Source organism: Pseudomonas sp. PS01303, assembly GCF_029959385.1.
Taxonomy (GTDB): domain Bacteria; phylum Pseudomonadota; class Gammaproteobacteria; order Pseudomonadales; family Pseudomonadaceae; genus Aquipseudomonas; species Aquipseudomonas rustica.
The window spans coordinates 1-55,706 of sequence record NZ_JASCPK010000017.1 but is presented as its reverse complement, the minus strand read 5'-3'; the positions used below and the strand labels follow the sequence as shown (position 1 = coordinate 55,706).

Sequence of the window (55,706 nt, the reverse complement as noted above, 5' to 3'; positions counted from 1 at the left end):
GGCACCTCGATTTGCTACACCCTGGCGCTGGCCACTTGTCTGATCGCGCATTACAACGGTGATGAGCAGAACGCGCGGGCCTTGCTGCGTCTTTTGCTGGAGCAGTCGCAGAAGCATTCGGTGCTGCTGTTTCATACGTGGGGGCGGCATTACGCGCAGGTGATTGATGCTGAGACGGCGACGGTTGTGCGGGCGGAGGGTGGCGGGTTGATCCGGGAAATCATGGTGACGCTGGACAGTGGTTTTGTGGATGACGCGTTACTGGAGCGGGCGCGCAGTGGTGCGGCGGGTTGGAGCACGGCGGAGATATTGCGGGCTCGGGCGGAGCAGCTTTTGGCTGAAGATTTGGGCTGTGAGGAAGGAAGCCTTCGCGAGCAGGCTCGCTCCCACAGAGATTTATGCCCGACGCAATGCCAATGTGGGAGCGAGCCTGCTCGCGAAGGCGCCAGATCAAACATCACAAAAACCCAAGAAGCAGAACATCTCTTGCTCCAGGCCCTGTCCATCGCCCAATCCCAAGGCGCACTAGCCTGGGAGCTACGCAGCGCCACGTCACTGGGACAGCTCTGGCAGCAACAATCCCGTTACCAAGAAGCCCTTGATCTGCTGACCCCGATCCATCAGCGCTTTACCGAAGGCTACGCCACCCCGGACTTGCGCAAAGTGCGCCAGCTACTCGACAAGTTGCGCAGTCAAACGCAAGCCTGAAACCCGGGATGACCGCCGCAGAAAATGTAGATGGCGATGTTCAAAATCACCGCTGATGAGTTTTGCCCGCGCGTACAACCGAGTGGTGTTGAGCATTCGATAGTGCAACGCCCCCTCCCCGCGCTTTACCGTTAGTAATGACTTCTGCACCAGTTGATCAATGATCAACTGCCCGTGTGCCTCGGCGAGCACCGCCAGCGCCGCCTCAAGCGTAAAAGCCACTTTGAACACCGACAAACGTTGCAGCACCCGCTGCTGTTGTTCGCTCAAGCGCTGATAGCTCCAGTCCAGCGCGGCTTGCAGGGTCTGATGCCTTGGCTCAGCAGTGCGTCGCCCCTGAAGTTGCAGACAATTACTCAATTGCGCCTGCAACCCCACCAGCGCCAGCGCATCAATTTGCGCTGCCGCCAGTTCTATCGCCAACGGCAAACCGTCGAGGCGCCGACAGATTTCGCGCACGACTTCCAGATCCTGCAGCCGCAGGCAAAACCCCTGCTGACGTGCGCGGGCGCGGCTGACAAACAGCTGCACCGCCGAATAACCCATGGTTTCTTCGACACTGCCCAGCGCGCTCGACGGGGGAAGGCTCAGCGGTGGCAGGTGCTGCACGGTTTCCAGATCGGCTTGCAGCGCTTCGCGGCTGGTCACGAGGATCGACAAGCGCGGTGCCGCATTCAACAGCTTCTCCACCAGAAACCTGCAGGCGTCGCGCAGATGCTCGCAGTTGTCGAGCAGCAACAGCGTATGACGACTGGCCAACGTGGCGAGATCGGTATTTAGCGTTTGCAAAACGTGATCAAACAGCGCCGTGCCATCGTCGACAGGCGCCAGATCCACCCGCCACACGCCATCGCGAAAGTGCTGCAACAACAACTCGGCCGCGCGCAACGCCACCGTGGACTTCCCGACCCCGGCCGGGCCCGTCACGCTCATCAACCGGCACAACGGCAGTTGGCGCACCATCGAACCGACTAACGAATCGCGGCCGGTCACCGGCGTCAGTCGTGCCGGCAGATTGTGCTGGGGCGCTTGCAGGGTTTCGAACACCACTTGCGCGGTATTGTCGCCCCGCACCGGGGCCACGAAGCTGTAACCGCATTGCGGCACATTGACGATGTAGCGCTGGCCATTTTCACCGTCACCCAGCGCTCGGCGCAGCGCGGCAATGTGCACGCGCAAATTGATCTCTTCGACCACCGACGTCGGCCAGACCAGCGCAATCAAGTGCTCCTTCTTGACCACTCGACCGGCGCGCTCGACCAGCACTTGCAGAATGTCCAGCGCGCGCCCGCCCATGCGCAATTGCCGATCCCCTTCCAGGATCAGCCGCTGGCGCAAGTGGAACGCGTAAGGGCCAAAATGCAGCACTGACGCCGAGGTCAAATCGATGGGGCTGTTCATGCCATCATCTTGGCAGCCTCAAGTGACGGTACAACTGCCACGCGGGGCGCAACACGGACTTCCGGGTGCGTGAAACGGACAGAACCGCTCTAGCTGAACTGTTCGCGGTACTGCGCGGGGGTCAGACCGAGCTTTTCTGCAAACAGAAAACGCATATGGCGGACGCTGCCGAAACCACTTTTGTAAGCCACGGTTTTCAGCGGCAAGTCGCTGGTTTCAAGCAAATTACGGGCGCAATCGATGCGCGCACTTTGCAGAAACTCCATCGGCGTCATGTCGACGTCACGGCTGAACAGGCGCGCGAAATGCCGCGCACTCATGTTCGCCAGTCCTGCCATGCGCTCGATGGTGAACGCCTCGTCGAGGTGTTCGAGGACGTAATTCTGCACGCGGGTAATCGGCGTTTCCTGCGGCGCAACCGCAGCCATCAATGGGCTGAACTGCGCCTGACCGCCCTGACGTTTCATGACCACCAGCAACACTTTGGCGACATTCTGCGCGAGCGTCTTGCCGTGGTCTTGAGCGACTACAGCCAACGCCAGATCGATGCCCGCGGTGACCCCACCCGAAGTGATCAGGTTGCGATCCTCGACGAAAATCTGATCGGTCGCGACATCTGCCTTGGGAAATCCCTTGATCAGACGTTCGGTGTAATTCCAGTGGGTGGTCACGCGATAGCCGTCGAGCAACCCGGCGTGTCCCAGCACAAATGCGCCGGTACAGATTGACCCGTAGCGCTCGGCCCGACTGACCGCGCCCTTCAACCAATTGAGCAACGGCGGAGATTTGTCGTTGTAGGCACCGGGGCCGCCCGGCACCAACAGCAAGTCGTAGTACTCGTCTGTCTGCTCAATATGGCGGTCGGCATGTACCAACACGCCATTTGAAGCACGCAGGGGGCCCGGCTCGGTACCCAGAGTGGTCAATTGGTAATGTGCTTCAGCCTTCAAAAAGCGGTTGGCGACCGAAAACACTTCCAGTGGCCCGGCCATGTCCAGCAGAAGAAAGTCGGGGAACAGCACCATTGCCACGGTTTTCATGGAAGATTTCACTGAGTTCAAAGAAAGAAAGACGCACCGGATACGCGAGGCATTATGGCCAACTGCAGCGCAGACGTCGGAAAAAATGCATGAACCACCGCGCAAAACTGTCAACCTGATCAGGACAGTCTTTCAATTTTCATCTACTTATTGCACTCGGCAATTACCAGTAACCTTCTTCTCACTCGGACGAATTAACGTCCCGTAAGGAGATTTCATCATGCTGACTCTTCGCAAAGCCTCCGATCGTGGCCTCGCCAATCATGGCTGGTTGAAGTCGTTCCACACCTTTTCCTTCGCCAGCTACCGCGACCCGCGTGAACAGGGTTTCTCTGACCTGCTGGTGATCAACGATGACCGCGTTGCTGCCGGTAAGGGTTTCGGCCAACACCCGCACCGAGACATGGAGATCTTTTCCTACGTGCTGGAAGGCGCGCTGGAACACAAAGACACCTTGGGCACCGGTTCGGTCATCCGCCCCGGTGATGTGCAACTGATGAGCGCCGGCAGCGGCGTGGCGCACAGCGAGTTCAACCACTCGGCGACCAAGCCTGTGCACTTCCTGCAAATCTGGATAGTGCCGGAAGTCAGTGGCGCCAAACCGCGTTATCAGCAGGAGCACTTCAGCGCCGAGAAAAAACGCGGTCGCCTGCAATTGATCATCTCGCCGGACGGCAAAGATGGATCGCTGAAAGTACGCCAGGATGCGCGAGTGTATGCCGGCCTCTTCGATGGCAAGGAAAGCGCCACACTGAAACTGGCCGCTGACCGTTATGCTTACGTGCATGTGGCACGGGGCAGCGTTGAACTCAATGGCGTGCAATTGCAGGAAGGCGATGGTGTGCGGGTTCGTGACGAACAGGCACTGACCTTGAGCAATGGCGTAGACGCCGAGGTGCTGGTGTTTGACTTGCGGCCGCAGGAATTGCCGCAGATGCCATAAGCAGTATTTCAACGCCAACAGAAACGGCCTTCTTTTGAAGGCCGTTTTTTATTGTGGCGGTACCGGTATTTGCAACGAGGCCGGCTTTTGCACGCTGATGTCTTTGCCCAGTTGGATCGCTGCGAGCGTAGTCTGCAGGGTAGTCAGCACGGCGGCTTGATTGGCGAAGTGCGCGGCCACGACGATGGTGATCACTCCGAAAAAATGTACGGCAGTCGCTGCCCAGTAATTAGCCTTCACAGTCGATGCCTGTTTGATGGCTTCTTTTGACTCTTCGGCGATTTTTTGCACTCCGGCCCACATCAAATCATAGCGTTTATCGCGCTCTGCTTGAGTCTGATCCCGCTCCAATCGAGTATTGTCCCGCTCGGCCTGGGCCGAAAGAAAGGCATCGAATCTCGCCGACACACCCTCAAGCCGAGCATCCATTCTGGCTTCTATGGTTTCTATCTTTGCATTGAATTCTTCGCGACTGATTGCACTCATGGTTTGGGTATTCCGACCTTGTCTCGACAGGTCACTGATTAAGTTTTGACTGAATTCCGTAGTTTTCAATTCGACACCTTCCTGGGTCTACCGACACCGTCCCTGGTACTCCACATCAGTGCGAGCCTTTGGCCTCTCACCGAGCTGTCGTAACGATAGAACCCGCCCAGTCGGCTGACAAGCCAGCCGATTCTGCCTGTTTTGTAGGCCGTTTCGTCAGAAGACGTAGCCCTTGCATCTAGTCATTCTCAGCTGCAAACACGTCGACAATCTGCTCGATCACCGCCCTCACCCGCGCGGTATGGCGCAGATCCGCGTGGGTCACCAGCCACACGTCGTACGGTAACGGTCGAGTACGTTCGGGCCAGAGTCTGACCATTCCATCGCGCTCGCCCATGTACACGGGAATTTCTCCTACACCGAGACCGGCCGCCATTGCCCGGCGCACCAACAGGCTAGAGCCGAGGCCGGCAACAATCCGCCCGCGAGTCATCGGTTCAGAGACCAGCGTCAGGTCTTTATTGCCCTGCAGATACGGCTGATAGACCACCAGATCATGCCCCTCGAACGCCGAGCCCGGTTGCGGAATGCCCTTGGCATCGACGTACGCTTGCGAAGCGAACAAACCCACCGGCCAGCGGGCAATCCGCCGGGCGATCAGATCCGGATTGTCCGGCCGCGTATTGCGCACGGCGATGTCCGCCTCGCGCTTGGCCAGACTGAGAATCTGCGTGGACGCGTCCAGTTGCACGCGTACGTCCGGGTGCAGCTCGTGCAGGCGGGCAATGGCCGGAATCAGAAAGTCGATGGCCAGCGAATCGGTAGTGCTGACGCGCACATTGCCGGTCAGGCGATCGTCGAGCCCCTGAATCTGTCGCTCAAGCTCCAGCGCCGAATGCTCCATCTTCTCCACGTTCTTCAGCGCGGCCTCACCCACCGCCGTCAACGCGTAACCGTCGGAGGTGCGCAGGAACAACGTCGCACTCAGGGACTTTTCCAGCGCAGTGATGCGTCGCCCTACTGTCGCTTGATCAACTCCCAGCACCCGCGCTGCGCCGCGTAACGTCGACTCGCGACAAACCGCGAGAAACACCCGCGCATCATCCCAATTCATGCTGTCTCCTGATGATGCAAATCCGCATCAGTGCGCCGCTTAATCGCTGCGCGAATGCAGCAACAATAGCCGATACCCTCAGCGCCATATACCTTCCTCGAGATCGCTCTCATGCGTACTTCATCATCCACCGGCCTCTGGCTGCCGATCTTCGCCGGACTCTGCGCCAGCCTGGTCAGCATCGGGCTGGCGCGGTTTGCTTACACACCGCTGATTCCTGCGCTGATTCAAGCGCAATGGTTTTCTGCCAACGACGTCGTGTACCTCGGCGCCGCCAACCTTGTCGGCTATTTGATCGGTGCCCTGCTCGGCCGTCCTGTGGCGCTGCAACTTGGCAACAAAAATGCGCTGCGCCTGATGATGTTCGCGGTGACAGCGGCATTTTTCGCCTGCGCCTATCCGCTGTCAGTGAGCTGGTTTTTCGGCTGGCGACTGCTGTCGGGGATTGCCGGTGGCGCGATCATGGTGCTGGTGGCTGCGACCGTGCTGCCGCATGTGCCGGCCGCGCGCAAAGGGCTGGCCAGTGGCGCGATTTTTCTGGGGATCGGTTTGGGCATCGCCGGCTCGGGGACGATTGTGCCGCCGCTGTTGAGTTTGGGTCTGCAGGCGACTTGGCTGGGGCTCGGCACTTTGTCGCTGGTACTGACGGCGTTGAGCTGGTTCGGCTGGCCTGCGGATCTGCCGCAGCCGACCGCCTCACATGAGGTGGCGGCGACTCAAACGACTCCGCCCGGCGTTTATCTGCTGTTCGCTCAATACGCCTTCATGGCGGCGGGTCTGGTGCCGGCGATGGTTTTTCTGGTGGATTACGTGGCGCGTGGACTCGGTGCCGGGGCGCATGTCGGCGCGTTGGTGTGGGTGATGTATGGCGTGGGCGCGATTGTCGGGCCGGTGAGTTATGGCTTTCTGGCGGATCGATTCGGCGCACGTAAAAGTATTCGGCTGGTGCTCGTCGTGCAGGCGATCACGCTGGGGCTGCTGGCGGTTTCGCATTCCTTTCTGGCACTGGCGCTGCTCGCGGTGATTCTCGGTTCATTCCCGCCGGGCATCGTGCCGCTGGCCTTGGCTCGGGTGCATGAACTGGTGCCGAATCATCATCGCCAGCAAATCGCCTGGAGCCGCGCCACAGTGTCGTTTGCCACGTTTCAGGCGTTGGCCGGGTTTGCCTATTCGGCGCTGTTGAATGCCACGGGCGGCCATCACGCGTTGCTGTTTGTGATTGCTGCTAGCGCGATTGCGGTGGCGCTCATCCTGGAGTTAGCCATGAACGTATGGACACGCACAATCCAATGTAGGAGTGAGCCTGCTCGCGAACGCGGTGTGTCTGGCAACCCTGCATCGACTGCCCCGACGCCATCGCGAGCAGGCTCACTCCTACAGGGGTGCGGGGATTGACCTGAATTTATTGATCGACGCAGCACTCCCATTTACACAAACCTTTGCTGAGAGGACTCTGCATGTCTTTGCCCACCGAAATGACCCAAATCCAAATCACCGAACCCGGTGGCCCGGAAGTCCTGCAACCCAAACGCGTACCGTTGCCAGTCGCCGCTGAAGGCCAAGTACTGATCCGCGTACACGCAGCCGGCGTAAACCGTCCGGATGCCTTGCAACGTGCCGGCAAATACCCGATGAAGCCAGGCATGGATCCGATTCCCGGGCTCGAAGTGGCCGGTGAAGTCGTGGCGCTGGGCGCCGGCGTCAGCCAGTTTGCCGTGGGCGACCGGGTTTGCGCGTTGACCAACGGCAGCGGCTACGGCGAGTACTGCGCGGTTCCGGCAGGCCAGACCTTGCCGATTCCCGACGGCATCGACTGGATTCAAGCGGCAGCGATCCCGGAAACCTTCTTCACCGTGTGGGCCAATCTGTTCGTGCTCGGGGCCGCCAGCCGTGGTCAACGCGTGTTGATTCACGGCGGCACCAGCGGCATCGGTACCACCGCGCTGATGCTCTGCCGCGAATTCGGCATCGAAACCTTCGCCACCGCCGGCAGCGCTGACAAATGCGCGGCAATCAGCAAACTCGGCGGCCAGCCGATCAACTATCGCGAAGAGGATTTCGCCGCGGTGATCGCCGAGAAGACCGACGGCAAAGGCGTGAATGCGATTCTCGACATCATGGGTGGCTCGTACCTCAACGCTAATGTCAGCGCGCTGGCGATGGACGGCCGGCTGGTGATGCTCGGCTTCCTCGGCGGCGCCCGTGCCAATGACTTCGATCTGCTGGCAATGATGGCCAAACGTGCGGTGATCACCGGTTCGCTGCTGCGCGCCCGCACTGCGGCGGAGAAAGCCGAGATCGCCAGCCAACTGCGCGAGCACGTCTGGCCAGCACTGGCTGCCGGGCGCTGCCTGCCGATCATCGACAAGGTCTACCCGCTCGCAGACGCGGCCCAGGCCCACGCGCACATGGAGGCCGGCGACCATATCGGCAAAATCGTGTTGCAGGTGATTTAAGCAGTTGCAGCATTTTGTAATCGTTGCCCACGGGCGCTGGTCGAAATTGTCACGCGCAGGCCGAGGGTTCTGGTAAAAAGCGTTCTTTGTCTGCGTGGTGAAACGTTTAATGTTCCAGTCCTTCATGACTCGTCTGCGCCGCCGCCGTCTGGCGTTCGCCTGCATGGCCGCGCTGATTATCGGCGTGCCAATGAGTTGTGCCGTGCTCGAACACACCGAACGCAAACTGCTGTTTCGCATCGAACCGGGCACGGCCGGCTGGTATCACGGCTTGCCCGGCAGCGTGCAGGAACTCGACCTGCAACCAAAGAGCTTCAAGGCCGGGCAAAACATTCACGCGTGGTGGTGGCCGGCGGAAAAAGCCAATGCCCCGGCCATTCTCTATTTGCACGGCGTGCGCTGGAACCTGACTGGGCAGTTGTTCCGCATTGAGCAATTGCGCGCAGCGGGTTACTCGGTGCTGGCCATCGACTATCGCGGATTCGGCCAGAGCCACGGAGATCTGCCGTCGGAAAGCAGCGTTTACGAAGATTCCCGCGTCGCCTGGGAGCGCTTCAAACTGCTGCAACCGGATCCGAACAAACGCCTGATTTACGGCCATTCTCTTGGCGGCGCAGTGGCGATCGATCTGGCTGCAGAACTTGGCCAGGACGCCGAGCGTAATCACACACCGCTGCCGGTTCGTGGATTGGTGATTGAATCGACCTTCACCACACTGGCGGACGTCGCCGCGTCTGTGGCCAACACCTCGCTGCCGGTGCGCTGGTTGCTCTCGCAGAAATTCGATTCGATCGACAAGATCGCCGACATTCATATGCCTTTGCTGGTCGTACACGGTCTGGCCGACGCTTTCGTGCCACCGCGTTTCAGTGAGCAACTGTTCAACGCAGCGCAACAACCCAAGCGCCTTTTGTTGGTGCCAGGAGCAACGCACAACAACAGCATGGCGCTCGGCGGTCAAAGTTATCGCAAAGCGCTGGACAGCCTGATGCAATCCAAACCCGCTCCCCGCATGGCCGGGCCTGCTTTGTTAAAAAGCTCGGGCGATTCCTGAACTGGATTCAGACAGTACTAAACCAGACGTTTTTGAGAACGAATCCATCTGGAAAGCTCCGCCCTTCCTGACGTCCAACGCTCTGCTATGTTTTAACCGCCCAACGCGGAACCTGGCGAATAACCGCCGCTCTCCGCGCTACTGCCGGGAGCAGAGACATGAGAATCAACCCGTACCTGATCTTCAACGGCGACTGCCGCGAAGCGTTCACGTTTTACGAACAAGCCTTGCAGGGAAAGCTCGAGGCGATGATGACCTTCGGCGAAACACCCGCCGCCGAGCACGTGTCCAAAGAGCATCACCATCTGGTGATTCACACCTGCCTGAAGGTCGGTGATCAGATGATCATGGCCTCGGACACCACGCCCGACCGCCCGACCCAAGGCATGAGCGGCTGCTCGATTTCTTTGAACGTCGACAGCATCGCCGAAGCCGAGCGCGTATTTAACGCATTGGCCAAGGATGGTCGCGTCGATATGCCACTGGAAGCGACCTTCTGGGCCGCGCGTTTTGGAATGCTGGTCGATCGTTTTGGCGTGTCGTGGATGGTCAATTGCGAAAGCGAAAAATGACACAGACGCTTCGTCAGGCATGAAAAAGCCCAACCGGTTCAGGTTGGGCTTTTTGCGTTAACGCTGAGCCAATTCGTGGCGTATGCACTGTTCGTAATAAATTTGCTTGATCGCCGCCGGTTTGAGCTTCGAGCTGCTGTTGTAGGTCTGCTCGGTGATCCCCATCGCGGTCATGCGCATCCACGGCTGCTTAAACTTGCGCACCTGCAATTGCTTGCGCGCGCCATATAAAGAAACGCCAGACAGCTTGGACTGCTGCGCTCCGGCAGCCATGTCCGAGCCCCAGGTGCAGGCAAACTGATGACTCTTGCTAATCTCTTTCGCCTCGACAGTCGAAGCAAAGGCAGCCAGGGAAAGCGTTGCAACGGTGATGGCAATCGTCCGCATATAGCCAACCTAACCTTTTGAAAAAAGGCGATTTTGACCGGATGTTTCCGATCAGGGGGCCAGCAATTTGCCGCCTACTGGGGATTTTTTCAGACAGATAAAAGGACGGTGATGTCTACCGCTCGTCCTACGCGACGCACCTTTGCCGCGCTCTTGCTTCCAATGCGATACATACCCAGCGTGGAAGGCTCAGACCATGAACAAGAAAATTGCCGCCCTGTCGCTCGCCAGCCTGCTTGTGGCCGGCCCTGTTTACGTCTTGGCAAGTGAACAAAACACGGCGGGATCCGCTGCACCGCCGACCGCCATGCCGGGGGTCAATCAGTCGAAAAGCTCGAAAGCCAACGACGAGAAGGCCAGCAAAAAAGGTGAGGAGTCATCAGGTGGGAATGCTGGCGCGCAATCCCATGAGACGGCGAAGGATGCTGCGACGTCGAGTGATTCGGACGACGTTAAAAAAGCGCCGAAACCGTAATGACAGACACAAAAAAGCCGATTTATTTAATCGGCTTACCTGTCTGATTTTACTCAGGAATAATGGTCGGGACGGAGTGATTCGAACACTCGACCCCTAGCACCCCATGCTAGTGCGCTACCGGACTGCGCTACGCCCCGACTGGTTTTCCAACTCGCTCTTCACCTCGAAGAGCGCTCAAGAATATATCGCAAGCGTTTGAAAACTGGAAGTATTCAAACGCAGCTTTTTATTTCTTGAGTACCACCAGCACATCTTCGAGTTCGGCGATCATTTGGCGGATCATTTGCTTGTATTGGGTGGTGTCGTCTTTGGCTTCATCGCCGGACAGACGCAAGCGTGCGCCGCCGATGGTGAAACCTTGATCGTAAAGGAGCGCGCGGATCTGCCGGATCATCAGCACGTCCTGGCGCTGATAATACCGGCGGTTTCCGCGGCGTTTGACGGGGTTGAGTTGAGGAAACTCCTGCTCCCAGTAGCGCAGCACGTGTGGCTTTACGGCACACAGCTCGCTGACTTCACCGATGGTGAAGTAGCGTTTGCCCGGGATGACGGGTAGTTCGTCGTTATGACTTGGTTCCAGCATAAGCCTCAACTCGGGCCTTCAACTTCTGCCCTGGACGAAAGGTGACCACACGGCGAGCCGTGATCGGGATTTCTTCCCCCGTTTTCGGGTTGCGGCCAGGCCGCTGGCGTTTGTCCCGAAGGTCGAAATTGCCGAAACCGGACAATTTGACCTGCTCGTTGTCTTCAAGAGCGTGCCTGATTTCCTCGAAAAACAGTTCTACCAATTCCTTGGCTTCCCGCTTGTTCAGGCCCAGCTCTTCATACAGACGTTCCGCCATCTCAGCTTTCGTCAAAGCCCCCATACGTCACTTCCTTAACGTGGCGTTCAACCTTTGTTCGAGCGAGGTGAGGATATTTTGCGTCGTCGAATTCACCTCATCGTCATTAAGAGTGCGCGATGGATGCTGCCAGGTCAAGCCAACTGCAAGGCTTTTTCTATCAGGATCAATGCCTTTACCCTGATATACGTCAAACAGCCTGAGATCTGTGAGCCATTCGCCTGCATTTTCACGGATTACGTCCAGTACTGCCGAGGCTGCGACGTCTTTGTGTGCAATTAATGCAAGGTCACGACGCACTTCAGGAAAGCGCGACAACTCGTGGAATTTCGGCATTTTGCCGAGTGCGACTTCAGCCAGAACCAGCTCGAAAACGAAGACTGGACGATCCAGACCCAAGGCTTTCGACAGTTCCGGGTGAATGGCGCCGATGAAACCGACTTCACGCCCTTCTCGCTCGATGCGCGCGGTTTGCCCCGGGTGCAGCGCCGGGTGTTTGCCCGGTGCGAAAGTGAACGAATCCAGGGCACCGGCGAAGCCCAGTACTGCTTCCACGTCAGCTTTGACGTCGAAGAAGTCGATGGTGTCGCGACCTTGTGCCCAGCCTTCCGGCAGACGGCTACCGCAGACAACACCCGACAACATCGGCTCTTGCTTCAAACCTTCGAGCTGACCGACGAAGCGCAGACCGCTTTCGAACAGACGCACGCGATCTTGCTGACGATTGAGGTTGTGCTGCAGCGCTTTGACCAGACCCGGCCACAGCGACGAGCGCATGGCAGCCATGTCATTGGAGATCGGATTGGCCAGCAACAGCGGCTCAACGCCTGGATTGAACAGTTCGAACTGGCGTGGATCGATGAAGCTGTAGGTAATCGCTTCCTGATAACCACGAGCCACCAGCAGACGACGCAGTTCCGGCAGATCGCTACGCGCTTCAGCCTTGGCTTGCGGCGCGAGGCGCGCTTGCGGGTAACGAACCGGCAGACGGTTGTAACCGTACAGGCGGGCCAGTTCTTCGATCAGATCGACTTCAAGGCTGATGTCGAAGCGATGGCTTGGCACTTCTACGCGCCATTGGTCAGCGCCGTCGGCAGTAATGCCCAGACCCAGGCCGCTGAGCAGACGCTCAACCTGAGCCGAATCCATTTCCATGCCGAGCATCTGGGTGATGCGCTGCGAACGCAGGGTGATCGGCGCGATCGACGGCAGGTGCTGCTCGCTGACGGTCTCGATGATCGGGCCGGCTTCGCCGCCAGTGATTTCCAGCAGCAGGCCAGTGGCGCGCTCCATGGCTTCACGGGCCAGTTGCCAGTCAACGCCACGCTCGTAGCGGTGCGACGCATCGGTGTGCAGACCATAGGAACGAGCCTTGCCCGCCACAGCGATCTGGTCGAAGAAAGCACTTTCCAGAAACACGTCGCGAGTGGTCGCGGACACACCGCTGTGCTCGCCACCCATCACACCGGCAATCGCCAGAGCGCGAGTGTGGTCGGCAATCACCAGCGTGTCGCTACGCAGGCTGACTTCCTGACCGTCGAGCAGTACCAGCTTCTCGCCCTCTTCCGCCATGCGCACACGGATACCGCCATTGATTTCGGCGAGATCGAAAGCGTGCAGCGGCTGACCCAGCTCGAGCATCACGTAGTTAGTGATGTCGACGGCAGCGTCGATGCTGCGCACGTCGGCACGACGCAGACGCTCAACCATCCACAGCGGCGTAGGCTTGGACAGGTCGACGTTACGGATCACGCGACCGAGGTAACGCGGGCATGCAGCCGGCGCCAGCACTTCGACCGAACGCACTTCGTCGTGCACGGCAGCTACGGCCGGCACTACTGGACGGGTGACCGGAGCGTCATACAGCGCGCCAACTTCACGGGCCAGACCGGCCAGGGACAGGCAATCGCCACGGTTCGGGGTCAGGTCAACCTCGATGCTGGCGTCTTCCAGATCCAGGTACACGCGGAAATCTTCGCCCACTGGCGCATCGGCCGGCAGTTCCATCAGACCGTCGTTGCCTTCGCCAACCTGCAGCTCGGCTTGCGAGCACAGCATGCCGTTGGACTCAACGCCACGCAGCTTGGCTTTCTTGATTTTGAAGTCGCCCGGCAGTTCGGCACCGATCATGGCGAACGGAATCTTCAGGCCCGGACGCACGTTTGGCGCACCGCACACGACCTGGAAGGTTTCCGCGCCATTGCTCACCTGGCAAACGCGCAATTTATCGGCATCCGGGTGCTGCTCGGTGCTCAGCACCTCGCCCACGAATACGCCGCTGAAAACACCGGCGGCCGGCGTAACGCTATCGACCTCAAGACCGGCCATCGACAGACGAGCAACCAGCTCATCGCGATCTACCTGCGGGCTAACCCAGCCACGCAGCCATTGTTCACTGAATTTCATCCTGCTCTCCTAAGAATTCGTTACGACTAGCGAAATTGCGCGAGGAACCGCAAGTCGTTGTCGAAGAACAGACGCAAGTCGTTCACGCCGTAACGGAGCATGGCCAGACGCTCGACGCCCATGCCGAAGGCAAAGCCGGAGAACTCTTCCGGATCGATGCCGGACATGCGCAGCACGTTCGGGTGAACCATGCCGCAGCCCATCACTTCCAGCCAGCCGGTCTGTTTGCAAACGCGGCAGCCTTTACCGCTGCACATCACGCATTCCATGTCGACTTCAGCGGATGGCTCGGTAAACGGGAAGTACGAAGGACGGAAACGTACGGCCAGTTCTTTCTCGAAGAACACCCGCAGGAATTCTTCGATGGTGCCTTTGAGATCGGCAAAATTGATGTCGCGATCAACCAGCAGGCCTTCGACCTGGTGGAACATCGGCGAGTGGGTGATATCGGAGTCGCTGCGATACACGCGGCCTGGGCAGACGATGCGGATCGGCGGCTGCTTCGATTCCATGGTGCGAACCTGTACCGGCGAGGTATGGGTGCGCAGCAACATGTTGGCATTGAAATAGAAGGTGTCGTGCATCGACCGGGCCGGGTGGTGGCCTGGGATGTTGAGCGCTTCAAAGTTGTGATAGTCATCTTCGACCTCAGGGCCTTCGGCAATGCCGTAGCCGATGCGGGTGAAGAACTGTTCAACACGTTCCAGAGTGCGGGTAACCGGATGCAGACCACCGGAGGTCTGGCCACGGCCCGGCAATGTCACGTCAATGGATTCGGCGGACAGTTTGGCAGCCAGTTCGGCTTCTTCAAACAAGGCCATGCGCGCATTGAGAACGCCTGTTACACGTTCCTTGGCAACGTTGATCAGAGCGCCGACTTGCGGACGCTCTTCTGCCGGCAAATTCCCCAGGGTCTTCATCACCTGAGTCAATTCACCTTTTTTGCCAAGGTATTGAACCCGGATTTGCTCCAGGGCATTGATATCTTCAGCGCTTTGCACAGCCTCTAGTGCTTGAGAGACCAGCGCATCCAGGTTTTCCATGTACAGACTCCAGATACAAAATAGGGGAAGAGCTTGAAGGCTCTTCCCCTATTTAAGACGTTTACCACCTGACCCCACGGAAGTGAGGCCGGGTGATTGTCGGGGGTACTTAAGCCAAGGTGGCTTTAGCTTTCTCGACAATCGCAGCAAACACCGCTTTTTCGTTCACTGCCAGATCAGCCAGAACCTTACGGTCGATCTCGATGGACGCTTTTTTCAGGCCAGCGATGAAACGGCTGTAGGACAGACCGTTAACACGAGCACCAGCGTTGATACGAGCGATCCACAGAGCGCGGAACTGACGTTTTTTCTGACGACGGTCACGGTAGGCGTATTGGCCTGCCTTGATTACCGCTTGCTTGGCAACACGGAATACGCGCGAACGTGCACCGTAGTAGCCTTTAGCAAGTTTCAGAATTTTTTTGTGACGCTTACGGGCAATGACGCCACGCTTTACACGAGCCATGAGTTACTTCCTCTATTCTTGACTAAAATTAACGAAGGCGCAGCATGCGCTCGACTTTTGCCACGTCAGACGGATGCAGCAAGCTGCTACCGCGCAGTTGACGCTTACGCTTGGTCGACATTTTAGTCAGGATGTGGCTCTTGAAAGCGTGCTTGTGCTTGATACCGTTAGCAGTTTTCAGAAACCGCTTAGCAGCACCACTTTTGGTTTTCATTTTTGGCATGTTCGGATACTCCGCATTCAGTTGATAAACATAATCAGAAGGCCTGCCGTGCCCTGTTGATTACTTCTTCTTTTTCGGGGCGATGACCATGATCAGCTGGCGTCCTTCCATCTTAGGATGCTGTTCGACCGAACCGTACTCGAGCAGGTCAGCTTCAACCCGCTTGAGGAGTTCCATCCCCAGCTCCTGGTGGGCCATCTCACGGCCGCGGAATCGCAAGGATACCTTGGCCCTGTCCCCATCACTCAGGAAACGTACCAGGTTGCGCAGTTTTACCTGGTAATCCCCTTCCTCCGTCCCTGGACGAAACTTGATTTCTTTAACCTGAATCTGCTTCTGGTTTTTCTTGGCCGCGGCAACCTGCTTCTTCTTCTCGAAGATCGATTTGCCGTAGTCCATCAGTTTGCAAACAGGGGGTACTGCATCGGCGGAAATTTCCACCAAATCCAGTTTGGCCTCTTCAGCCTTAAGAAGCGCGTCTTCAATTGACACAATCCCAAGCTGTTCACCTTCAGCCCCAATTAACCGAACCTCGCGTGCCGAGATATTCTCGTTGATCGGGGCTTTCGGTGCAGCTCGTTTATCTTGTCTCATTTCACGCTTAATAATAATTACTCCGAATCTGGGCGACCACGCCGGGAAACCGCTTGCGCGAGAAACTCAGCGAACTGGGCGACGGGCATCGAGCCCAGGTCAGCACCTTCACGAGTACGCACAGCGACAGTCTGCATCTCGACTTCCTTATCTCCGATTACCAAGAGATAGGGAACCTTGAGCAAAGTATGCTCGCGGATTTTAAAGCCGATCTTTTCATTTCTCAAGTCGGACTTGGCACGAAATCCGCTTTCGTTGAGAGTTTTTTCAACTTCTGCAACAAAATCTGCCTGTTTATCAGTGATATTCATGATCACCGCCTGGGTCGGCGCGAGCCACGCAGGGAATGCACCTTCATAGTGCTCGATCAAAATACCGACGAAACGCTCAAAGGAACCGAGGATCGCACGGTGCAACATCACTGGGTGTTTGCGGCTGTTGTCTTCGGAGACGTATTCAGCGCCCAAACGGACAGGCAGGTTAAAATCGAGCTGCAAGGTACCACATTGCCAGACGCGACCGAGGCAATCTTTTAGCGAAAACTCGATCTTCGGACCGTAGAACGCACCCTCACCCGGCTGCAGATCGTACGGCAGGCCCGCAGAATCAAGGGCTGCAGCCAATGCGGCCTCAGCGCGATCCCACAGCTCGTCGGAACCGACGCGTTTTTCCGGACGAGTGGACAGTTTCATTTCGACGTCGGTGAAGCCGAAGTCGCGATAAACGTCCATGGTCAGCTTGATGAATGCAGCGGATTCGGCTTGCATCTGCTCTTCGGTGCAGAAGATGTGGGCGTCGTCCTGAGTGAACGCACGCACACGCATGATGCCGTGCAGCGCACCCGATGGCTCGTTACGGTGGCAGGCACCGAACTCTGCCAGACGCATCGGCAGCTCGCGGTAGCTCTTCAGGCCTTGGTTGAACACCTGCACGTGGCATGGGCAGTTCATCGGCTTGATGGCGTAGTCGCGGTTTTCCGACTGCGTGGTAAACATGTTGTCGGCGTAGTTGGCCCAGTGCCCGGATTTCTCCCAGAGGCTGCGGTCAACGACTTGAGGGGTTTTGATCTCAAGGTAGCCGTTGTCACGCTGGATCTTGCGCATGTACTGCTCGAGCACCTGGTACAGAGTCCAGCCGTTCGGGTGCCAGAACACCATGCCCGGGGATTCTTCCTGGGTGTGGAACAGGCCCAGACGCTTGCCGATCTTGCGGTGATCGCGTTTTTCAGCTTCTTCGATGCGCTGGATGTAAGCCGCCAGCTGCTTCTTGTCTGCCCAAGCGGTGCCGTAAACGCGCTGCAATTGCTCGTTCTTGGCGTCGCCACGCCAGTAGGCGCCCGACAACTTGGTCAATTTGAAGGATTTCAGGAAGCGAGTGTTCGGCACGTGCGGGCCGCGGCACATATCGACGTATTCTTCGTGATAGTACAGACCCATGGCCTGTTCGTTCGGCATGTCCTCGACCAGACGCAACTTGTAGTCTTCGCCGCGGGCCTTGAACACTTCGATCACTTCGGCGCGCGGAGTGACTTTCTTGATGACGTCGTAATCTTTCTCGATCAGCTGCTGCATACGCTGTTCGATCGCAGCCATGTCGTCCGGAGTGAAAGGACGTTCGAAGGCGATGTCGTAATAGAAGCCTTCGTCGATGACCGGGCCGATCACCATTTTTGCAGTCGGGTACAGCTGCTTGACCGCATGACCCACCAGGTGAGCGCAAGAGTGGCGAATGATCTCCAGCCCCTCTTCATCCTTTGGCGTAATGATTTGCAGGGTCGCGTCGCTGCTGATGATGTCGCTGGCGTCGACCAGTTGACCATTGACCTTGCCGGCCAGTGTGGCTTTGGCCAGGCCAGCACCAATGGATGCGGCGACCTCGGCTACGGAAACCGGGTGATCGAATGAACGTTGACTGCCGTCGGGAAGAGTAATAGTTGGCATGGCGCCTCCTCTCCTAGTGGTGACCCCTACCAAAGGTCACGTGGGTTGGGATGAGCCAGTACAAGATCCGATCCAGGCCATTCAATGACGAACGCCTGCCTTACAGCGGCAGGAGCCTTGCGGCCAACCGGAAAACCGAACCAGAGTGACTGGGATTCAAATCAGAAATATTCGCACGTTGACCGCGTCCGGGACTGTAGGTCATCCGGCGCCTGAGAACGCTTGAGCCCGGCATGCTAGCACAGATGAGCGGTCACTTATGCCTCTGTTTGATCAGAAGGCAAATCGTCCGTTTTTATGCCAGAGTGCTGAACTTGATCGGCCTTTCAGCCCTCAGATAACAAGACATTGACCCACAAGGAGCATCCTCGCATGCGTCTGAATACCCTGTTCGCCGTCGTCGCCCCTATCGTTATGCTGCTGCCGTTGACTGCCCACGCCGATTGGCCGAAGGGCGAGCGCGAAAAGTACATGGCGCAGTGCACACAGGCTGCGACCCAACAAATCGGTGCTGCGGCAGCGAAATCTCATTGTGCTTGCGGCGCTGACGCCATCAAGTCTTATCCGGCCAGCGACATTCAGGCGCTGATGGACAACAAGGCAACTCCTGAACTGCAGCAGAAAGCGCTGGGCCAAATCGCCAAATGCAAGGCAAATACCCCGGCGAAAAAGTGATCAAAAAAGTCTTTTGAATCGGCTCAGCGCCTCTAAAAAGGGCTGAATTTGAGCCTTTTCGGAGGATTTATGCAGGTTTTACAGGTTTTTTTATTGTCTTTACGTTCCGCGCAAACCCTTGTAAACCGGGGCTTTCAGCCGAAACAGGCAGTAAAGAAAACACGACTGATTGGCAAACAGCACGTCCGGGGGGCTACCAAAGCGAACATTTCGACTATGATACTCCGGTGTGCCCAGTTGGCCTGAGCAGCACAGCACTACTGAAAATATATGTTTCTTGGAGATACACCATGTCTAATCGCCAAACCGGCACCGTTAAATGGTTCAACGATGAAAAAGGCTTCGGCTTCATCACTCCTCAAGGTGGCGGTGACGACCTGTTCGTACACTTCAAAGCTATCGAATCCGACGGTTTCAAAAGCCTGAAAGAAGGCCAGACCGTCTCCTTCGTGGCTGAGAAAGGCCAAAAGGGTATGCAAGCTGCACAGGTTCGCCCAGAGTAATTTCTCGGCGCACTAAAAAAACCCCGTCCATGTGACGGGGTTTTTTATGCCTGCAACAAAAGCCTTGTGAAATCAGCCGCAGTTGACGCGGGTGATCACCAGGTTGTTGTCAGTGTTGAGGTTCAAGCGATCGGAACGGTACTCAAGCGTGATCATGTCGTTCGGCTTGAGGAAGCGGGCATTCTGCGCGCCTGCTTTGGTGCGGGCTTGCTCCAGCAGTTCCGGCGAGGCTTTCTTGCCGATGGTGAATTGCGCTGCCGAAGCATCACAGCGGCTGTGACCGGCTTCGGTCGCCACGGTATCCTTTGCCGACTCGCTGGAGGTCGTGCTGCAACCGGCCAACATGGCAGCGGCCATAAGTGCACCCAGTGTCGCGAACTTCAAAGGCATGAAGCCTCCTTATTTCAAAAAGTTAAGCTGAGATCGTGCGACCGCCATTCCGGCGTTTGGTTTCACGGCCGATGCCATCACCCTGCCCCACGATCGGAAAAACGCCGAGTGTGCCTGAGCGGCGTTCATGTCTTCATCAATCAATCGTGACTGAATATTAACGGCACTCAATAGACGTCGATGTAGTCAAACGGCGGATTCGGCCAGTTGTCCTTGAGCGCGTTGAAAATCTGCATCACCCAGACCTCATCACTGGCCGCGACATTGCCCACATAGCCCGAGCCTTTGGCCCAGGTTTCGAGGCGAAACAACAGTCCGTCGATATCCTGCCCACCGGTAATGCCCGAAGAAAGGTAAGCGATGCCGCCCTTGGTTACGCGCAGTTGCGTATGTTCGTCATCACTGGCTGAAGCGAGCAACTGGCGCACCGCGTCGAGCGTAAGGCCGTCAGGGGTATTCAAATCGATCTGCACAGCACGATCCTTGGGAAGCCGGAAAAGACCAAGTGTCGCATAGCGCTCCGCTCATGCCTAAGTCGCAGTGCCAAACGCCCGACAAAATGGTTAACTCGGCACACAGACTTCCCGACTTTTCGAGCGCACCTCATGACCACCATCAGCATCGACGCCGACATCAAAGCCAAATGGGCAGACGGACACAGCTCCTATAGTCCGGGGACGACGGAAGAATTGGCGCTGATTGGCATCGATCTATTGGTCAAAGAGTTGGGCACGGAAGCGGCCAAGCAATTCATCAAGCAGATTTTTGAGCGTTACCCGACTGAAAAAGCCGAGCAAGCAGAAAAGGCGTGAACTCTCGCTGGAGTAAAGGTTTAGGGCGTCTGCGCGGGCCTCTTCGCGAGCAAGCTCGGCTCCTACAAAACTGCGTGAATTTGTAGGAGCTGAGCTTGCTCGCGAAGACGGCCTTACCGACGACGCGCCTTCTGCGAGCGCGAATGCTTTATTTCAGGCGCTTCAGACGCTCGGTCAGCAAGTCGAAGAAACCCTGAGCGTCACCGTTTTCAACCCAGAAGGCATTCTTCGGCGCTTTCAGGCCGTCATACCAGTCAACAACGGTCTGGCCGAAAGTCGGGCCTTCACGGCTATCAACCACGACATTCACCGAACGACCGGTGAACAGCTCAGGCTTGAGCAGGTAAGCGATGACGGTAGCGTCATGCACCGGGCCACCCGGGATGCCGTAATGCTCCATGTCGCCTTTGATGTACTCGTTGAGGATGTCGCCAACAATCTTGCTCGCATTGTTGTTGAGCGCAGCGATCTGCTTCAGGCGTGCGTCACTGGTGAGGATCTTGTGGGTCACGTCCAGTGGCAGGTAGGTCAGTTTCACGCCGCTTTTGAGTACCACTTCAGCCGCTTGCGGATCGGCAAACAGGTTGAATTCGGCCACCGGAGTGATGTTGCCGCCATTGAAGTGCGCACCGCCCATGATCACCACTTCCTTGATGCCCTGCACAATCTCGGGCTCCTGGATCAGCGCCAGCGCCAGGTTGGTCTGCGGGCCGAGCATGGCGATGGTGATGCTGTGCGGCTTGGCGCTCTTCAGGGTATCGATCAAGTAGTTGACAGCATTGCCTTGCGCCAGGCCTTTTTTCGGCTCATGCACGGTGACACCCGACAGGCCTTCCTTGCCATGGATGTTTTCGGCGTAGATCGGCGTGCGCATCAGCGGCTTTGGCGCACCGGCGTAAACCGGCACATCCTCGCGCCCTGCCCACTCGCGAGCCAGACGTGCATTACGCGAGGTTTTGTCGAGACGCACGTTGCCGGCAACGGTGGTCAGCGCGCGAATGTTCAGTTCTTCTGGCGAGGCCAGTGCGAACAGCAGAGCGACCACGTCGTCAGCACCCGGGTCGGTGTCGATGATCAGGTCGATTTTTTCCGCCGCCTGAGCGCCGGTGGCAGTGATGACGGACAAAAGCAGCAGACTCCGGAGCAAATGGTGCAGTTTCTGAGCATAGCGTTGCATGGCGCATTCCTTGTGCTGGTGAAATCAAAAGTTAGAAGGTGACCCCGGCGACCAGCACGATGTTGCAGTACGGCTGGCATTCGCCCGTACGAACAATCGCTCGCGCCTGTCGGCTAAGCACCTTGAATTGCTCATGACTGAGCAGATCGCGGCGCCCCAAAGCGCCCTCTTCGTTCAACGCGTCCAGCGTGTTCAGCGCCGTCGGTTGCTTGTCGAAAATTTCTTTGGCTAGCGCATGGCTTTCCACCTGCATCTCGCTGAGCACGACTTTCAACGTGCTGACGAAATCCGGCACGCCGTGGGTCAGCGCCAGATCAATCAGCTCGACACCCGGCGGCACCGGCAGCCCGGCGTCACCGATGACGACCATGTCGCCATGGCCCAGGGAGGCGATCAGTCGCGACAGGGCGACGTTGAGCAGAGGAGTCTTTTTCATGCGGGTTTAAACGCCTGTACGTCGGATTGGGTGGGAATGGACGGTTGCGCGCCAGCGCGAGTGACCGACAACGCGGCGGCAATCTGCCCGTAGCGAATCGCTTCGGCCTCGGATTTGCCCGTGGCCAGCGCAGCGGCGAAACCACCGACAAAGGTGTCCCCCGCTGCCGTGGTGTCGACGGCTTTCACCTTCGGCGCCGGGAAATGCTCGAAGCTTTGACCGTTGGCGAACAGCGAACCTTGCGCGCCGAGGGTGATGATGACTTTGCCCGCACCCATGGCGATCAGGTGGCTGGCCGCTTTTTCTGCGGACTCCAGCGAGTCCACCGGCAATCCACTCAACGCGGTCGCTTCGCTTTCGTTGGGAATCAGGTAATCAATGGCGGTGAACCAGTCAGCGGGCAGCGGGCGGCTAGCCGGTGCCGGATTGAGGATCACGGTTTTGCCGAGTGCGCGCGCACGCTTGAGCGCATGTCCAACGGTTGCGTCGGGAATTTCCAGCTGGCAGATGACCACCTCAGCCGCCTGCAGCACAGCGTCGAACTGGTCAATCACCGCTGGCGTCATCGCGCCATTGGCCCCGGCGACGATAACGATGGCGTTCTGACTGTTGTCATCGACCACAATCAACGCCACACCACTGGAATCCTCAACAACGCTTACGGCCTGGCAATCGATCTGCTCGGCCAGCAAGGCGTCGCGCAATTGCACGCCATAGTCATCGTTGCCCACGCAACCGACCATCGCCACCTGCGCGCCCAACCGGGCAGCAGCGACGGCCTGATTGGCGCCCTTGCCGCCGGAAACCGTGGCGAAGGAATGACCGATCAGCGTTTCACCGCCGACGGGAAGGCGTGGCGCCCGGGTCACCAGATCCACGTTCAGGCTGCCTATTACCACTACATTTGCTGGCATACATCACTACTCATCAATTCGGTTTCAGCGGTATTCGGTGAACACGCCGGACAGCGGCGCGGTCGATTCGCGCAGGACAATACTCGGGGTCACGATGCGTTGATCGGTGCCCAGATTCGGGGTGGCAATCCTTCGCAGCAGTACTTCGGCCGCCATCTCGCCCAGTTGCAGAATCGACTGGCCGACGGTGGTCAGCGCCGGGTACACGTAACGGCTCATCTGAATATCGTCGAAGCCGATCACCGACAACTCGCTCGGCACGCGCACGTTGCGTTCAGCCGCCGCGCGCAACACGCCGATACCGATCATGTCGTTACCGGCGAAAATTGCGCTCGGCGGATTGCTTTCGAGCAGGATCGCCGCCGCGTTGTAGCCGCCGGTGCTGGTGAAATCGCTTTCCAGCATGCGTTGCTGCCGGACTTCGATACCGGCCTCTTTCAGCGCCCGGCAATAACCGGCCTGACGCATCTGCGCCACGCTGGTAGTCGCCGGCCCACCGATGGTGGCGATGTCGCGATGGCCCAATTCCAACAGGTGGCGAGTCGCGAGGTAAGCGCCGTATTCGTGGTCGATGCGCACCAGATCCGCGTCGACACCGTCCAGTCCTCGGTCGACGATGACCATCGGCGTTTTAACACCGGCCAAGCCTTGCGCCAGACCGCTGTCACCCCCGGCGGAGGCGACGATCAAACCGTCGATGCGTTTTTCCAGCAGCACGCGTAAATAACTGCGCTGCTTTTCCGGGTTGTCGTCGGAGTTGCAGAGGATCACGCAGTAGCCGTTGCGCTCGCAATAATCCTCGATGCCCCGCGCCAGTTCGGCGAAGTACGGGTTGAGACTGTTCGGCACCAACAGGCCGATGGTCGCGGTGGTTTTGGCTTTCAGTGAGCGCGCCACGGCACTCGGCACGTAGTCGAGGCTCTTGATCGCCGCCTCGACTTTCAGCCGCACTTCCTGGCTGACTGGCCGGGTTTTGTTCACCACATGGGACACGGTCGTGTAGGAAATCCCCGCGAGCGCTGCCACATCCTTGATCGTTGCCATAAGTCTTTCTCAGCCCCGTCGACTGGCGCGTTGACTGCGATACGTGTCGAGTACCACGGCAATGACGATCACCGCACCGGTGATGATGCGCTTGGTCGGTTCACTCGCGCCAATCTGCGCCAGACCGGCCGCCAGCACCGAGATGATCAATACGCCAAAGAACGTGCTGATCACCGAACCGCGTCCGCCCATCAGGCTGGTGCCGCCGATGACCACGGCCGCAATCACTTGCAGCTCAAGGCCGGAACCGGCATTCGGATCCGCCGCTTCCAGACGCGAAATCTGAAACAGCGCCGCGATACCGGCCAGCAACCCCATCAGGCTGAACACCAGAATCTTGTACGGCTTCGGATTGATCCCGGCGAGGCGCACGGCCTCTTCGTTGGTGCCAATGCCGATCAGGTAGCGACCGAACACAGTGCGGGTCAAAACTGCTTGGGCAATGATGATCACCAGCAAAGCGATGATGAACGACGGCGAGATACCGAACGCCACCGGATTCGACAGCCAGGCGAACGAATCACCGATGTACGCGGTGCGCGACCCGGTCATCTGATAGGCCAGACCCCGAGCCATTTCCAGCACACCGAGGGAGACGATGAACGACGGAATGCGCCAGGCCACGGTGATCGAACCGGTGACGGTACCGGCCAGTGCTGCCACTGCCATGCCGAGCAACGCCGAAGGCAACACACCCCAGCCCCAACCGAGAATCGCCACGCTGACCGTCGACGCCGCCAGCGCCAGCACCGAACCCACTGAGAGGTCGATGCCGCCGATGATCAGCACGAACGTCATGCCGACCGCCAGCACCATCAAGTCCGGAATCTGGTTGGCCAACGTGCTGAAAGTGTTATAGGACAGGAAGTGGCTGCTCAAGACCGAGAACAGCGCAATCATCGCCAGCAAGGCCCCGGCCAGGCCCAGATAAGTGCCCAGACCGTAGAAATTGCCACTACGTTTGCTGGCAGGAGATGCAGTTTTCATGGGAGATCCCTAGGCGCCGCTTCGTTGAGCAACGCATCACGTTTTTGGTAGCCGGCGAATGCGGCGGCAAGCAAATCATCCTGAGTCCAGCTGTCACGCTCGAAGGTGTCGATCAGGCGCCCCGCCGACAGCACGCCGATGCGGTCGCAGATCAGCATTAACTCACGCAGATCGCTGGAGACCACCACCAGCGCTTTGCCCTGGCGAGTCAATTCGCCGAGCAATGCATAAATGTCGAATTTGGCGCCGACGTCGATGCCTCGGGTTGGCTCGTCGAACAGCAGTACCGAGCAATCACGCTCCAGCCAACGGCCGATCACGACCTTCTGCTGGTTGCCACCGGACAACTCTGAAACAAGCTGTGTCGGGCTCGAACTGCGGATGCGCATGGCGTCGATCTGACGCTTGGCCAAGGCGATTTCATCGCTGTTATTAACGACGCCGCCACTGGAAATTTCCGGCATGTTGCCCAGCGCGATGTTGGCGCTGATCGACTGACTGAGCAGCAGCCCTTCGCCCTTGCGATCTTCGGTGATCAGCGCGATGCCGTTGCGCACCGCATCAACCGGCGAACGCACGCTGACTACTTTGGCGGGCGAACCGAGGGCGATGGTGCCGCTGTCGGCCAGATCCGCACCGAAGATCAGCCGCAGCAATTCCGTGCGCCCTGCCCCGATCAATCCGGAGATCCCGTAGATCTCGCCGGCGCGCACTTCGAAGGAAACGTCGCAAACCTTGTCGGAGCGAGTCAGGCCGGTGACCGTCAACGCTGGCGCGCCAATATTGCGCGCGCCCATATCAATATGCTCGCCCAGTTCGCGGCCGACCATCAGCGTAACCAGTTGCTCGCTGTTGTAATTGGCCATCGGCTCGACGCAGACCAGATTGCCGTCACGCAGCACGGCGATGCGCTGCGCCACACGGGCAAGCTCTTCGAGGCGATGGGAAATGTAGATGATCGAGACGCCGCGCGCCTGCAATCGGGTGATCTGCTCAAAAAGCATTTCGACTTCGCGCGCCGTCAGCATCGCGGTCGGCTCGTCGAGGATCAGCACATGGCAATCGCCGATCAGATTGCGGGCGATTTCAACCATCTGCTGATGGCCGATGCCCAGCTCGCCGACCAGTGTGTCCGGATCGATCGCGTCGAGGCCGACTTGCGCCATCGCTTCGATCGCCGCTTTACGCAGTTGCTTGCGACTGATCCAGCCACCGTTGCTCGGCAAGTTGTCGAGAAACAGGTTCTCCGCCACCGACAAGGTCGGCAACAAATTGAGTTCTTGCATGACCATGCGTACGCCAAGCTCTTCGGCCTGAGTACGACTGCCCGGGCGATAGTCCTTGCCCTGAAACTGCATCTGGCCGGTGGTCGGAGTGACCAGTCCGCCAATGATTTTCGACAAGGTGCTTTTGCCGGCGCCATTCTCGCCGGTCAGCGCCAGCACTTCACCGCGCATCAGCGTCAACTCGATGCCGGTCAGCACCGGTTGCGCATAGGTCTTACCGATACCGCTGACCGAGAGGACAGCGTTCGGGGCGGAAACTGACATAAAAACTCTCCATGCGCTCGCCCGGACGGACGAGCGCCGTTGTGCCGCCAGAAGACTTACTTGGTGACCAGCTCGACCGGCGTTTCGATCACGCCATTCGGGCCGCTGTCGACTTTCTCGCCTTTGATGATTTTCAGCGCAGTCTCGATGCCGAATACCGCTTGTTTGGCAGCGAACTGGTCAGCAGTGGCGAGCACACGACCGTCCTTCAACATTGGCTTGATCGCGTTGATGTTGTCGTAACCAACGACCTGCACCTGACCAGCCTTGCCGGCGGCACGTACGGCGGAGACGGCGCCAACGGCCATGCTGTCGTTACCGGCCAGCAGTGCTTTGACGTCCGGGTATTCGCTGAGGATCGAGGCGGCAACCTTGTTGCCCTTGTCGATTTCCCAGTCGCCGGATTGCAGCGACACCACTTTGATCTGCGCCGCGTCCATCGCGTCCTTGAAGCCTGCGGTTCGTTGCTGGGCGTTGGTGGTCGTCGATACGCCTTCGATGATGCCGACTTCGTCACCGGCCTTGAGCTGCTTGGCCAGGTATTCGCCGACCAGACGCGCGCCTTTACGGTTGTCCGGGCCTACGAAAGGCACGCTGATGTTTTTGCTTTTGACGATTGCCGGATCAAGTTGATTGTCGATGTTGATCACGGTAATACCGGCGTCGACGGCTTTCTTGATCACCGGCACCATGGCCTTGGAATCAGATGGCGCGATCACCAATGCGTTGACCTTGGCGAGAATCATCTGCTCGACGATGCGCGTTTGGCCGGCGGTATCAGTTTCATCTTTGATGCCGTTGGAGATCAGGTCGAAATCGGCGGAGTGTTCTTTCTGGTAGGCCTTGGCGCCGTCTTCCATGGTCAGGAAGAATTCGTTGGCCAGGGATTTCATGACCAGTGCGACTTTAGGTTTTTCGACAGATTCGGCGAACGCCGAGGAGACAGGTAGCGCGGCGGCGGTGGCAGCCAGCATAGCGACAGCAAGAAGACGTCCAGCGAATGGCAGCTTCATGGGTTCACTCCGATCTTATGATTATTGTGAGCAAAGGTTGCGCTGGCGTAAGCTGCGTGGTCTTCCCTACAAGGGAAACCAGCAGATAAAGCCGCGCAAACGTTTGCGTAGACCGAACTATGCGAATCCCGCCGACATTTGTCAATAAACAGAAATCAGTATTTTGCGGCAGGGCAAGTCATCGGACTCGCCCTCTTCTCATGCCGTGGTATTGACCACGCTGCCGGTGCTCGAACCCTTGGCCAACTCTTTGACCAAGCTGCCGGCCACTTGCATAAGTGCGGCATTGGTATCGGAGATCTGCCCTTGAATCGACATGACAATGGTGGCCTTGGCTTCCGGAGTTGAATAGCTCGCGGCTTGCGCGGCGGCCAATTGCTGCTGTTGTTCCTGCAACTGTTTTTGCAATTCCTGCAGGCGCTTGAGCAGCAGTTTCACGGTGACGCTTTGATTGCCGCCGCTTTCAGCCTTGCTCTCTTCCTGCGGCGCACCGCCGGTTCGTACCGTTTTGCTATCTGCCTCTTCCTTGCCCACTGCATTGGGTGACGCTTCTGCATCCGCTTTGGCCAGCGCATCGATCGTTGCCGCCGTTTTACCACCGATGGTGACCGCGCCGGGGTTGGCAAAACCGACTGTCAGTGACATGTGAAACTCCTGAAAAAATGGATTCCTTGAACAGGCATCGGCCTGCCTGACGCTTTCTTTAATAAGACGCTGGAAACGTCGGACTCCCGACAGGCAATCAACATCGCCATGCTTTCGGTGAGCCGAACATAAAAGTCCGTTCTGTTCGGAAAGCCGGATATGCACTTGGTTACGACACGCTATTGATCGAATAAATACTGATATAAATCATAAACTTAAACATTTTTCTCCCGCACAGTACGAATGGTACAGATCCTGCTCCCTACCCCTGCACCCCGGCATCCAGATCGGCCGGGGCGCATCTAGATGAACCTGCATCAGCACCGTCTCACTACTAGAGAGAAAAATAATGAAATCTGCTTTCAACACTTTGGTTCCGGGCGCTTTGGCCCTCCTTATGCTCCTGCCCACTGCCCTTCAGGCAAAAGAAGTCGAAACCCAGGCAAAACTCGCCAACGTCGTGGTACTTGCCACGGGCGGCACCATTGCCGGTGCGGGTGCCAGCGCCGCCAACAGCGCGACGTATCAGGCCGCCAAGGTCGGCGTCGAGCAATTGATCGCCGGCATTCCCGAGCTGAGCAAACTGGCGAACGTGCGTGGCGAACAAGTCATGCAGATCGCGTCCGAAAGCATCACCAACGACAACCTGCTGCAACTCGGTCGTCGTGTCGCCGAACTGGCTGACAGCAAAGACGTCGACGGTATCGTCATCACCCACGGTACCGACACCCTTGAAGAAACCGCGTACTTCCTCAATCTGGTGGAAAAAACCGACAAGCCGATCATCGTTGTCGGTTCGATGCGCCCAGGCACCGCCATGTCCGCCGACGGCATGCTCAACCTGTACAACGCGGTGGCCGTGGCCAGCAGCAAAGACGCGCGCGGCAAAGGCGTACTGGTGACCATGAACGACGAGATCCAGTCGGGTCGCGACGTCAGCAAAATGATCAACATCAAGACCGAAGCGTTCAAAAGCGCCTGGGGCCCGCTGGGTATGGTCGTTGAAGGCAAATCCTACTGGTTCCGCTTGCCAGCCAAGCGTCACACCATGGATTCGGAATTCGACATCAAGAACATCAAGAGCCTGCCTGACGTAGAAATCGCCTATTCCTACGGCAACGTGAGCGATACGGCCTACAAAGCCCTGGCCCAATCCGGCGCCAAAGCAATCATCCATGCCGGTACTGGTAACGGTTCGGTGTCTTCCCGCGTGGTGCCAGCGCTGCAAGAGCTGCGCAAGGAAGGCGTGCAAATCATTCGTTCGTCCCACGTCAACGCCGGCGGTTTTGTTCTGCGCAACGCCGAACAGCCTGACGACAAGTACGACTGGGTGGTTGCTAACGACCTGAACCCACAGAAAGCCCGCATTCTGGCGATGGTCGCGTTGACCAAAACCAACGACAGCAAAGAGCTGCAGCGGATGTTCTGGGAATACTGATTGACCTTCGCCCGGTCTTCTCTTGATCGGGCACACTTCACACCACTCGTTTACCGGACGAGTGGTGTGACGCTTACGACCCTTCTGCATTTTTCCTACAAAAAAATCGACTCGCCTCACATTAAAATCAAAAAACCGCTGTCAGAGGATTTTCTTGAATTTTAAGCAGTTGCGAAAATGCCTACAGTTAAATACTGTATGCACGTACAGCTTAATAAGGATAACCTCGTGGCCACCTCCCCTGATGCTCCTGACGCCTTTGAACGCATGGGTATGCGCGTTCAAAAGATCATCAATTCCCCTACCGCACAAAAAGCCAAAGCCGCACTGATCTTCCGTTTGCCGGACGAGCCGATGGATGAGTGGGAGCGCTTGCTTGAGGAAATCGACGAGAACGACAACGTTACCCTCGCCTATCGCGACGATGGTGGCGTGCAGATTTTTTGGGTTGTGCCGAAGGAAGATTGATTCAATGAGTGTCCGCTGTTTTGTTTTGCTGTTGTTGTCGTTCATCGCTTTTGGCGCACAGGCCGGAGCGCCACGCACGTTTTCTGAAGCCAAGAAGGCTGCGTGGAAGCTCTACGCGCCACAGTCCACGGAGTTTTATTGCGGGTGCAAATACTCCGGCAACAAAGTGGATTTGAAGGCCTGCGGTTATGTGCCGCGCAAGAACGCCAAGCGTGCGTCGCGCATCGAGTGGGAACACATCGTCCCGGCCTGGCAGATTGGCCATCAGCGCCAATGCTGGCAGGACGGGGGTCGCAAGAATTGCACACGCTACGATCCGACCTACCAGAAGGCCGAAGCCGATTTGCACAACCTGGTGCCGAGCATTGGCGAGGTCAACGGTGACCGCAGCAACTTCAGCTACGGCTGGCTGCCGGTGCAATCCGGTCAATACGGTTCGTGCCTGACCCAGGTCGATTTCAAAGCAAAGAAGGTCATGCCCCGCCCTTCGATTCGCGGCATGATCGCCCGCACCTATTTCTACATGAGCAAGCAATACGGCTTACGCATTTCGAAACAGGATCGGCAATTGTATGAAGCGTGGGACAAGACTTACCCGGTGCAAGACTGGGAGCGTCAACGCAATCAAAGCGTGGCGTGCGTGATGGGGCGCGGCAATGAGTTTGTCGGCCCGGTGAATATGAAAGCCTGCGGTTGATCGAACACGCAAAAGAAAGGCCTCGAACGTGATGTTCGAGGCCTTTTTTGTGGCTAGCTGCCGGCCTTGTTGTAGCGCCAGTAGCCCATCAGATTGAGCGACTCGCGCGGGATGCCGCAGTCTTTGATCAGGTACCTGCGCAAGCTCATCACTGCCGCGCTTTCTCCAGCGATCCAGCCGTAAAAACCTTCGGCGGCGGTTTCGGCGATTTCCCAGAGTATTTCTTTGTCGATATCAACCTCGGCGAGCTCCACAGCCTGGCCGACGGTTGAGGTGTTGATGGGCGGGACGGCTTTTTGCACCGCCTCAACCATCAATGTACCGGCGGTGGTTTTCTCGCGGATCAGCCACTCCACTGTGAGCCCCGGCCAATCGGGCACCGGCAGCATGTCCTGAGCGCTGTCGACTTCAAAGAACGCTTGAGTCTGGGGCGGAGCGGCTTTAGCGGCCAACAAATCAAGAATGCCCATGGCAGCCGGCAACGCGGTGCCGTCGGCGACCAGCAGAACCTGATTGAGGATCTGCGGCGGCTTCCATTCAAATCCTCCGGCGTCATTGGCCGAGAAGCGCCGGTCGGGCGCAAGGATCTGCATCGAGTCACCCGGTTGCGCACGAAGCGCCCAACGCGAGGCCGGACCGGTTTCGCCGTGCAGGACGAAATCGATATCCACTTCGCCTTGTTCGGCGCGCAAATGGCGAATGGTGTAAGTGCGCATCGCCGGGCGTCGATCAGCAATCATGGCCTTGAAGCGCGCGTACCAGCCTTCGCCTTGAGCCAGTCTGGCCGGCGAACCATCGGCCGCAGGGAAAAACAGTTTTACCCGTTGATCCGGCGCCCAGGTGGCCATGTCGTTGACCGAGGGATGGGCCAGGGTGATCCGCATCATGTGCGGGCTCAGTTGGGTTTTGCGTTGCAGGGTGACATCGAACAGCTTGTAGGGGTTGGAGGCCATGCGGAGCTCCTTTGGGAAATCGTGACTGACTCGTATAAGACGAGCCTGATCCGATGACCTTTAGGGCGCTCCGCTGAAAGGCAGGCTCACGGCGTGATCGGGTGCTCGATCACCACCGATTCAATATTTTGTTTCTTGGCTTTTACCAATGCCGCATCCACTTCTACTTTTCGCGCTTCGGCGTCGGCTTGCGAGTTGAACGGGCCGATCAGAATGCGCGGTTTGCCGCTGCTGTCTTTGATCACCGTCGGGATGAAAGCGTGCTCGATCAACCAGCCGCTCAGGTCGCTGACAGCCTGCGGGGTTTCGCCACGCACTTCGAGATCCCATTGCGGTGCAGCCGCCGCTGTTGGCGCCGTCACTGCTGCCGTTTGTGGTTTCGGTGCCTCAACGTTTTTGCCTTCACCACACCCGGCCAATACCAGTGCCGCGACCATCCAGACCAATTTACGCACAACGCTTTCCTCGAAATTCTCAAAGGCGCGATCTTAACATTCAAAAATACTTCGCGAGCCCCGCAAAATGGGCACAAAACAACGAGAATGATGATTGCAGCCTCTGTATAGTTACGCCCTGGGAATTAATGCCGCATCTGCGCGTCAGAAAGAGGCACCCAAACTGTGAGACTTCGCACTAATCTATACGTACCACCGACCTCTGCACTGTCTGAATCAGGTGCCCTACAAAGCAATCAAGGAGAAGACCATGCTGATACTCACCCGCAAAGTCGGTGAAAGCATAAACATTGGTGATGACATTACGATCACCATTCTGGGCGTAAGCGGCCAACAGGTTCGCATCGGCATCAACGCTCCAAAGAACGTTGCCGTACACCGTGAAGAGATCTATCAGCGCATCCAAGCTGGCCTGACCGCACCGGACAAGCCACAAACGCCCTGAGCCTCACAGCAGTCAGTAGCCAGTTAGCTTGCCCGAACGCAATGACTGGCTAAAGATTCATGCGCCGTCCTGCCATCCACCCCCACTTCGTTGGCCACGGCGCTTGATATGCTTTCCCGCCCCGCTTGATCCACCCTGCCCTCTGTTGAATCCGATACTACCCGCCAATCTTAAGGCTGGATGTCGGACGTTTCCGAGAGAGCACGGGGAATCCGCCCTCCTAACCGAACGTCACCCCTCGCGCCATTCCTGTTGCGGCGACAACCATCAGCACCAGCAATAGCGCTTCAGCGTGACTGATTCGTGCATAGATTTTTGCCCGCCCGGTATCAATCGGCTTGCCCTTTGCCAAAGCGATCCGCCATTTGATCAACGTAATCATCGGCGCGAGCTCCATCAGCAGAATCAGCACAAACAACGTCATCTTCAGATGGAACAGCGGCTGATGCAGGTAATAGTCGGTGCCTTTTTCATACCCACCGAAGGCCCGCATCCCGCCGGTGATCAGCAGGATCAACGCAGAGATACCCCATAGATTGTCAGCGAGCAAAACCCGCTTCGCCTCTCCGGTTCCGGCAGCGAGTCGACTGAACGCCGTCCCGCGCGTCAGTACCGCCCAGAAGCCCAGGGCAAACGCCAGTAGATGAACCGCTGCAAGAAACCAGTGAACCAGCATCGAGACACTCCCATCAGCAAGAGTCGGAAATCGGCCAGTCAGTAGTAGTCGAAAAAGTAGGGGTTTGCTCGCACAGATCTGTAGGACTTGTTACGTCCTTGCGCACGAAGAAGGGAAAAGCCAAATCGCAGGCAAAAAAAATCCCAAGCAGCTGATGGAAGCTTGGGATTTAAAAATGCATAAACCGTGGTGGTGAACGCGGAGCGGATGTTACTGAAATTCACAGTCTGTAACAAGGTGTTTTTGATAACCGGTTGGTTAAATAAAACCGTAACCCATTCAATATACGAATTATTTTTCATGGCCTCGGCGACGAACGGTGATCGCTTACCAAGGATTGGTTCGAATTTATAGATTCACAATCTCGACCAGTTTTTACGAGCAACCCCGGAGCAGATTCCCTGGAAAGGTCGACTGCATTCGACTTAATCACTTTCCACGCCGAACAACTCACTCAGGCAGAAAAAATGAATTACCTGATTCGGCATTCGGTCAAGAATTGTGAACGCAGTAAATCTGACGAGGTGCAGTAATGACTATCGAAGCAGAGACACTCGTACAACTGACCGAAGCGCTCCAGCAACGCGGCATGACTCTGGTATCAGACGTTGCATTCATCCGAGCGCCCTACCGGCATAACCATCGCTGGGTTTGCAGCGTAGAGTAAATAATCGACTGGATCTGTCTGTGGCAGCAGTCAGGATTGACGAAGACTCCTGCTCCAACGACTTTTGCAAATCGCAGACAACAAAAAAGGGCCCACCTTTCGGTGAGCCCTTCTAGACCGCCCAGCAGAGCGGATTTTGTTTGGTAGGCGCGATTGGACTCGAACCAACGACCCCCACCATGTCAAGGTGGTGCTCTAACCAACTGAGCTACGTGCCTGCTGTGAGGCGGCATTCTACGGAATTCCGGAGGGGTGTCAACACCTTTTTTTCACCTAACCCTATGAATATGCAAAATATTTAATTTCGAGTCGGCGACGAGGATTTTCCGGTGGCTGGCGGAGGTTTTTCAACTCGGGTAGGATCGATGCACTCGTAAAATATATTAAACAGAGGCTACAGGATGGCGAACACCCCTTACCCAGAGTCTTATTACGCTGCGTCGGCCAATGCCGTACCGCCCCGTCCTGTTTTGCAGGACGACGTGGAGACGGACGTCTGTGTGATCGGCGCCGGGTACACCGGGCTGTCCTCGGCGCTGTTTCTGCTGGAGAACGGGTTTCGCGTGACGGTGCTGGAAGCGGCCAAGGTCGGTTTTGGCGCATCGGGGCGCAATGGCGGGCAGATCGTTAACAGTTATAGCCGCGACATTGATGTGATCGAGCGCAGCGTCGGTCCGAAGCAGGCGCAACTGCTCGGGCAGATGGCGTTTGAAGGTGGGCGGATCATTCGTGAGCGTGTGGCCAAGTACAACATTCAGTGCGACTTGAAGGACGGCGGCGTGTTTGCCGCGCTGACTGCCAAGCAGATGGGTCATCTGGAATCGCAGAAGCGCCTGTGGGAGCGCTTTGGCCATACGCAACTTGAACTGCTGGATCAGCGCCGCATTCGCGAAGTGGTGGCGTGTGATCAATATGTCGGCGGCATGCTCGACATGAGCGGCGGGCACATTCATCCGCTGAACCTGGCGCTGGGTGAAGCGGCCGCTGTGGAGTCGTTGGGCGGCAGCATTTATGAGCAATCGCCCGCTGTGCGTATCGAGCGCGGCGCTAACCCGGTCGTGCATACGCCGCAGGGCAAGGTGAGGGCCAAGTTCATCATCGTCGCGGGCAACGCTTACCTCGGCAATCTGGTGCCGGAACTGGCAGCTAAGTCGATGCCGTGCGGTACGCAGGTGATCACCACCGAGCCGCTGGGTGATGAGCTAGCGAAAGCGCTGTTGCCGCAGGATTACTGCGTCGAGGACTGCAACTACTTGCTCGACTATTACCGACTGACCGGCGACAAGCGTCTGATCTTCGGCGGCGGCGTTGTTTACGGCGCCCGGGATCCGGCGAACATCGAGGCGATCATCCGTCCGAAAATGCTCAAGGCATTTCCGCAGCTCAAGGATGTGAAGATTGATTACGCCTGGACAGGAAATTTCCTGCTGACCTTGTCGCGTTTACCGCAGGTTGGGCGACTGGGTGACAACATCTATTACTCGCAGGGCTGCAGCGGTCATGGCGTGACGTACACGCATCTGGCGGGCAAGGTGTTGGCTGAGGCATTGCGCGGTCAGGCTGAGCGTTTTGATGCGTTTGCGGATTTGCCGCATTACCCGTTCCCGGGCGGGCAGATGTTGCGCACGCCGTTTGCGGCGTTGGGGGCTTGGTATTACGGGTTGCGGGATAAGTACGGCTTTTAAATTCGAGCTATGGAAACCCTGTGGTGAGGGGATTTATCCCCGATGGGTCGCGCAGCGGCCCCAAAAAATGGGACTGCTACGCAGTCCATCGGGGATAAATCCCCTCGCCACAAATGCGTCTATGACTTAATCAGAGCTGGTCGCGAGCGATGCCGCTACGAATCCGCAGGATATCGGCGAGTACCGCCAAGGCAATCTCCGCCGGCGTCTTGCTGCCAAGGTTAAGCCCGATCGGCGCATGAATTCGCGCCAACTCACTCTCCCCCAGCCCGCCAATCCGGCGCAGGCGCTCAAAGCGTTTCTGCGATGTCTGCAGCGAACCCATCACGCCAATGTAGAACGCTTCGGTACGCACTGCCTCCATCATCGCCAGATCGTCAATGCGCGGATCGTGGGTCAGGGCCACCACCGCCGTATCACGGTGGCAGCCACCATCGGCAATAAACACCGATGGCAGTTGCCGACGAATTTCCACGCCATTGAGCACCACACCTTCAAGCACTTCATCGCGCGGATCGCAGAGAATCACTTCAAAGCCGAGGCCGACCGCAAACTCGGCACACGCCTGCGCCACACTGGAGTAACCGGCGAGCAACAAACGTTGCGCCGCGCCGATGCGGATACGCACCCGATCAATCTCACGCTCGATGCGCGCACCCTGCTCGCGATCAGCGAACAGGCTGCGCGCACCGCTGGCCAGATCGACCTCGCGAATCAATCGACGCTGACCAAGCAGCGCCGATTCCAACTCACGCAGATGCGCCTGCACCTCGCAGTCAGCGTCAAACTTCTCAACCAGCACATCAAGAATGCCGCCGCACGGCAGGCTGACCCGCGAGCGCGGATCGTCGCCTTCGCCATAACGCACGACGTTGATCGCATCGAGAAATGCACCTTCGGCGACGCGCTCAAGAAAGTCTTCCTCGACGCAGCCACCCGACAGCGATCCGATCCACTGCCCGCCTTCGTTCACCGCCAGCAGCGAACCCGGCGCGCGCGGCGCCGAGCCGTAGGTGGTCAGCACGGTGCAGAGCCAAATGCGCTGCCCCGCCACCGACCACTCCAGCGCTCGCCGAACCACTTGCAGATCGAGATGCTGCATGTCAGTGCGCCTTGTGCTCGATGGATGGTGCGTCAGCTTGCAGCTTCTGCACGTCGCCCACCGCCAGTTCAGCCGACTGACCACCCCAACCTTGACGCAGATAGTTGAGCAGATCAGTCAGTTGTTCAGGCTTGAGTTTGTCGGCGAAACCCGGCATCGGCTGCATGCGCTCGAAACCGGAGAATTTCTGCTCGCCGATACCGTCCTCGATCACGCGCAGCAGGTTGCGCGGATCTTCCAGACGCAGCGTGGTGTTGCCGCGCATGGCCACCGCGATGTGCGGTTTGCCTTCGCCACCGACCGCATGGCAACCGGCGCAGACGTTCAGGTATTCCTGCTGACCGCGCTGGGCACTGGCGCTGAGTTTCTCGACCGGCACTTCAACCAGCGTTTTGGCTGCCGGCGGTTTGTCGCCAAGCAGGAACGTCGCCATCGCCGCCAGATCCTGATCGCTCAAACCCTGAGTGCTGTTGTGGAACACCGGGAACATCTCGTTGAACATCGTGCCTTGCGCGCTCATGCCGTGCTTGAGGAACGTGCTCAGATCCTGTTCGTTCCAGCCGCGCGCGGCCAGATCAGTGGCCAGCAGGCTTGGCGCCAGATAACCATTGAGGATGCCGCCCGTCAGGCGCTTGTCCAGTTCCATCGCGCCCGGCAGGCCGCGTGGCGTGTGGCATTCGCCGCAGTGGCCGAGGACTTCGACCATGTATTGGCCGCGCTTCCACGCTTCACTTTTGCCTTCGGCCGGCTCCAGTTTCAGGGCTTTGCCGTACAGCACGTTCCAGCCCATCAGGCCCAGACGCACGTTGAACGGGAAGCTCAAACTGGTGACCGGCGCCGCGCGCTCGATCGGCTCGATGGTTTTCAGGTACGCATGGATCGCGTCCGAATCTTCGCGCGGCATCAGGTGATACGAGGTGTATGGCATCGCAGGGTACAGGTTCGCACCGTCGCGACGCTTGCCTTCGGTCAGCGCGGCGAAGAACTCGTCATCGTTGTACAAACCGATGCCGTGTTCTTTGCTCGGCGTGATGTTGGTGCCGTAGATCGTGCCGAACGGCGAGACGATCGGCAGCCCGCCGGCAAACGGCGCGCCGCCCGGTGCGGTGTGGCACGCCATGCAGTCAGCGCCGCGAGCCAGATACTCGCCGCGTTTGACCTGATCATCGGCGTGAGCAAACAACACCGGCGCAGCCAGACCGACCGCCAGGGTCAGTCGGGTCAGAAAAAGCTTCATGCTTAACCCTCCTTGACCAGGCCGAGATCGGTCAGCACGTTGCGGGTGGCGTTGTAGTAACGCACGTACCCGGTGCAACGGCAGATGTGATGGCCGAGGCTGTCTTCGATGACTTGCTCGAGTTTGCTTTGCACGGTCGGCTGGCGTTGCAGCTTCTCGACCAGCACGGTCGCGGCGTTGACGAAGCCCGGCGCGCAGTAGCTGCACTGGAAGGCGAACTCATCGACGAAACGCTGCTGGATCGGGTTCAGCTCAGTGACCTGGCCCGCTTCGTCACGCTTGGCGTGGGATTCGATGGTGCGGACTTTCTTGCCTTCGAAGTAATGCGCGCCGGTGATGCAGGTGCGCACTTCTTCGCTGGTGCCGTCCGGGTTATCGACAATCACCACGCAAGCGTGGCAGATGCCTTGACCGCAGCCCAGACGCGAGCCGGTGAGGTTTTTGTATTCGTGCAGGTAGTCGATCATCGGCAGGTCATCAGGGATGTCCACCGGGCCGACGGATTGACCATTGAGGGTCAGTTGAAGCGGACGGTTAGCCATTGAGGGCCTCCTTGATGCGCGCTGGAGTGATAGGCAGATCGCGAACACGTTTACCGATGGCATGCGCCACGGCGTTACCGATGGCCCCGACAACCGGGATCATCACCACTTCAGCGATGCCTTTGGACGGATCGCTCGGCGACAGTGCAGGGAGAATCTCCGACGTCTGTTTCCACACGGCAACGTGACGCGCCATCGGCAGACGGTAACGGTTGAAGTTCCAGTCACCCTCCCCCGGCCCGCCTTCGTACAGCGGCATCTCTTCCATCAGTGCGTGACCGATGCCCATGGCGATACCGCCTTCGAGCTGGCCCTTGACCAATTCTTCAACCAACACACGACCGCACTCGACCCACGAATGGTGGTTGAGCACTTCAACATCCAGCGAGCCTTTGTTGACCTTCAGCTCGACCAGCGTGGCGACCGGGCTGTAGTAAGTCACGGCAGCGTTGTTCAACTGAACAACCGGGTAGTTGATGTTCTGGCGATCCAGCAGATGGAAACCAGACGTGGTCATCAACGCTTTCTTGGCTTTCGGCGCACCATCACCGTATTTCACCGCCAGACCGTCGAGCGGCAGACGCTCGCGCACGCCGTCGATGCTGTATTCGGCCTCAGCCCAGCTCCAGCGGTTGAACGCATGAACGGTGGCGCCGGTGACCAGACCACGCTCGTGAGCGTGCTTGGCCAGTTCTTCGAAGGTCAGCGGCTGCATGCCGTTGGCAGTCAGCTTGCCATCCACCCAGTGCGCATCTTCGCGACGCACGACGTATGGGTTGGCTTGGCCGCCGTAGGGGCCCTGACGCCAGATCTCCATGGCCGCCGGCCACAAACCGTTGTTGAACAACACGCGGGCTGCTTCACGGGTGGCGTGACTGAAGTAGTAAGCCGAGTTAGTCGCGGACGACGCCGAGGCCAACTTGCCGACCCAGCGCGGGTTGCGCAGCAGGTTATCTTGGTCGGCCTGGCTCATGATGTAAGGGTTGCCGCTGGTGATCAGCTGCATTTCCTTCCATTCGGTTTCGCCAGTCTTCACTTCGTGGGCCGGGCTGCCGAGGAAATCGGCGACGACCAAGGCTTGCGACGTAGACATGCCGGTGCCGATTTCGATACCGATGTGGCGCAAGGTGATGCGACCGTCAGCGGTGAATTCGATGCTGGCCATCGGCGCTTCAGAACCGGTGCCAAAGTCTTTCTGGCAGATGGCGAAACCAACGCCGTACCAGTTATCCGGGTCAGCGGCTTCGCGCTGCTTCTTGATCGCGTCGCGGTTTTTCCAGACTTCGTGTGCAGCGGCCTTGTCGAGAATCTCGTGCAAACGCAGAGCACCGGCCGGGATCGCGCCCTGGGTGTTTTTCATCCCCGAACGCAGCGCGTTCTTGCGGCGCAGTTCGATGGCATCGACGTTCAGGCGATCGGCGATTTCGTCGACCATCATTTCGGTCGCCGCCATGCTTTGCAGGGTGCCGTAACCGCGCATCGAACCCGCTTCAACACCACGCGAGTGATACGCGGTGACTTGCAGGTCGTTCTGCGGCATGTAGTAAATCGACTGCGCAGCCGTGGCGCCCACAGCAGCTACTGACGGGCTGTAGTTGATCCGGCCACCGCCGTCGACGCTCATATCAGCGAGGAAAACCTTGAAGGTCTGATCGTTCTTGTCCACGGCCAACTGGTAGCGAATGTCGAACGGGTGACGCTTGATGCCGCTCTGGAACTGCTCGTAACGGTCGTTGGCCAGACGCACTGGCACACCGGCGCCGTACAGCGCAGCGAGGGCTGCGTAGTAAACGAAGATGTTGTGGTCTTTGGAACCGTAACCCACGGTGTAACCCGGGTGCATGTTCAGGTTGTCCAGGCCGAAGCGCGACGGCGAAATCATTTTCGCGGTCTCGGTCGCCGCTTCCAATGGGCACTGGGTAGCCACCACGAAATGCAGGGTCTTGGTTTTCGGGTCGTACCAGCCGTTGCCGTTGTCCGGCTCCATGGCGGCCGGCTCGATCGACGGCGTCTTGTAGCGCTCATCGAACACCAGCCAGTTGTCCGGCGGCGTGTTGATCTGCCCCTTCATGCGATCGGCGTAGAACAGGCCACGCTCGGTGAGATTACCGTGCAGGTTCGGCTGGGAATTCCACACCGGGCGACGGTTTTTCAGCATCGGGAACAGGATCGAATCCTTGAGGCTGGCGAATTCGTCTTCATCTGCCGAGGTCGGGCCGCCCACGCGCACGTAGCGGAAGCTGCCGTAGGGATCGCCTTCGTAGAACGGCACTTTGGCGCCGTAACGAATCGCTTTGTCATTGAATTTGAGTTTGTTCTTGGCCTGACGGAAACGCTCGAAGTCGTTCCAGATCAGGATCGCTACCGGGTGACCGATGAACATCGGCACTTTGCCCTCAGGCAGCAGCGGATCCGGTGCATGCTCCTCAGGGAAGACGATACCGTCCTTGTCCAGATCGGCAGCGGTGACGATGCGGTCAGGCTGCAGATCGGCGCCAAGCCACGACAGGTCGTAGCCGGCATAGATATGGTCGGCCTTGATGGTTTTCAGCAGCATGGCGTGGCCTTGCTGCTCGGGCCAGCCCGGCATGTCCTTGGAGCGGATGTCGCGAGCAAAGACTTTGCTGCCGCAGACTTTCGACAAGGCATCGTTACGCTGGCGCGCTTTGCCATTGTTGCCGAGCCATTTTTCGGACGGCACGGTCACGCTGTTTTCCATCAAGGCAGCCAGCGCCTGGGTGCTGAGCGGCGTAAGCGTGACGCTCACACCCGCCACCAGCCCGCCCTGGAGGAACGAGCGCCGGGTTATTTCACGGTTGGACATGGATCATCCTCTGGACGGTTATACATCCGCCCTTCTGGTTATCTACTGGGGAATCTCGAGTCTTGCAGAAGCCCTTCTTGGCTAAACGAAGGACGAAATGACAGTGCAAAGCTGACCGAAAGGTTAACTTTAAAGGTTTCTGCGCTCGCAGCAAACAACCAGATACAAATTTCTGACTAAAGAATCAAAAAAGACAATGCGACGTGGCACCGCAGGATGGTTACAGGCATCCCTTGTAGGAGCTGTCGAGTGAAACGAGGCTGCGATCTTTTGATCCTGTTTTTTTCGATCAAGATCAAAAGATCGCAGCGTGCCGCAGCTCCTACGGGAGCCGGGTTGCGTGATGGGAGCGGAGGTCAAATTTCAGACACAAAAAACCCCGGTCTTTCGACCAGGGTCTTTGCTATCGATTCCGAATCAACCAACGGTTGCTTTCGGTGCTTCAAGGCGTTCAGTGATCCTTGAAGCAGATATGGCGCAGCGGACGGGACTCGAACCCGCGACCCCCGGCGTGACAGGCCGGTATTCTAACCGACTGAACTACCGCTGCGTATCGCTTTGAGCTTGCGCTCAAGTAACTCGTTTTGATTGAAAGCTTCGGTGCTTTTCAATCGCGAACCAGACAATGTCTGACTCGTTCAATATGGCGCAGCGGACGGGACTCGAACCCGCGACCCCCGGCGTGACAGGCCGGTATTCTAACCGACTGAACTACCGCTGCGCGTCGGTGCAGGCACTTTCAGCCTACGTTCTTGCTTACGCAAGTTTCTCGGGAGTGGTGGGTGATGACGGGATCGAACCGCCGACATTCTGCTTGTAAGGCAGACGCTCTCCCAGCTGAGCTAATCACCCGTTTGCATCTCCGAGGCCGCGAAATTTACGCAGGTAGCGAACCTAAGTCAATAGCAGGATTGAAGTTTTTCTAAAAAAGACGAAATTGTTTCCATCCTGCGAGAGCACCTTCGCGAGCAAGCCCGCTCCCACAGGGGAATGCATTCCAAATGTGGGAGCGAGCCTGCTCGCGAAGGCGTCAGTTCATTCAACGCAAATTCAATAGAAAAAGGCGATCTACTCGCTATAGATCATCTTTTTCGTCATGCCGCCATCGACGACGAATTCCTGCCCGGTGACAAACCCGGCATTCCTCGACAGCAACCACGCAACCATCGCCGCCACGTCTTCGACCGCCCCTACCCTGCCCGCCGGATGCTGAGCATGATCGGCATCAGCCAAAGGCTCCGCTCGACGCACCGAAGGATCGCGCGCATCGATCCAGCCCGGGCTGACCGCGTTAACACGAATCTCCGGCCCCAGACTGATCGCCAATGCATGCGTCAGCGCCAACAACCCGCCCTTGCTCGCCGCGTACGCCTCAGAGTCGGCTTCCGATTGCCGCGCACGGGTCGACGCCAGATTGACGATCGAACCGTTGTGAGCGCGTAGGTACGGCGCGCAGTGCTTGGCCAGCAACATCGGCCCACTGAGGTTCACCGCCAACACACGATTCCAGTAGGCCAGATCGAGGCTTTCCAGGGTGATGTTGTGCGGATCAGCCACGGCCGCGTTGCACACCAAAGCGTCGAGACGACCAAACTGCCCCAACACCTCCGCTACACCGAGCGCGACCTGAGCCTCATCGGCAACGTCCATGGCGATGAACCAGGCACTTTCGCCCAGCACCTTCGCCACTTTCGAACCGCGCGCGCGGTCAAGATCGGTCAGCACCACTTGCCAGCCTTCGCTGATCAGCCATGCCGCAATCCCCAGACCGATACCGCGCGCAGCACCCGTGACCAGCGCAACGCGGCCATGGGTACCAGGTTTCGGGGTCGACAACTCGATCACAGCGCTGCCAGACCGCGCGCCAGATCGGCTTGCAGATCCGCCACGTCTTCCAGACCGACCGCAATGCGGATCAGGCTGTCACGGATTCCCGCTGCTTCACGCTCTTGCGGCGCGAGACGGCCGTGGGAGGTGGTGCTCGGATGGGTGATCGTGGTTTTGCTGTCGCCGAGGTTGGCGGTGATCGAAATCAGTCGAGTCGCATCGATAAAGCGCCACGCGCCCTCTTTGCCCCCCTTGACCTCAAAGCTCACCACCGCGCCGAAGCCTTTCTGCTGACGCTGGGCCAGTTCGTGCTGCGGATGGCTCTTGAGGCCGGCGTAATGGACTTTCTCGATGCCGTCCTGCTGCTCCAGCCATTCGGCCAGTTGCTGGGCGTTGGCGCAGTGCGCCTTCATCCGCAGGTTGAGGGTTTCCAGACCCTTGAGGAAGATCCACGCATTGAACGGGCTCAGGGTCGGCCCGGCAGTACGCAGGAAACCAACGATTTCTTTCATCTGCTCGCTGCGACCGGCGACCACGCCGCCCATGCAACGGCCTTGGCCGTCGATGAACTTGGTCGCCGAATGCACGACGATGTCCGCGCCCATTTTCAGCGGCTGCTGCAAGGCTGGCGTGCAGAAGCAGTTGTCGACCACCAGCATCGCGCCTTTGGCGTGCGCGATTTCTGCCAGCGCGGCGATATCGACCAGCTCCGCCAGAGGATTGGACGGCGACTCGACGAAGAGCAATTTGGTGTTCGACTTGATTGCCGCATCCCAACTCGACAGGTCGGCCAGTGGCACATAGTCGACTTCCACGCCGAAACGCTTGAAGTACTTCTCGAACAGGCTGATGGTCGAACCGAACACGCTGCGCGAGACCAACACGTGATCGCCAGCACTGCAAAGGCTCATCACCACCGCCAGAATCGCGGCCATGCCGGTTGCGGTGGCAACGGCTTGCTCGGCGCCTTCCAGCGCAGCAATGCGCTCTTCGAACGCGCGCACGGTCGGGTTGGTGTAACGCGAGTAAACGTTGCCCGGCACTTCGCCGGCAAAGCGCGCGGCCGCGTCGGCGGCAGTGCGGAACACGTAACTGGAGGTGAAGAACATCGGATCACCGTGCTCACCTTCCGGCGTACGGTGCTGACCGGCACGTACGGCCAGGGTATCGAACGCTACGCCTTCAAGGTCGCTGTCCAGCCGACCGGCATCCCATTCCTGACTCATGCTGTCACTCCTTGCGCTGTTCTCGAAAATAGAAAGTCAGATACAAAACCGGCCCCTCAGGGCCGGTAGAAACTCAGTTGTTGTACAGATCGATGATCGCACTGACCGCTTGGGTCTTGATCTTCGAGGAGTCGTTACGCGCCTGCTCGATCTTGTCCAGATACGCCTCATCGACGTCGCCGGTAACATATTTGCCGTCGAACACCGCGCAATCGAAGCTCTCGATCTTGATCTTGCCGCCACCGACCGCTTCGATCAAGTCAGGCAAGTCCTGATAGATCAGCCAGTCAGCGCCGATCAGATCCGCCACGTCCTGGGTCGAACGGTTGTGTGCAATCAACTCGTGAGCGCTTGGCATGTCGATGCCGTAGACGTTCGGGAAGCGCACCGCCGGAGCAGCCGAGCAGAAGTAGACGTTTTTCGCGCCGGCTTCGCGGGCCATCTGGATGATCTGCTTGCACGTGGTGCCGCGCACGATCGAGTCGTCGACCAGCATCACGTTCTTGCCGCGGAATTCCAGCTCGATGGCGTTGAGCTTCTGGCGCACCGACTTCTTGCGCGCTGCCTGGCCCGGCATGATGAAGGTACGGCCGATGTATCGGTTCTTGACGAAGCCTTCGCGGAATTTCACGCCCAGGTGGTTCGCCAGCTCCAGTGCCGCAGTACGGCTGGTGTCCGGAATCGGGATAACCACGTCGATGTCGTGCTCTGGACGCTCGCGCAGAATCTTCTCGGCGAGTTTCTCACCCATGCGCAGACGAGCCTTGTACACCGACACGCCGTCGATGATCGAATCCGGACGCGCCAGATAAACGTGTTCGAAGATGCATGGGGTCAGCGAAGGATTGGTCGCGCACTGACGGGTGTGCAGCTTGCCCTCTTCAGTGATGTAAACCGCTTCGCCCGGCGCCAGGTCGCGAATCAGGGTGAAACCGAGCACGTCCAGGGAAACGCTTTCCGAGGCGATCATGTACTCGACGCCTTCGTCGGTGTGACGCTGGCCGAACACGATCGGACGGATGCCGTGCGGGTCACGGAAACCGACGATGCCGTAACCGGTGATCATCGCGACCACCGCGTAACCGCCGACGCAACGGTTGTGCACGTCGGTCACGGCGGCAAACACGTCTTCTTCGGTCGGTTGCAGCTTGCCGCGCTGGGCCAGCTCGTGAGCGAACACGTTCAGCAGTACTTCCGAGTCGGAACTGGTGTTGACGTGCCGCAGATCGGATTCGTAGATCTCTTTGGCCAACTGTTCAACGTTGGTCAGGTTACCGTTATGCGCCAGGGTGATGCCGTAAGGCGAGTTGACGTAAAACGGCTGAGCCTCGGCCGAAGTCGAGCTGCCCGCGGTTGGATAGCGGACGTGACCGATACCCATGTGGCCGACCAGACGCTGCATGTGACGCTGTTGAAACACGTCACGCACCAGGCCATTGTCCTTGCGCAGGAACAACCGGCCATCATGGCTGGTCACGATACCGGCAGCGTCCTGGCCGCGGTGCTGGAGCACGGTTAGCGCGTCATACAGCGCCTGATTGACGTTCGACTTACCGACGATACCGACGATGCCACACATGCGACGCAACCCCTACTTAATGGATCTGAACTGAACAACACTCACTGAGGCGTTTTCGCCGACGGCAAGAGTTGCTCCTTGAACGGAATATCAGCGGGTACGCTGATTCCGCTGGCAAGCCACTGACTGCTCCACCCGAGGATCAGGTTTTTGGACCAGTCGGCGACCAATAGAAACTTGGGAACGAGTTGGGATTCTTTCCACCACCCGTCCTGCTGTACCGGCCCCAGGCTCAACAGCCCGATCGCCACAACCACCAGCAACACGCCACGCGCTGCGCCGAAGGCCATGCCGAGGAATCGATCGGTCCCGGACAACCCGGTGACGCGTACCAACTCGCCGATAAGATAATTGATCATTGCGCCCACGATCAGTGTGGCGACAAACATGATGGCACAGCCCGCGATCACGCGAGCCGATGGGGTTTCGATGTATCCGGCGAGGTACTCGGACAATGAACCACCGAACATCCAGGCGACGACTCCTGCGATGATCCAGGTCACCAGCGATAATGCTTCTTTGACGAAGCCGCGGCTCAAACTGATCAAAGCGGAGATGGCGATGATTGCAACGATCGCCCAGTCAACCCAGGTAAATGGCACAGTGCAGCCTACAGACGGATAAGGCGGCGCATTTTAGCAGAGCGCATGCCTCTCGGTAAGCTGCGATTGTCAGTGCATTTCAATCGAGGCGATAGTTTTTAGCCGCGCTCAGGCTGGAAGCGCACGACAAAACCCTTGAGGTTCTGCTGACGGCTCAAAAGATCACGCAAACGATCGGCTTCAGCGCGCTCGATCAGCGGGCCGACAAACACCCGATTCTTGCCATCGGCCGTACGGATATAGGCGTTGTAACCCTGGCTGCGCAGGGTTTTCTGCAGGCTTTCGGCGCTGGCACGGCTCGACAGGCTAGCCAGTTGCACCGACCAGCTCACCGACAGACCGTTGGCATCGACGCGACTTTGCGTGGTGTCCGGCTTGCTCGCTGCGGCGCTCGGGCCGGCAGTAATCGGCTGAGCAGGCGCAGGAATCGGTTTTGAGGTTGGCGGCGGCGTTGTCGGTTTGACGATCTGCGCTGGCACTACCGGTGCGGCGGCGATCGGTGCCGAAGGCGCTTCTTGCTCGGCAACCTCTTCGTCCGTCGGCACAGGCTCTTGCGGCAAGGCTTGCGGCTCAGGCACGGCGACCGGCTCGACCTGCACTTGCGGCACGGTCGGGGCTTGCGGGGCAGCCGGTGCTTCCACGACAACCTGACGCTGTTCGTCCTGACGCGAAAACAGCATCGGCAGGAAAATCACCGCCAACGCCACCAGCACCAGAGCGCCAACCATGCGCTGCTTGTACGCTTTATCCAGCAAAGCCATTTGCCGCTTCCTCCGTGGAGCGCCGGGCCAACCATTCAAGGGCCTCGGCGACACAATAAAATGATCCGAACAACAGAATCTCGTCGTCGCTCGTCGCCACTGCGCATTGACCGTCCAGGGCGGCGGCGACACTGTCGTAAGACGTGACCGACGCACCAAGGTTCTGCAATGCCGCGTTTAATTCAGCCACCGGAAGTGCGCGCGGCGAATCCAGCGGCGCGACAGCCCAATGCTCGACACTAGCATTCAATTCGCCGACAACACCATCCAGATCCTTGTCGGCCAACAAACCGAACACTGCCAGGCGCTTGCCGACCGGTGGCCGCGAGGCCAGCCGACGGGCCAGATACTCGGCCGCGTGCGGGTTATGCCCCACATCCAGCAACACATTCAGGCGTTTGCCGTTCCACTCGAACGAACGGCGATCCAGACGCCCGACCACGCGAGTCGCCTGCAAGGCGGCAATGATCTGCTCGGCATGCCACGGCAAACCGAGCAACAAATACGCCTGCAACGCCAGCGCAGCGTTCTCCATCGGCAGATCGAGCAACGGCAAGTCGCGCAGTTCGACAGCCTGCCCCTGCGCATCGGTACCGCGCCACTGCCAGTGCTGATCGGTGATACCGAGATCGAAATCACGCCCACGCAGGAAGAACGGACAGGCCAGTTCGCGCGCCTTGTCGAGCAACGGTTGCGGAGGATTCAGATCGCCACACAAGGCAGGTTTGCCCTGACGGAAAATCCCGGCCTTCTCGAAAGCCACGGATTCGCGGGTGTCGCCCAGATAATCGGCGTGATCGACGCCAATGCTGGTGACCAGCGCGATGTCGGCATCGACTACGTTGACCGTGTCCAGACGCCCGCCCAGCCCAACTTCGAGCACCACAGCGTCGAGTTTTGCCTGTTGAAACAGCCAGAACGCCGCGAGGGTGCCCATTTCGAAGTAGGTCAGGGAAGTGTCGCCGCGCCCGGCCTCAACCGCAGCAAAGGCTTCGCACAGCTGTGCGTCAGTGGCTTCGAGGCCATTGAGCTGCACCCGCTCGTTGTAACGCAGCAGGTGCGGAGAATTGTAGACACCGACGCTCAGGCCCTGCGCACGCAGCAATGAAGCCACGAATGCGCAGGTCGAACCCTTGCCGTTGGTGCCGGTGACCGTAATCACCCGAGGCGCCGGCTGGCCCAGCCCCATGCGGGACGCTACCTGTTGCGAACGCTCCAGGCCCATGTCGATGGCCGACGGATGCAACTGCTCAAGGTAGGCGAGCCATTCGCCAAGGGTGCGCTCGGTCATAGGCCAGCAGGTACCGGTGGAACCACGATCGGCTCGATTGGCGCGGCGACGAATTTCGGCGTCGGCTTGCCAGTCATTTGTGCCAGCAGGTTACCCAGACGCGGGCGCAGTTCCTGACGGTGGATGATCATGTCGATCGCGCCGTGTTCCAGCAGGAATTCGCTGCGCTGGAAGCCTTCCGGCAGTTTTTCACGCACGGTTTGTTCGATAACGCGCGGGCCGGCAAAACCGATCAGGGCTTTCGGCTCACCGACGATCACGTCGCCGAGCATCGCCAGACTCGCGGAAACACCGCCGTAGACCGGGTCGGTCAGCACGGAGATGAACGGAATGCCTTCTTCACGCAGACGCGCCAGCACAGCCGAGGTCTTGGCCATCTGCATCAGCGAGATCAGCGCTTCCTGCATGCGCGCACCGCCGGAAGCGGCGAAGCAGATCATCGGGCAACGGTTTTCCAGCGCGTAGTTGGCAGCGCGGACAAACCGCTCACCAACGATGGCGCCCATGGAACCGCCCATGAAGCTGAATTCAAACGCCGAAACCACCACCGGCATGCCCAGCAGGGTGCCGCTGACCGAGATCAGCGCGTCTTTCTCGCCGGTCTGCTTTTGCGCAGCCACCAGGCGATCCTTGTACTTTTTGCCGTCGCGGAATTTCAGACGGTCAACCGGCTCCAGATCGGCGCCCAGTTCGTTGCGACCTTCGGCATCGAGGAAGATGTCGATGCGCGCACGTGCGCCGATGCGCATGTGGTGGTTGCACTTGGGGCAAACGTCCAGGGTCTTTTCCAGCTCCGGACGATACAGCACAGCCTCGCAAGACGGGCATTTGTGCCAAAGACCTTCAGGCACCGAGCTCTTCTTGACCTCGGAACGCATGATCGAAGGGATCAGTTTGTCTACTAACCAGTTGCTCATGCTTTCTTTCTCCAGTACCGGCGGCCCGAACCTTTCGATTCGCAACCCCGCGTATGCCCTTGAGCTAAATTCATGTGTGCGGCGATGGTTGGTGAACCGCCACGGTCAGCGCGAAACATGACCTGCGTGCAATCCAGACAACCCTCAGCCACGCTTGCTTTGTGCAAGTGCATTGATGGACGGCGGCAGACTGCCAGCCGTCACATCGACGATGTATTGCTGCGCACTGCTTGGATAAATGCGCGGATCTTTGCGTGATCCTTGATGCCCTTGCTCGCCTCTACCCCGCCGCTGACGTCTACGGCGTAGGGTTTTACCTGGGCCACGGCGCCCGCGACGTTTTCCGGGGTCAGGCCGCCGGCCAGAATCAACGGCTTGCTCAAACCTTGCGGAATCAAAGACCAGTCGAACGCCTCACCGGTTCCGCCAGGCACGCCTTCAACATAGGTGTCGAGCAACACACCGCTGGCGCTTGGGTAGGCATCTACAGCTGCGGCGATGTCGTCGCCAGCCTTTACCCGCAACGCTTTGATGTACGGGCGATGCCAGCCTTCACAGTCTTCAGCGACTTCATCACCGTGGAACTGCAGCAGATCCAGCGGCACCGCATCGAGGATTTCCCCCAACTCGCAGCGGCTGGCGTTAACGAACAGGCCCACGGTGGTCACAAACGGCGGCAACGCCTGGATGATCGCCCGCGCCTGCTGCACGGACACTGCGCGCGGGCTCTTGGCGTAAAACACAAATCCGATCGCATCCGCCCCGGCCTCGACGGCGGCCAGCGCATCTTCTATGCGGGTAATCCCGCAGATCTTGCTGCGAACGGCTGACATGTCGAGAAAAACTCCAAGGCAAAATCCGGGAAAGTCCCGGATGGTAACAAAAGCGTTCGAGGGCGTCAGCCGCCAAGTTCCGAGAATCCCGTAAGGAAATGTGGCCCGATAAAACGCTCGGGTAACGGGAATTCATCGTGGTACTCGACCTGCACCAGATATAGGCCGTACGGATGCGCTGTCACCCCGCCGGAGCGGCGTTCACGGCTTTCCAGCACTTCCTTCATCCACTCGACCGGCCGCTCGCCCGCACCGATGGTCATCAGGACGCCAGCGATGTTACGCACCATGTGATGCAGGAAGGCGTTGGCGCGGATGTCGAGGACGATCATCTTGCCGTGGCGGGTGACGCGCAGGTGATGCATCTTCTTGATCGGCGACTTGGCCTGGCACTGACCGGCACGAAACGCGCTGAAGTCATGCGTACCGATCAAGTGCTGCGCGGCCTCGGCCATGCGCTCGACGTCGAGCGGGCGGTGGTTCCAGGTGATTTCTTCGTTGAGGTGCGCCGGACGGATCTGATCGTTGTAGATCACGTAGCGATAACGGCGGGCGATGGCTTTGAACCGTGCATGGAAATGCGCCGGCATCACCCGCGCCCAACTGACGCTGATGTCGTGGGGCAGATTGATGTTGGCGCCCATGACCCAGGCTTTCAGCGAGCGATCGACCGTGGTATCAAAATGCACCACTTGCCCGCAGGCATGCACACCGGCGTCGGTACGCCCGGCGCACTGCAAGGAAACCGGCGAGTTGGCGACTTTCGACAGGGCTTTTTCGAGCTCTTCCTGCACCGTGGCCACACCCGTCAACTGGCGTTGCCAGCCGCTGTAGCGCGAGCCTTTGTATTCAACGCCCAGCGCAACGCGGTAAAAGCCGTCGGGGGCCATTTCGGCGACCGGGTTATCTATGTTTGCCAAGGTGGGACAGCCTGCTGTTTTTGCAAAGGCGGGCATTATAAGGCCTCAAGATCAAAAGATCGCAGCCTTCGGCAGCTCCTGCACAGAAATCCGCATTCCCCTGTAGGAGCTGCCGAAGGCTGCGATCTTTTGATCTTGAAAACCCAAACAAAAACGGCAGCCTCTATGGGCTGCCGTTTCGTTTACCGCTGGACTGATTACAAGCTCGAAAGCATGTCCTTGGCCTCGCCCCGCTGCTTCTCGTCACCCTCGGTCAACACTTCGTTGAGAATGTCGCGCGCGCCGTCGCTGTCGCCCATGTCGATGTAGGCCTGAGCCAGATCGAGTTTGGTCGCCGCTTCGTCGGTGCCGGAGAGGAAGTCGAAATCGTCTTCGCCCAGATCAGCGTCCAGCGCCGCATCCGCCTCAGTAAACGTCGGCTCGGCGATGTTCTGCGACAGACGATCCAGTTCAGCGTTGACGTCATCCAGCTCCGCCGCGAACGCATCAGGCTCGGCCGGTGGATTGGAGTCCATCTCGTCCGCCAGCGACAGATCAAAATCGGCCGGCAGTTCCAGATCGTCCTGCGGTACGTCAGCCACGACGGGCGGCTCAACCGGCGACAGGTCTTTCACGCCATCGTCCAGATCCAGCAGGAAGTCGTCTTCGGCCAGAGTGGCTGGCGACGGTTCGGCGCCGAGATCCAGATCCAGATCGAAGTCCGACAGATCGTCGAGGTTTTCTTTGATGTCGGTCTGCTGTTGCAGCACCGATTCAAAGCTCAGATCGTCATCCGCCGGGAATTCGTCGAGTTCGGCCAGTGCTTCCGGCGCTTGCGGCTCAACAACAGGCGCAGGCTCGATCGGCGTGATGTTGTCGAGATCGTCCAGGCTCAGGTCAAACGCGCTGTCGAGATCATCTTCCGCCGGTGCCGGGGCAGCAGCAGGTGCTTCCGGCTCATCCAGCAGCAAGTCTTTGACGTATTGCGCGTCCAGTTCGGCAGCTACAGCGGCAGCAGCCAAACCACCGGCAGCGACAAGGGCCATGGCCGGGAAGCGGCTTTTCAGCTCTTCGACCTTGGCGAAGTTATCGCCATTGGCCACCAGTTGACGTTCCTGAGCGACGAACGCATCGCGATCGCCCTGCTGACCGTAGACTTCCATCAGTTTCAGACGCAGGTCACTGCGTTGCGGCTCGAGGCTGACGCCCTCCTCCAGCAACGCCGCTGCCTGATTCAAGCGACCGGCATTGATGTGCGATTGCGCTTTGTCGAGCACGTCATCGGAACGCTCGGCGGCTGGAGAAACCAGCGGCGCCGCAATTGGCGTGGCCATGACCACTGGCGCAACGACCGCTGCCGGTGCAGGCGTTGGCGCCGGAGCCGGGGTATTGAGTGTGACGCTGGCGGCTGGTGTTTCCAGACCTTCGAAGCTGCTTTCCGGCAGATCCTGTTCAGCGGAGAACTCTTGTTCTTCGGACAAGGCACGCGCCATGCGCATGTGTTTCTCGGCTTCCTGCTGAGCTTTGCGGCGACGCGCCAGCAGCAACAGCAGAAGTAGCAGAACCACCGCACCGCCGCCGATCAGCCCCAACAGGACAGGATTGGTCAGCAGCTCGTTGAAGGTTTTCTCATCATCGACAACCGGTTTTGGCTCGGCAGTCGGCGCTACCGGCGCATCGACTGGCGGTGCAATCGCCGATTCCGGGGTTGGCGACGCGGCCGCTTCTGCCGGAGTTGCAGGCGGTGTCGCGGCCAACTCGGCGGTAATCGCAGGCACCGCAGGCACCGCTGGATTTGCAGCGTTAGCCGCTGGCGCAGCGCCCGAGCCTTCAGCCTGGAGTTTCGCCAGTTGATTGTTCTTCAGCTCGATCAGTTTTTGCAGCTTGTCCATCTGACTTTGCAGATCGGACACGCGGCTCTTCAATTCCTCGTTGTCGCGACGGGTCGTGTCGAGGCTTTCCTGCGTGACGGCGAGTTTGTTGCTCAGCGCCTTGGCATCGCCGGCCGGGCCTTTACCGCGCGCCTTGGCGCTTTCGGCAGACACCAGGCTCAGATTGTCGCTGGTATTTGGCGCAGCGCCGCTATTGCCACGACCACGATTGGTCGCATCCAGCTGCTGCTGGCCAGTGCCAGGCTTGGCCACGTAACGACGGCCCGAGCGCCAGGCGTCGTTCTGCGCAGCGACTTCCGCAATGGCGGCGGTTTGTGGCAGCGCGGTGCTTTGTGTCGAATCCGGCAGACGCAGCACCTGACCGGTTTTCAAGCGGTTGATGTTGCCACCGATAAAGGCGTCCGGGTTCAGCGCCTGAATCGCCAGCATGGTCTGCTGCACCGAGCCGCCATTACGCGCCTTCGCGGCGATTTCCCACAGGGTATCGCGGGCGGTCGTGGTGTATTGAGTCGAGTGCGTGGCGCCGGTGGTTGGCGCGGTGACGGTTTGCGACGGCGCCGGTTGCGCAGCGGCATCAGCCGTCTGCGGCGAGAACTTCGACGGATCGAGCAGCACGCTGTAGTCGCGCAGCAGACGGCCGTTCGGCCACATCACCTGCACGAGGAATTTCACCATCGGCTCGGACAGCGGCTTGCTCGACGTCACGCGCAGTACGCTTTTACCACTGGCGTTGAGCACCGGGGTAAACGTCAGGTCATTGAGGAAGGCCTGGCGATCAACGCCGGCCTTGGCAAAATCTTCGGGTGAAGCCAGGCTCGGCACCACTTCGGCAGCGGTGAGATCCTTGACGTCGAGCAGCTCGATTTCAGCCACCAGCGGCTGGTTCAGGGTCGACTTCAGGGTCAGCTCCCCGAGCCCGAGGGCATGCGCCATACCGGAGGACAGCGCCGAGGCGGCCGCTATTGCTAACACCAGTTTGCGAACTTGAACCATAGCCTCATCCTTTGTTTGAACGTTCCTCGGCCAGCGAGAAGATATTGATTGTCGCTGCCGTAAGGCATTGCGCGCGACGACGACAGATGTCGCGCGCGATCATTTCTTTGATGCCCCGGAAAGTCCCGGAGGGTGATACGTTTTCAACTGCTCCGGGCAAGCATAGCGCTCACCTAGAATCAGTCGACAAATTGTTGCCAAGTATCTTTTACAGCAGGTCTTTTATCAACAATTCAGCCACCTGCACAGCGTTAAGGGCCGCGCCTTTGCGTACGTTATCTGACGTCAGCCACAGATTAAGTTCCGCCGGGTCGTCGACACCGCTGCGCACGCGCCCGACATAGACCACGTCCTGCCCTACTGCGTCACCAACCGCAGTCGGATAATCACCGGCCTCAACCAGCTCAATCCCCGGCGCCGCTTCGAGCGCCGCGTTGACCTTTTCCAGGTCGACGGCCTTCTTCGACTGCAAGGTCACGCTAAAGCTATCGCCAAAAAACACCGGGGCTTGAACGCAAGTTGCGGAAATCTTCAATAAAGGTTGCGCCAGCACCTGGCGCAGCTCGCGCACCAGACGTTTTTCCAGCAGCGTGTGCCCGTTCGCGTCCGGCGTGCCGACCTGAGCCAGCAGGTTGAACGCTACCTGTCGGTCAAAAAAGGTTGGCTCCAGCGGGCGCATGTTCAGCAGCTCGGCGGTTTGCCGCGCCAGCTCGGAAACGGCTTCACGACCTTGCGCGGACATCGCCAGACTGGCGCTGACATTGACGTATTGCAGATCGATCAGATCGAGCAACGGCGTCAGTACCACCGCGAGCGTGGTGGCTGACGGGCTTGGGCTGCTGACCTGGAACGGCGCTTTCAGATTGGCGAGTACAGCGGCGTTGGCTTCCGGCACCACTTGCGGCGCCTGATCGGCCGGCAAGGCGCCGGACAAGTCGATCAACGAGCAACCGGCAGCGTGAGCGCGCGCCGCGTAACTCAGGGTGATGGCCGGGCCAGCGGCGAAAAACACCAGTTTGACCTTGCTGAAATCGAACTCGTCGACCTCACGCACACGCACGTTTTTGTTGCGGAACAGCACCGAGCTACCGGCGGATTCGCTGCTGGCCAGCAGGTGCAGGTTGCCGACCGGAAAGTCGCGCTCTTCGAGAATCTGTACGAGGGTTTCGCCGACAGTACCGGTGGCGCCGATTACGGCAATATCTAGGGTCTGGGTCATGGTGCGAGCCTCTGGCGAAACGGGGGGAGCGGCACTTTACCGGGTGACTGGCGCACAGGCAATTTCTGCCGGGGATTTGCGGCGCCTGCACCGGCCCCTTCGCGAGCAAGCTCGCTCCCACAGTGAATATCGGGCGGACACAACCTGAGTGTTCGGCGCCGATCAAATGTGGGAGCGAG

Annotated in this window: 56 protein-coding genes and 5 tRNA genes (1 of these 61 running past the window's edge); 15 read left to right on the top strand and 46 right to left on the bottom strand. The window is 58.7% G+C overall.

Features of this window, described 5'->3' with window-relative positions; all coding sequences use genetic code 11:
* A protein-coding gene (locus QMX93_RS08405) for a winged helix-turn-helix domain-containing protein (RefSeq protein WP_282354523.1) crosses the window boundary here: on the top strand, positions 1–708 show its 3' portion. Its footprint begins 2,187 nt before the window's first position; 708 of the gene's 2,895 nt are visible here — the last part of the coding sequence; the start codon falls outside the window, past its left edge; the stop codon is at positions 706–708.
* Here QMX93_RS08405 and QMX93_RS08400 read toward each other — a convergent pair.
* Positions 673–2,109 carry a winged helix-turn-helix domain-containing protein gene (locus QMX93_RS08400; protein WP_282354521.1) on the bottom strand — a complete coding sequence of 479 codons (1,437 nt, stop codon included), beginning with the start codon at positions 2,107–2,109 and terminating at the stop codon, positions 673–675. The genes QMX93_RS08405 and QMX93_RS08400 overlap by 36 nt on opposite strands.
* 89 nt (positions 2,110–2,198) lie before the next feature.
* Complete coding sequence (locus QMX93_RS08395; RefSeq protein WP_159815535.1) at positions 2,199–3,149, bottom strand: GlxA family transcriptional regulator; 951 nt, start codon at positions 3,147–3,149, stop codon at positions 2,199–2,201.
* A 220-nt stretch (positions 3,150–3,369) separates the two neighbouring features.
* On the opposite strand from QMX93_RS08395, the gene QMX93_RS08390 reads away from it, so the two are divergent.
* Positions 3,370–4,092 (top strand): pirin family protein, encoded by a 723-nt coding sequence (locus QMX93_RS08390; RefSeq protein ID WP_282354517.1) that lies wholly within the window; start codon positions 3,370–3,372, stop codon positions 4,090–4,092.
* 48 nt (positions 4,093–4,140) lie between these two features.
* Here the strand turns inward: QMX93_RS08390 and QMX93_RS08385 are convergent, their stop codons facing one another.
* Positions 4,141–4,578 (bottom strand): hypothetical protein, encoded by a 438-nt coding sequence (locus QMX93_RS08385; protein WP_282354515.1) that lies wholly within the window; start codon positions 4,576–4,578, stop codon positions 4,141–4,143.
* 238 nt (positions 4,579–4,816) lie between these two features.
* Entirely contained in the window at positions 4,817–5,692 is an 876-nt protein-coding gene (locus tag QMX93_RS08380; RefSeq protein ID WP_282354513.1) for a LysR family transcriptional regulator, read from the bottom strand.
* 111 nt (positions 5,693–5,803) lie between these two features.
* Between QMX93_RS08380 and QMX93_RS08375 the strand changes: the two genes are divergently transcribed.
* The 4 genes from QMX93_RS08375 to QMX93_RS08360 all read left to right on the top strand — a co-directional run bounded on the left by QMX93_RS08375 (position 5,804) and on the right by QMX93_RS08360 (position 9,774).
* Complete coding sequence (locus QMX93_RS08375) at positions 5,804–7,087, top strand: YbfB/YjiJ family MFS transporter (RefSeq protein ID WP_282354511.1); 1,284 nt, start codon at positions 5,804–5,806, stop codon at positions 7,085–7,087.
* Between the two features lie 62 nt (positions 7,088–7,149).
* Positions 7,150–8,148, top strand: a complete 999-nt coding sequence (locus tag QMX93_RS08370) for an NAD(P)H-quinone oxidoreductase (protein ID WP_282354509.1) — start codon at positions 7,150–7,152, stop codon at positions 8,146–8,148.
* Positions 8,149–8,257: 109 nt separating this feature from the next.
* Positions 8,258–9,202 carry an alpha/beta hydrolase gene (locus tag QMX93_RS08365; RefSeq protein WP_282354507.1) on the top strand — a complete coding sequence of 315 codons (945 nt, stop codon included), beginning with the start codon at positions 8,258–8,260 and terminating at the stop codon, positions 9,200–9,202.
* Positions 9,203–9,360: 158 nt separating this feature from the next.
* Complete coding sequence (locus QMX93_RS08360) at positions 9,361–9,774, top strand: VOC family protein (protein ID WP_282354504.1); 414 nt, start codon at positions 9,361–9,363, stop codon at positions 9,772–9,774.
* Between the two features lie 57 nt (positions 9,775–9,831).
* Here QMX93_RS08360 and QMX93_RS08355 read toward each other — a convergent pair whose 3' ends face one another.
* A complete protein-coding gene (locus QMX93_RS08355; RefSeq protein WP_053119016.1) occupies positions 9,832–10,161 on the bottom strand; it encodes a hypothetical protein in 330 nt (109 codons plus the stop codon).
* Between the two features lie 196 nt (positions 10,162–10,357).
* Here QMX93_RS08355 and QMX93_RS08350 point away from each other — a divergent pair, with 196 nt between their 5' ends.
* The gene (locus tag QMX93_RS08350) at positions 10,358–10,636 is read left to right on the top strand and encodes a hypothetical protein (RefSeq protein WP_282354502.1); all 279 of its coding nucleotides are present in this window, start codon (positions 10,358–10,360) and stop codon (positions 10,634–10,636) included.
* Between the two features lie 63 nt (positions 10,637–10,699).
* Here QMX93_RS08350 and QMX93_RS08345 read toward each other — a convergent pair.
* The 9 genes from QMX93_RS08345 to thrS all read right to left on the bottom strand — a co-directional run bounded on the left by QMX93_RS08345 (position 10,700) and on the right by thrS (position 18,153).
* A tRNA-Pro gene (locus QMX93_RS08345) sits at positions 10,700–10,776 on the bottom strand.
* Positions 10,777–10,865: 89 nt separating this feature from the next.
* Positions 10,866–11,222, bottom strand: a complete 357-nt coding sequence (locus tag QMX93_RS08340) for a MerR family transcriptional regulator (protein ID WP_003179985.1) — start codon at positions 11,220–11,222, stop codon at positions 10,866–10,868.
* Positions 11,203–11,505 (bottom strand): integration host factor subunit alpha, encoded by a 303-nt coding sequence (ihfA, locus tag QMX93_RS08335; RefSeq protein WP_002553164.1) that lies wholly within the window; start codon positions 11,503–11,505, stop codon positions 11,203–11,205. The genes QMX93_RS08340 and ihfA overlap by 20 nt, the downstream gene beginning before the upstream one ends.
* Positions 11,506–11,508: 3 nt before the next feature.
* A complete protein-coding gene (pheT, locus tag QMX93_RS08330) occupies positions 11,509–13,887 on the bottom strand; it encodes a phenylalanine--tRNA ligase subunit beta (protein ID WP_282354500.1) in 2,379 nt (792 codons plus the stop codon).
* A 26-nt stretch (positions 13,888–13,913) separates the two neighbouring features.
* Positions 13,914–14,930 carry a phenylalanine--tRNA ligase subunit alpha gene (pheS, locus tag QMX93_RS08325; protein WP_003226365.1) on the bottom strand — a complete coding sequence of 339 codons (1,017 nt, stop codon included), beginning with the start codon at positions 14,928–14,930 and terminating at the stop codon, positions 13,914–13,916.
* 109 nt (positions 14,931–15,039) lie between these two features.
* Positions 15,040–15,396 carry a 50S ribosomal protein L20 gene (gene rplT, locus QMX93_RS08320; protein ID WP_007913489.1) on the bottom strand — a complete coding sequence of 119 codons (357 nt, stop codon included), beginning with the start codon at positions 15,394–15,396 and terminating at the stop codon, positions 15,040–15,042.
* Between the two features lie 28 nt (positions 15,397–15,424).
* Positions 15,425–15,619 (bottom strand): 50S ribosomal protein L35, encoded by a 195-nt coding sequence (gene rpmI / locus QMX93_RS08315; protein ID WP_002553160.1) that lies wholly within the window; start codon positions 15,617–15,619, stop codon positions 15,425–15,427.
* Between the two features lie 60 nt (positions 15,620–15,679).
* Positions 15,680–16,231, bottom strand: a complete 552-nt coding sequence (gene infC / locus QMX93_RS08310) for a translation initiation factor IF-3 (RefSeq protein ID WP_170947229.1) — start codon at positions 16,229–16,231, stop codon at positions 15,680–15,682.
* Positions 16,231–18,153, bottom strand: a complete 1,923-nt coding sequence (gene thrS, locus QMX93_RS08305) for a threonine--tRNA ligase (protein WP_007913488.1) — start codon at positions 18,151–18,153, stop codon at positions 16,231–16,233. The genes infC and thrS overlap by 1 nt, the downstream gene beginning before the upstream one ends.
* Positions 18,154–18,525: 372 nt before the next feature.
* Here thrS and QMX93_RS08300 point away from each other — a divergent pair, with 372 nt between their 5' ends.
* A complete protein-coding gene (locus tag QMX93_RS08300) occupies positions 18,526–18,828 on the top strand; it encodes a hypothetical protein (RefSeq protein WP_212544426.1) in 303 nt (100 codons plus the stop codon).
* A gap of 290 nt (positions 18,829–19,118) precedes the next feature.
* Positions 19,119–19,331 carry a cold-shock protein gene (locus QMX93_RS08295; RefSeq protein ID WP_003179963.1) on the top strand — a complete coding sequence of 71 codons (213 nt, stop codon included), beginning with the start codon at positions 19,119–19,121 and terminating at the stop codon, positions 19,329–19,331.
* 72 nt (positions 19,332–19,403) lie between these two features.
* Here the strand turns inward: QMX93_RS08295 and QMX93_RS08290 are convergent, their stop codons facing one another.
* Together QMX93_RS08290 and QMX93_RS08285 are read right to left on the bottom strand one after the other, a co-directional pair.
* Entirely contained in the window at positions 19,404–19,721 is a 318-nt protein-coding gene (locus tag QMX93_RS08290; protein WP_159814882.1) for an I78 family peptidase inhibitor, read from the bottom strand.
* A 167-nt stretch (positions 19,722–19,888) separates the two neighbouring features.
* Positions 19,889–20,194, bottom strand: a complete 306-nt coding sequence (locus tag QMX93_RS08285) for a hypothetical protein (protein WP_159814881.1) — start codon at positions 20,192–20,194, stop codon at positions 19,889–19,891.
* A gap of 132 nt (positions 20,195–20,326) precedes the next feature.
* Here QMX93_RS08285 and QMX93_RS08280 point away from each other — a divergent pair, with 132 nt between their 5' ends.
* The gene (locus QMX93_RS08280; protein ID WP_212544424.1) at positions 20,327–20,533 is read left to right on the top strand and encodes a hypothetical protein; all 207 of its coding nucleotides are present in this window, start codon (positions 20,327–20,329) and stop codon (positions 20,531–20,533) included.
* A gap of 148 nt (positions 20,534–20,681) precedes the next feature.
* On the opposite strand, the gene QMX93_RS08275 is transcribed toward QMX93_RS08280, so the two are convergent.
* The 8 genes from QMX93_RS08275 to QMX93_RS08240 form a co-directional block, all read right to left on the bottom strand.
* Entirely contained in the window at positions 20,682–21,710 is a 1,029-nt protein-coding gene (locus tag QMX93_RS08275) for a nucleoside hydrolase (protein WP_053118992.1), read from the bottom strand.
* 31 nt (positions 21,711–21,741) lie between these two features.
* Positions 21,742–22,146 carry a D-ribose pyranase gene (rbsD, locus tag QMX93_RS08270; RefSeq protein WP_007913481.1) on the bottom strand — a complete coding sequence of 135 codons (405 nt, stop codon included), beginning with the start codon at positions 22,144–22,146 and terminating at the stop codon, positions 21,742–21,744.
* Positions 22,143–23,060, bottom strand: coding sequence for a ribokinase (gene rbsK / locus QMX93_RS08265; protein WP_282354489.1), 918 nt, complete (start codon positions 23,058–23,060; stop codon positions 22,143–22,145). Before rbsK ends, rbsD begins: the two co-directional genes overlap by 4 nt.
* A gap of 24 nt (positions 23,061–23,084) precedes the next feature.
* Positions 23,085–24,104: a LacI family DNA-binding transcriptional regulator gene (locus tag QMX93_RS08260; protein ID WP_212544420.1), complete on the bottom strand. Its 1,020-nt coding sequence runs from the start codon at positions 24,102–24,104 to the stop codon at positions 23,085–23,087.
* A gap of 9 nt (positions 24,105–24,113) precedes the next feature.
* The gene (locus tag QMX93_RS08255; protein WP_053118984.1) at positions 24,114–25,091 is read right to left on the bottom strand and encodes an ABC transporter permease; all 978 of its coding nucleotides are present in this window, start codon (positions 25,089–25,091) and stop codon (positions 24,114–24,116) included.
* Entirely contained in the window at positions 25,088–26,641 is a 1,554-nt protein-coding gene (locus QMX93_RS08250; RefSeq protein WP_282354483.1) for a sugar ABC transporter ATP-binding protein, read from the bottom strand. Before QMX93_RS08250 ends, QMX93_RS08255 begins: the two co-directional genes overlap by 4 nt.
* A 56-nt stretch (positions 26,642–26,697) precedes the next feature.
* Positions 26,698–27,654 (bottom strand): sugar ABC transporter substrate-binding protein, encoded by a 957-nt coding sequence (locus tag QMX93_RS08245; protein WP_053118980.1) that lies wholly within the window; start codon positions 27,652–27,654, stop codon positions 26,698–26,700.
* Positions 27,655–27,852: 198 nt separating this feature from the next.
* Positions 27,853–28,299 (bottom strand): hypothetical protein, encoded by a 447-nt coding sequence (locus QMX93_RS08240; RefSeq protein WP_282354480.1) that lies wholly within the window; start codon positions 28,297–28,299, stop codon positions 27,853–27,855.
* 349 nt (positions 28,300–28,648) lie between these two features.
* Here QMX93_RS08240 and QMX93_RS08235 point away from each other — a divergent pair, with 349 nt between their 5' ends.
* The 3 genes from QMX93_RS08235 (at position 28,649) to QMX93_RS08225 (ending at position 30,902) form a co-directional block, all read left to right on the top strand.
* A complete protein-coding gene (locus QMX93_RS08235; protein ID WP_282354477.1) occupies positions 28,649–29,737 on the top strand; it encodes an asparaginase in 1,089 nt (362 codons plus the stop codon).
* A 177-nt stretch (positions 29,738–29,914) separates the two neighbouring features.
* Entirely contained in the window at positions 29,915–30,205 is a 291-nt protein-coding gene (locus QMX93_RS08230) for a DUF1654 domain-containing protein (RefSeq protein WP_282354475.1), read from the top strand.
* 4 nt (positions 30,206–30,209) lie between these two features.
* Entirely contained in the window at positions 30,210–30,902 is a 693-nt protein-coding gene (locus tag QMX93_RS08225) for an endonuclease I family protein (RefSeq protein WP_053118972.1), read from the top strand.
* 53 nt (positions 30,903–30,955) lie between these two features.
* Here QMX93_RS08225 and QMX93_RS08220 read toward each other — a convergent pair whose 3' ends face one another.
* Both QMX93_RS08220 and QMX93_RS08215 read right to left on the bottom strand, forming a co-directional pair.
* Positions 30,956–31,855, bottom strand: coding sequence for a siderophore-interacting protein (locus QMX93_RS08220; protein WP_282354472.1), 900 nt, complete (start codon positions 31,853–31,855; stop codon positions 30,956–30,958).
* Between the two features lie 86 nt (positions 31,856–31,941).
* A complete protein-coding gene (locus QMX93_RS08215; protein ID WP_282354471.1) occupies positions 31,942–32,310 on the bottom strand; it encodes an SPOR domain-containing protein in 369 nt (122 codons plus the stop codon).
* Positions 32,311–32,560: 250 nt separating this feature from the next.
* Here QMX93_RS08215 and csrA point away from each other — a divergent pair, with 250 nt between their 5' ends.
* A complete protein-coding gene (csrA, locus tag QMX93_RS08210) occupies positions 32,561–32,755 on the top strand; it encodes a carbon storage regulator CsrA (protein ID WP_003179932.1) in 195 nt (64 codons plus the stop codon).
* 220 nt (positions 32,756–32,975) lie between these two features.
* On the opposite strand, the gene QMX93_RS08205 is transcribed toward csrA, so the two are convergent.
* Both QMX93_RS08205 and QMX93_RS08200 read right to left on the bottom strand, forming a co-directional pair.
* Positions 32,976–33,431, bottom strand: a complete 456-nt coding sequence (locus tag QMX93_RS08205) for a DUF2214 family protein (RefSeq protein ID WP_282354468.1) — start codon at positions 33,429–33,431, stop codon at positions 32,976–32,978.
* A gap of 808 nt (positions 33,432–34,239) precedes the next feature.
* Positions 34,240–34,316, bottom strand: a tRNA-Val gene (locus QMX93_RS08200).
* Positions 34,317–34,499: 183 nt separating this feature from the next.
* Here QMX93_RS08200 and QMX93_RS08195 point away from each other — a divergent pair.
* Complete coding sequence (locus tag QMX93_RS08195; protein ID WP_053118964.1) at positions 34,500–35,783, top strand: FAD-binding oxidoreductase; 1,284 nt, start codon at positions 34,500–34,502, stop codon at positions 35,781–35,783.
* A 130-nt stretch (positions 35,784–35,913) separates the two neighbouring features.
* On the opposite strand, the gene QMX93_RS08190 is transcribed toward QMX93_RS08195, so the two are convergent.
* From QMX93_RS08190 to QMX93_RS08105, 18 genes are all read right to left on the bottom strand, one after another.
* Positions 35,914–36,885, bottom strand: a complete 972-nt coding sequence (locus QMX93_RS08190) for an XdhC family protein (RefSeq protein WP_053118962.1) — start codon at positions 36,883–36,885, stop codon at positions 35,914–35,916.
* Between the two features lies 1 nt (position 36,886).
* Complete coding sequence (locus QMX93_RS08185) at positions 36,887–38,122, bottom strand: cytochrome c (protein WP_282354463.1); 1,236 nt, start codon at positions 38,120–38,122, stop codon at positions 36,887–36,889.
* Between the two features lie 2 nt (positions 38,123–38,124).
* Positions 38,125–38,664, bottom strand: a complete 540-nt coding sequence (locus tag QMX93_RS08180) for a (2Fe-2S)-binding protein (RefSeq protein WP_053118958.1) — start codon at positions 38,662–38,664, stop codon at positions 38,125–38,127.
* The gene (locus QMX93_RS08175) at positions 38,657–41,488 is read right to left on the bottom strand and encodes a xanthine dehydrogenase family protein molybdopterin-binding subunit (RefSeq protein ID WP_282354460.1); all 2,832 of its coding nucleotides are present in this window, start codon (positions 41,486–41,488) and stop codon (positions 38,657–38,659) included. Before QMX93_RS08175 ends, QMX93_RS08180 begins: the two co-directional genes overlap by 8 nt.
* A 473-nt stretch (positions 41,489–41,961) precedes the next feature.
* A tRNA-Asp gene (locus tag QMX93_RS08170) sits at positions 41,962–42,038 on the bottom strand.
* A gap of 94 nt (positions 42,039–42,132) precedes the next feature.
* A tRNA-Asp gene (locus tag QMX93_RS08165) sits at positions 42,133–42,209 on the bottom strand.
* A gap of 55 nt (positions 42,210–42,264) precedes the next feature.
* Positions 42,265–42,340: transfer RNA gene (locus tag QMX93_RS08160), tRNA-Val, on the bottom strand.
* Positions 42,341–42,556: 216 nt separating this feature from the next.
* Complete coding sequence (locus QMX93_RS08155) at positions 42,557–43,333, bottom strand: SDR family oxidoreductase (RefSeq protein WP_282354458.1); 777 nt, start codon at positions 43,331–43,333, stop codon at positions 42,557–42,559.
* The gene (locus tag QMX93_RS08150) at positions 43,330–44,541 is read right to left on the bottom strand and encodes an O-succinylhomoserine sulfhydrylase (protein ID WP_282354456.1); all 1,212 of its coding nucleotides are present in this window, start codon (positions 44,539–44,541) and stop codon (positions 43,330–43,332) included. The genes QMX93_RS08155 and QMX93_RS08150 overlap by 4 nt, the downstream gene beginning before the upstream one ends.
* Positions 44,542–44,614: 73 nt before the next feature.
* Positions 44,615–46,120 (bottom strand): amidophosphoribosyltransferase, encoded by a 1,506-nt coding sequence (gene purF, locus QMX93_RS08145; protein WP_053118948.1) that lies wholly within the window; start codon positions 46,118–46,120, stop codon positions 44,615–44,617.
* A gap of 41 nt (positions 46,121–46,161) precedes the next feature.
* Positions 46,162–46,722, bottom strand: a complete 561-nt coding sequence (locus QMX93_RS08140; protein ID WP_053118946.1) for a CvpA family protein — start codon at positions 46,720–46,722, stop codon at positions 46,162–46,164.
* A 98-nt stretch (positions 46,723–46,820) separates the two neighbouring features.
* On the bottom strand, positions 46,821–47,483 hold the full coding sequence (locus QMX93_RS08135; RefSeq protein WP_282354448.1) for an SPOR domain-containing protein: 663 nt from the start codon (positions 47,481–47,483) through the stop codon (positions 46,821–46,823).
* The gene (gene folC, locus QMX93_RS08130; protein WP_282354447.1) at positions 47,467–48,774 is read right to left on the bottom strand and encodes a bifunctional tetrahydrofolate synthase/dihydrofolate synthase; all 1,308 of its coding nucleotides are present in this window, start codon (positions 48,772–48,774) and stop codon (positions 47,467–47,469) included. Before folC ends, QMX93_RS08135 begins: the two co-directional genes overlap by 17 nt.
* Positions 48,771–49,691, bottom strand: a complete 921-nt coding sequence (accD, locus tag QMX93_RS08125) for an acetyl-CoA carboxylase, carboxyltransferase subunit beta (protein ID WP_008083214.1) — start codon at positions 49,689–49,691, stop codon at positions 48,771–48,773. The genes folC and accD overlap by 4 nt, the downstream gene beginning before the upstream one ends.
* A 200-nt stretch (positions 49,692–49,891) precedes the next feature.
* The gene (locus QMX93_RS08120) at positions 49,892–50,524 is read right to left on the bottom strand and encodes a phosphoribosylanthranilate isomerase (protein ID WP_212544409.1); all 633 of its coding nucleotides are present in this window, start codon (positions 50,522–50,524) and stop codon (positions 49,892–49,894) included.
* 65 nt (positions 50,525–50,589) lie between these two features.
* Entirely contained in the window at positions 50,590–51,414 is an 825-nt protein-coding gene (gene truA, locus QMX93_RS08115) for a tRNA pseudouridine(38-40) synthase TruA (protein ID WP_053118938.1), read from the bottom strand.
* Between the two features lie 227 nt (positions 51,415–51,641).
* Positions 51,642–54,308, bottom strand: coding sequence for a FimV/HubP family polar landmark protein (locus QMX93_RS08110; RefSeq protein WP_282354434.1), 2,667 nt, complete (start codon positions 54,306–54,308; stop codon positions 51,642–51,644).
* Positions 54,309–54,516: 208 nt separating this feature from the next.
* Positions 54,517–55,527: an aspartate-semialdehyde dehydrogenase gene (locus tag QMX93_RS08105; RefSeq protein ID WP_282354432.1), complete on the bottom strand. Its 1,011-nt coding sequence runs from the start codon at positions 55,525–55,527 to the stop codon at positions 54,517–54,519.
* Between the last annotated feature and the right edge of the window lie 179 nt (positions 55,528–55,706).

What these genes read in the sequence shown, in the direction of transcription:
- QMX93_RS08400 (WP_282354521.1), bottom strand. Translation starts at nt 2,109, where the DNA reads ATGAACAGCCCCATCGATTTGACCTCGGCGTCAGTGCTGCATTTTGGC.
- QMX93_RS08395 (WP_159815535.1), bottom strand. Translation starts at nt 3,149, where the DNA reads ATGAAAACCGTGGCAATGGTGCTGTTCCCCGACTTTCTTCTGCTGGAC.
- QMX93_RS08390 (WP_282354517.1), top strand. Translation starts at nt 3,370, where the DNA reads ATGCTGACTCTTCGCAAAGCCTCCGATCGTGGCCTCGCCAATCATGGC.
- QMX93_RS08385 (WP_282354515.1), bottom strand. Translation starts at nt 4,578, where the DNA reads ATGAGTGCAATCAGTCGCGAAGAATTCAATGCAAAGATAGAAACCATA.
- QMX93_RS08380 (WP_282354513.1), bottom strand. Translation starts at nt 5,692, where the DNA reads ATGAATTGGGATGATGCGCGGGTGTTTCTCGCGGTTTGTCGCGAGTCG.
- QMX93_RS08375 (WP_282354511.1), top strand. Translation starts at nt 5,804, where the DNA reads ATGCGTACTTCATCATCCACCGGCCTCTGGCTGCCGATCTTCGCCGGA.
- QMX93_RS08370 (WP_282354509.1), top strand. Translation starts at nt 7,150, where the DNA reads ATGTCTTTGCCCACCGAAATGACCCAAATCCAAATCACCGAACCCGGT.
- QMX93_RS08365 (WP_282354507.1), top strand. Translation starts at nt 8,258, where the DNA reads ATGTTCCAGTCCTTCATGACTCGTCTGCGCCGCCGCCGTCTGGCGTTC.
- QMX93_RS08360 (WP_282354504.1), top strand. Translation starts at nt 9,361, where the DNA reads ATGAGAATCAACCCGTACCTGATCTTCAACGGCGACTGCCGCGAAGCG.
- QMX93_RS08355 (WP_053119016.1), bottom strand. Translation starts at nt 10,161, where the DNA reads ATGCGGACGATTGCCATCACCGTTGCAACGCTTTCCCTGGCTGCCTTT.
- QMX93_RS08350 (WP_282354502.1), top strand. Translation starts at nt 10,358, where the DNA reads ATGAACAAGAAAATTGCCGCCCTGTCGCTCGCCAGCCTGCTTGTGGCC.
- QMX93_RS08340 (WP_003179985.1), bottom strand. Translation starts at nt 11,222, where the DNA reads ATGCTGGAACCAAGTCATAACGACGAACTACCCGTCATCCCGGGCAAA.
- ihfA (WP_002553164.1), bottom strand. Translation starts at nt 11,505, where the DNA reads ATGGGGGCTTTGACGAAAGCTGAGATGGCGGAACGTCTGTATGAAGAG.
- pheT (WP_282354500.1), bottom strand. Translation starts at nt 13,887, where the DNA reads ATGAAATTCAGTGAACAATGGCTGCGTGGCTGGGTTAGCCCGCAGGTA.
- pheS (WP_003226365.1), bottom strand. Translation starts at nt 14,930, where the DNA reads ATGGAAAACCTGGATGCGCTGGTCTCTCAAGCACTAGAGGCTGTGCAA.
- rplT (WP_007913489.1), bottom strand. Translation starts at nt 15,396, where the DNA reads ATGGCTCGTGTAAAGCGTGGCGTCATTGCCCGTAAGCGTCACAAAAAA.
- rpmI (WP_002553160.1), bottom strand. Translation starts at nt 15,619, where the DNA reads ATGCCAAAAATGAAAACCAAAAGTGGTGCTGCTAAGCGGTTTCTGAAA.
- thrS (WP_007913488.1), bottom strand. Translation starts at nt 18,153, where the DNA reads ATGCCAACTATTACTCTTCCCGACGGCAGTCAACGTTCATTCGATCAC.
- QMX93_RS08300 (WP_212544426.1), top strand. Translation starts at nt 18,526, where the DNA reads ATGCGTCTGAATACCCTGTTCGCCGTCGTCGCCCCTATCGTTATGCTG.
- QMX93_RS08295 (WP_003179963.1), top strand. Translation starts at nt 19,119, where the DNA reads ATGTCTAATCGCCAAACCGGCACCGTTAAATGGTTCAACGATGAAAAA.
- QMX93_RS08290 (WP_159814882.1), bottom strand. Translation starts at nt 19,721, where the DNA reads ATGCCTTTGAAGTTCGCGACACTGGGTGCACTTATGGCCGCTGCCATG.
- QMX93_RS08280 (WP_212544424.1), top strand. Translation starts at nt 20,327, where the DNA reads ATGACCACCATCAGCATCGACGCCGACATCAAAGCCAAATGGGCAGAC.
- QMX93_RS08275 (WP_053118992.1), bottom strand. Translation starts at nt 21,710, where the DNA reads ATGCAACGCTATGCTCAGAAACTGCACCATTTGCTCCGGAGTCTGCTG.
- rbsD (WP_007913481.1), bottom strand. Translation starts at nt 22,146, where the DNA reads ATGAAAAAGACTCCTCTGCTCAACGTCGCCCTGTCGCGACTGATCGCC.
- rbsK (WP_282354489.1), bottom strand. Translation starts at nt 23,060, where the DNA reads ATGCCAGCAAATGTAGTGGTAATAGGCAGCCTGAACGTGGATCTGGTG.
- QMX93_RS08260 (WP_212544420.1), bottom strand. Translation starts at nt 24,104, where the DNA reads ATGGCAACGATCAAGGATGTGGCAGCGCTCGCGGGGATTTCCTACACG.
- QMX93_RS08255 (WP_053118984.1), bottom strand. Translation starts at nt 25,091, where the DNA reads ATGAAAACTGCATCTCCTGCCAGCAAACGTAGTGGCAATTTCTACGGT.
- QMX93_RS08250 (WP_282354483.1), bottom strand. Translation starts at nt 26,641, where the DNA reads ATGTCAGTTTCCGCCCCGAACGCTGTCCTCTCGGTCAGCGGTATCGGT.
- QMX93_RS08245 (WP_053118980.1), bottom strand. Translation starts at nt 27,654, where the DNA reads ATGAAGCTGCCATTCGCTGGACGTCTTCTTGCTGTCGCTATGCTGGCT.
- QMX93_RS08240 (WP_282354480.1), bottom strand. Translation starts at nt 28,299, where the DNA reads ATGTCACTGACAGTCGGTTTTGCCAACCCCGGCGCGGTCACCATCGGT.
- QMX93_RS08235 (WP_282354477.1), top strand. Translation starts at nt 28,649, where the DNA reads ATGAAATCTGCTTTCAACACTTTGGTTCCGGGCGCTTTGGCCCTCCTT.
- QMX93_RS08230 (WP_282354475.1), top strand. Translation starts at nt 29,915, where the DNA reads ATGCCTACAGTTAAATACTGTATGCACGTACAGCTTAATAAGGATAAC.
- QMX93_RS08225 (WP_053118972.1), top strand. Translation starts at nt 30,210, where the DNA reads ATGAGTGTCCGCTGTTTTGTTTTGCTGTTGTTGTCGTTCATCGCTTTT.
- QMX93_RS08220 (WP_282354472.1), bottom strand. Translation starts at nt 31,855, where the DNA reads ATGGCCTCCAACCCCTACAAGCTGTTCGATGTCACCCTGCAACGCAAA.
- csrA (WP_003179932.1), top strand. Translation starts at nt 32,561, where the DNA reads ATGCTGATACTCACCCGCAAAGTCGGTGAAAGCATAAACATTGGTGAT.
- QMX93_RS08205 (WP_282354468.1), bottom strand. Translation starts at nt 33,431, where the DNA reads ATGCTGGTTCACTGGTTTCTTGCAGCGGTTCATCTACTGGCGTTTGCC.
- QMX93_RS08195 (WP_053118964.1), top strand. Translation starts at nt 34,500, where the DNA reads ATGGCGAACACCCCTTACCCAGAGTCTTATTACGCTGCGTCGGCCAAT.
- QMX93_RS08190 (WP_053118962.1), bottom strand. Translation starts at nt 36,885, where the DNA reads ATGCAGCATCTCGATCTGCAAGTGGTTCGGCGAGCGCTGGAGTGGTCG.
- QMX93_RS08185 (WP_282354463.1), bottom strand. Translation starts at nt 38,122, where the DNA reads ATGAAGCTTTTTCTGACCCGACTGACCCTGGCGGTCGGTCTGGCTGCG.
- QMX93_RS08180 (WP_053118958.1), bottom strand. Translation starts at nt 38,664, where the DNA reads ATGGCTAACCGTCCGCTTCAACTGACCCTCAATGGTCAATCCGTCGGC.
- QMX93_RS08175 (WP_282354460.1), bottom strand. Translation starts at nt 41,488, where the DNA reads ATGTCCAACCGTGAAATAACCCGGCGCTCGTTCCTCCAGGGCGGGCTG.
- QMX93_RS08150 (WP_282354456.1), bottom strand. Translation starts at nt 44,541, where the DNA reads ATGAGTCAGGAATGGGATGCCGGTCGGCTGGACAGCGACCTTGAAGGC.
- purF (WP_053118948.1), bottom strand. Translation starts at nt 46,120, where the DNA reads ATGTGTGGCATCGTCGGTATCGTCGGTAAGTCGAACGTCAATCAGGCG.
- QMX93_RS08135 (WP_282354448.1), bottom strand. Translation starts at nt 47,483, where the DNA reads ATGGCTTTGCTGGATAAAGCGTACAAGCAGCGCATGGTTGGCGCTCTG.
- folC (WP_282354447.1), bottom strand. Translation starts at nt 48,774, where the DNA reads ATGACCGAGCGCACCCTTGGCGAATGGCTCGCCTACCTTGAGCAGTTG.
- accD (WP_008083214.1), bottom strand. Translation starts at nt 49,691, where the DNA reads ATGAGCAACTGGTTAGTAGACAAACTGATCCCTTCGATCATGCGTTCC.
- QMX93_RS08120 (WP_212544409.1), bottom strand. Translation starts at nt 50,524, where the DNA reads ATGTCAGCCGTTCGCAGCAAGATCTGCGGGATTACCCGCATAGAAGAT.
- truA (WP_053118938.1), bottom strand. Translation starts at nt 51,414, where the DNA reads ATGGCCCCCGACGGCTTTTACCGCGTTGCGCTGGGCGTTGAATACAAA.
- QMX93_RS08110 (WP_282354434.1), bottom strand. Translation starts at nt 54,308, where the DNA reads ATGGTTCAAGTTCGCAAACTGGTGTTAGCAATAGCGGCCGCCTCGGCG.
- QMX93_RS08105 (WP_282354432.1), bottom strand. Translation starts at nt 55,527, where the DNA reads ATGACCCAGACCCTAGATATTGCCGTAATCGGCGCCACCGGTACTGTC.